This is a genomic window from Promicromonospora sukumoe 327MFSha3.1 (genome assembly GCF_000385135.1).
GTDB lineage: Bacteria > Actinomycetota > Actinomycetes > Actinomycetales > Cellulomonadaceae > Promicromonospora > Promicromonospora sukumoe_B.
Genome location: NZ_ARQM01000002.1, coordinates 1 through 56,637, shown reverse-complemented (window position 1 = coordinate 56,637; position 56,637 = coordinate 1). Strand labels below are relative to the sequence as shown.

51 protein-coding genes (1 of these 51 only partly in view) are annotated in these 56,637 nt (G+C 74.2%); 39 read left to right on the top strand and 12 right to left on the bottom strand.

The window, feature by feature from the left end; translation table 11 throughout:
- Both fabI and H291_RS0100985 read left to right on the top strand, forming a co-directional pair.
- Positions 1–236 carry the 3' end of an enoyl-ACP reductase FabI gene (gene fabI, locus H291_RS0100990; protein ID WP_020013108.1) on the top strand. Its footprint begins 535 nt before the window's first position, so the window shows 236 of its 771 coding nt (coding positions 536–771); its start codon lies beyond the left edge, outside the window; the stop codon is at positions 234–236.
- A 17-nt stretch (positions 237–253) separates the two neighbouring features.
- Entirely contained in the window at positions 254–793 is a 540-nt protein-coding gene (locus H291_RS0100985; RefSeq protein ID WP_020013107.1) for a SixA phosphatase family protein, read from the top strand.
- A 99-nt stretch (positions 794–892) separates the two neighbouring features.
- Here H291_RS0100985 and serB read toward each other — a convergent pair whose 3' ends face one another.
- Positions 893–1,519: a phosphoserine phosphatase SerB gene (gene serB, locus H291_RS0100980; protein WP_020013106.1), complete on the bottom strand. Its 627-nt coding sequence runs from the start codon at positions 1,517–1,519 to the stop codon at positions 893–895.
- A gap of 214 nt (positions 1,520–1,733) precedes the next feature.
- Complete coding sequence (glgC, locus tag H291_RS0100975) at positions 1,734–2,975, bottom strand: glucose-1-phosphate adenylyltransferase (protein ID WP_020013105.1); 1,242 nt, start codon at positions 2,973–2,975, stop codon at positions 1,734–1,736.
- Positions 2,976–3,127: 152 nt separating this feature from the next.
- Here glgC and glgA point away from each other — a divergent pair, with 152 nt between their 5' ends.
- Complete coding sequence (gene glgA, locus H291_RS0100970) at positions 3,128–4,351, top strand: glycogen synthase (protein ID WP_026365256.1); 1,224 nt, start codon at positions 3,128–3,130, stop codon at positions 4,349–4,351.
- Between the two features lie 3 nt (positions 4,352–4,354).
- Here glgA and H291_RS0100965 read toward each other — a convergent pair whose 3' ends face one another.
- Positions 4,355–5,116 carry a hypothetical protein gene (locus H291_RS0100965; RefSeq protein WP_020013103.1) on the bottom strand — a complete coding sequence of 254 codons (762 nt, stop codon included), beginning with the start codon at positions 5,114–5,116 and terminating at the stop codon, positions 4,355–4,357.
- A 43-nt stretch (positions 5,117–5,159) separates the two neighbouring features.
- Between H291_RS0100965 and H291_RS0100960 the strand changes: the two genes are divergently transcribed.
- The 6 genes from H291_RS0100960 to H291_RS0100935 all read left to right on the top strand — a co-directional run bounded on the left by H291_RS0100960 (position 5,160) and on the right by H291_RS0100935 (position 12,645).
- Entirely contained in the window at positions 5,160–5,945 is a 786-nt protein-coding gene (locus H291_RS0100960; protein ID WP_020013102.1) for an ABC transporter ATP-binding protein, read from the top strand.
- A 212-nt stretch (positions 5,946–6,157) separates the two neighbouring features.
- On the top strand, positions 6,158–6,586 hold the full coding sequence (locus tag H291_RS0100955) for an NfeD family protein (protein WP_020013101.1): 429 nt from the start codon (positions 6,158–6,160) through the stop codon (positions 6,584–6,586).
- Between the two features lie 108 nt (positions 6,587–6,694).
- On the top strand, positions 6,695–7,843 hold the full coding sequence (locus tag H291_RS0100950; RefSeq protein ID WP_020013100.1) for an SPFH domain-containing protein: 1,149 nt from the start codon (positions 6,695–6,697) through the stop codon (positions 7,841–7,843).
- Between the two features lie 139 nt (positions 7,844–7,982).
- Entirely contained in the window at positions 7,983–8,825 is an 843-nt protein-coding gene (locus tag H291_RS32105) for a TetR/AcrR family transcriptional regulator (protein WP_084467571.1), read from the top strand.
- Positions 8,825–10,621 (top strand): ABC transporter ATP-binding protein, encoded by a 1,797-nt coding sequence (locus H291_RS0100940; RefSeq protein ID WP_026365254.1) that lies wholly within the window; start codon positions 8,825–8,827, stop codon positions 10,619–10,621. Before H291_RS32105 ends, H291_RS0100940 begins: the two co-directional genes overlap by 1 nt.
- Before the next feature lie 95 nt (positions 10,622–10,716).
- Positions 10,717–12,645 (top strand): ABC transporter ATP-binding protein, encoded by a 1,929-nt coding sequence (locus tag H291_RS0100935; protein WP_157236649.1) that lies wholly within the window; start codon positions 10,717–10,719, stop codon positions 12,643–12,645.
- A 117-nt stretch (positions 12,646–12,762) separates the two neighbouring features.
- Here the strand turns inward: H291_RS0100935 and H291_RS0100930 are convergent, their stop codons facing one another.
- Positions 12,763–13,530, bottom strand: coding sequence for an SDR family oxidoreductase (locus tag H291_RS0100930; RefSeq protein ID WP_020013096.1), 768 nt, complete (start codon positions 13,528–13,530; stop codon positions 12,763–12,765).
- 101 nt (positions 13,531–13,631) lie between these two features.
- Between H291_RS0100930 and H291_RS0100925 the strand changes: the two genes are divergently transcribed.
- A complete protein-coding gene (locus tag H291_RS0100925; protein WP_020013095.1) occupies positions 13,632–14,465 on the top strand; it encodes a helix-turn-helix transcriptional regulator in 834 nt (277 codons plus the stop codon).
- 16 nt (positions 14,466–14,481) lie between these two features.
- Positions 14,482–14,883 (top strand): YchJ family protein, encoded by a 402-nt coding sequence (locus H291_RS0100920; protein ID WP_020013094.1) that lies wholly within the window; start codon positions 14,482–14,484, stop codon positions 14,881–14,883.
- 21 nt (positions 14,884–14,904) lie between these two features.
- Here the strand turns inward: H291_RS0100920 and H291_RS0100915 are convergent, their stop codons facing one another.
- Positions 14,905–15,516: a response regulator transcription factor gene (locus H291_RS0100915; RefSeq protein ID WP_020013093.1), complete on the bottom strand. Its 612-nt coding sequence runs from the start codon at positions 15,514–15,516 to the stop codon at positions 14,905–14,907.
- Positions 15,513–16,715 (bottom strand): sensor histidine kinase, encoded by a 1,203-nt coding sequence (locus H291_RS0100910; RefSeq protein ID WP_020013092.1) that lies wholly within the window; start codon positions 16,713–16,715, stop codon positions 15,513–15,515. The genes H291_RS0100915 and H291_RS0100910 overlap by 4 nt, the downstream gene beginning before the upstream one ends.
- A 185-nt stretch (positions 16,716–16,900) precedes the next feature.
- On the opposite strand from H291_RS0100910, the gene H291_RS34025 reads away from it, so the two are divergent.
- Both H291_RS34025 and H291_RS0100895 read left to right on the top strand, forming a co-directional pair.
- On the top strand, positions 16,901–17,842 hold the full coding sequence (locus H291_RS34025; RefSeq protein ID WP_020013090.1) for a hypothetical protein: 942 nt from the start codon (positions 16,901–16,903) through the stop codon (positions 17,840–17,842).
- 110 nt (positions 17,843–17,952) lie between these two features.
- Positions 17,953–20,874 carry a hypothetical protein gene (locus H291_RS0100895; RefSeq protein ID WP_026365253.1) on the top strand — a complete coding sequence of 974 codons (2,922 nt, stop codon included), beginning with the start codon at positions 17,953–17,955 and terminating at the stop codon, positions 20,872–20,874.
- Here H291_RS0100895 and H291_RS0100890 read toward each other — a convergent pair.
- A complete protein-coding gene (locus H291_RS0100890; RefSeq protein WP_084467570.1) occupies positions 20,849–21,568 on the bottom strand; it encodes a sigma-70 family RNA polymerase sigma factor in 720 nt (239 codons plus the stop codon). The two genes, H291_RS0100895 and H291_RS0100890, sit on opposite strands and share 26 nt — an antisense overlap.
- A 191-nt stretch (positions 21,569–21,759) precedes the next feature.
- Between H291_RS0100890 and H291_RS0100885 the strand changes: the two genes are divergently transcribed.
- Together H291_RS0100885 and H291_RS0100880 are read left to right on the top strand one after the other, a co-directional pair.
- Positions 21,760–22,842, top strand: a complete 1,083-nt coding sequence (locus H291_RS0100885) for a DNA polymerase IV (RefSeq protein ID WP_020013088.1) — start codon at positions 21,760–21,762, stop codon at positions 22,840–22,842.
- A 25-nt stretch (positions 22,843–22,867) separates the two neighbouring features.
- Positions 22,868–23,695, top strand: coding sequence for a TrmH family RNA methyltransferase (locus H291_RS0100880; protein WP_020013087.1), 828 nt, complete (start codon positions 22,868–22,870; stop codon positions 23,693–23,695).
- Positions 23,696–23,749: 54 nt separating this feature from the next.
- Here the strand turns inward: H291_RS0100880 and H291_RS0100875 are convergent, their stop codons facing one another.
- Positions 23,750–24,565: an MHYT domain-containing protein gene (locus H291_RS0100875; RefSeq protein ID WP_020013086.1), complete on the bottom strand. Its 816-nt coding sequence runs from the start codon at positions 24,563–24,565 to the stop codon at positions 23,750–23,752.
- Between the two features lie 294 nt (positions 24,566–24,859).
- Between H291_RS0100875 and H291_RS0100870 the strand changes: the two genes are divergently transcribed.
- The 3 genes from H291_RS0100870 to H291_RS0100860 all read left to right on the top strand — a co-directional run bounded on the left by H291_RS0100870 (position 24,860) and on the right by H291_RS0100860 (position 29,362).
- Positions 24,860–25,837, top strand: a complete 978-nt coding sequence (locus tag H291_RS0100870; RefSeq protein WP_020013085.1) for a siderophore-interacting protein — start codon at positions 24,860–24,862, stop codon at positions 25,835–25,837.
- A gap of 170 nt (positions 25,838–26,007) precedes the next feature.
- Positions 26,008–27,906: a vWA domain-containing protein gene (locus H291_RS0100865; RefSeq protein ID WP_198012375.1), complete on the top strand. Its 1,899-nt coding sequence runs from the start codon at positions 26,008–26,010 to the stop codon at positions 27,904–27,906.
- Between the two features lies 1 nt (position 27,907).
- Positions 27,908–29,362: an extracellular solute-binding protein gene (locus H291_RS0100860; RefSeq protein ID WP_020013084.1), complete on the top strand. Its 1,455-nt coding sequence runs from the start codon at positions 27,908–27,910 to the stop codon at positions 29,360–29,362.
- Here the strand turns inward: H291_RS0100860 and H291_RS0100855 are convergent.
- From H291_RS0100855 to H291_RS0100845, 3 genes are read right to left on the bottom strand one after another with little or no spacing between them, the layout of a single operon-like run.
- Positions 29,349–29,930, bottom strand: coding sequence for a YbaK/EbsC family protein (locus tag H291_RS0100855; RefSeq protein WP_020013083.1), 582 nt, complete (start codon positions 29,928–29,930; stop codon positions 29,349–29,351). The two genes, H291_RS0100860 and H291_RS0100855, sit on opposite strands and share 14 nt — an antisense overlap.
- Entirely contained in the window at positions 29,927–30,463 is a 537-nt protein-coding gene (locus H291_RS0100850; protein ID WP_020013082.1) for a YbhB/YbcL family Raf kinase inhibitor-like protein, read from the bottom strand. Before H291_RS0100850 ends, H291_RS0100855 begins: the two co-directional genes overlap by 4 nt.
- A 13-nt stretch (positions 30,464–30,476) precedes the next feature.
- Entirely contained in the window at positions 30,477–31,106 is a 630-nt protein-coding gene (locus H291_RS0100845; protein ID WP_020013081.1) for a QsdR family transcriptional regulator, read from the bottom strand.
- Between the two features lie 161 nt (positions 31,107–31,267).
- On the opposite strand from H291_RS0100845, the gene H291_RS0100840 reads away from it, so the two are divergent.
- The 12 genes from H291_RS0100840 (at position 31,268) to H291_RS0100785 (ending at position 43,510) form a co-directional block, all read left to right on the top strand.
- On the top strand, positions 31,268–32,056 hold the full coding sequence (locus H291_RS0100840) for an SDR family oxidoreductase (RefSeq protein WP_020013080.1): 789 nt from the start codon (positions 31,268–31,270) through the stop codon (positions 32,054–32,056).
- A 41-nt stretch (positions 32,057–32,097) separates the two neighbouring features.
- Entirely contained in the window at positions 32,098–32,724 is a 627-nt protein-coding gene (locus tag H291_RS0100835; protein WP_033325341.1) for a TetR/AcrR family transcriptional regulator, read from the top strand.
- Positions 32,721–33,779: an NADPH:quinone oxidoreductase family protein gene (locus H291_RS0100830; protein ID WP_020013078.1), complete on the top strand. Its 1,059-nt coding sequence runs from the start codon at positions 32,721–32,723 to the stop codon at positions 33,777–33,779. Before H291_RS0100835 ends, H291_RS0100830 begins: the two co-directional genes overlap by 4 nt.
- Positions 33,776–34,534: an SDR family NAD(P)-dependent oxidoreductase gene (locus H291_RS0100825; RefSeq protein ID WP_020013077.1), complete on the top strand. Its 759-nt coding sequence runs from the start codon at positions 33,776–33,778 to the stop codon at positions 34,532–34,534. Before H291_RS0100830 ends, H291_RS0100825 begins: the two co-directional genes overlap by 4 nt.
- A gap of 97 nt (positions 34,535–34,631) precedes the next feature.
- On the top strand, positions 34,632–35,441 hold the full coding sequence (locus tag H291_RS0100820; RefSeq protein WP_020013076.1) for an ABC transporter ATP-binding protein: 810 nt from the start codon (positions 34,632–34,634) through the stop codon (positions 35,439–35,441).
- Positions 35,438–36,169 carry an ABC transporter ATP-binding protein gene (locus tag H291_RS0100815; protein ID WP_020013075.1) on the top strand — a complete coding sequence of 244 codons (732 nt, stop codon included), beginning with the start codon at positions 35,438–35,440 and terminating at the stop codon, positions 36,167–36,169. Before H291_RS0100820 ends, H291_RS0100815 begins: the two co-directional genes overlap by 4 nt.
- A 23-nt stretch (positions 36,170–36,192) precedes the next feature.
- Positions 36,193–37,071: a branched-chain amino acid ABC transporter permease gene (locus H291_RS0100810; protein ID WP_026365249.1), complete on the top strand. Its 879-nt coding sequence runs from the start codon at positions 36,193–36,195 to the stop codon at positions 37,069–37,071.
- On the top strand, positions 37,068–38,114 hold the full coding sequence (locus tag H291_RS0100805) for a branched-chain amino acid ABC transporter permease (RefSeq protein WP_020013073.1): 1,047 nt from the start codon (positions 37,068–37,070) through the stop codon (positions 38,112–38,114). Before H291_RS0100810 ends, H291_RS0100805 begins: the two co-directional genes overlap by 4 nt.
- 11 nt (positions 38,115–38,125) lie before the next feature.
- Complete coding sequence (locus H291_RS0100800) at positions 38,126–39,403, top strand: ABC transporter substrate-binding protein (RefSeq protein ID WP_026365248.1); 1,278 nt, start codon at positions 38,126–38,128, stop codon at positions 39,401–39,403.
- A 38-nt stretch (positions 39,404–39,441) separates the two neighbouring features.
- Positions 39,442–40,557, top strand: a complete 1,116-nt coding sequence (locus H291_RS0100795; RefSeq protein ID WP_020013071.1) for a phosphotransferase family protein — start codon at positions 39,442–39,444, stop codon at positions 40,555–40,557.
- Positions 40,557–41,834 (top strand): acyl-CoA dehydrogenase family protein, encoded by a 1,278-nt coding sequence (locus H291_RS0100790; protein WP_020013070.1) that lies wholly within the window; start codon positions 40,557–40,559, stop codon positions 41,832–41,834. The genes H291_RS0100795 and H291_RS0100790 overlap by 1 nt, the downstream gene beginning before the upstream one ends.
- Positions 41,831–43,510 (top strand): AMP-binding protein, encoded by a 1,680-nt coding sequence (locus tag H291_RS0100785; protein ID WP_020013069.1) that lies wholly within the window; start codon positions 41,831–41,833, stop codon positions 43,508–43,510. The genes H291_RS0100790 and H291_RS0100785 overlap by 4 nt, the downstream gene beginning before the upstream one ends.
- On the opposite strand, the gene H291_RS0100780 is transcribed toward H291_RS0100785, so the two are convergent.
- Positions 43,479–43,916 (bottom strand): acyl-CoA thioesterase, encoded by a 438-nt coding sequence (locus tag H291_RS0100780; protein ID WP_051109351.1) that lies wholly within the window; start codon positions 43,914–43,916, stop codon positions 43,479–43,481. The two genes, H291_RS0100785 and H291_RS0100780, sit on opposite strands and share 32 nt — an antisense overlap.
- Before the next feature lie 95 nt (positions 43,917–44,011).
- On the opposite strand from H291_RS0100780, the gene H291_RS0100775 reads away from it, so the two are divergent.
- From H291_RS0100775 to H291_RS0100735, 9 genes are all read left to right on the top strand, one after another.
- Positions 44,012–45,211, top strand: coding sequence for an acyl-CoA dehydrogenase family protein (locus tag H291_RS0100775; RefSeq protein WP_020013067.1), 1,200 nt, complete (start codon positions 44,012–44,014; stop codon positions 45,209–45,211).
- A gap of 35 nt (positions 45,212–45,246) precedes the next feature.
- Positions 45,247–46,470, top strand: coding sequence for an acetyl-CoA C-acetyltransferase (locus H291_RS0100770; RefSeq protein ID WP_020013066.1), 1,224 nt, complete (start codon positions 45,247–45,249; stop codon positions 46,468–46,470).
- On the top strand, positions 46,470–47,609 hold the full coding sequence (locus H291_RS0100765; protein ID WP_020013065.1) for a zinc-binding dehydrogenase: 1,140 nt from the start codon (positions 46,470–46,472) through the stop codon (positions 47,607–47,609). The genes H291_RS0100770 and H291_RS0100765 overlap by 1 nt, the downstream gene beginning before the upstream one ends.
- Before the next feature lie 69 nt (positions 47,610–47,678).
- Positions 47,679–48,428, top strand: coding sequence for a 3-oxoacyl-ACP reductase FabG (fabG, locus tag H291_RS0100760; protein ID WP_020013064.1), 750 nt, complete (start codon positions 47,679–47,681; stop codon positions 48,426–48,428).
- On the top strand, positions 48,425–48,901 hold the full coding sequence (locus H291_RS0100755; RefSeq protein ID WP_020013063.1) for a MaoC family dehydratase: 477 nt from the start codon (positions 48,425–48,427) through the stop codon (positions 48,899–48,901). Before fabG ends, H291_RS0100755 begins: the two co-directional genes overlap by 4 nt.
- Before the next feature lie 232 nt (positions 48,902–49,133).
- Complete coding sequence (locus tag H291_RS32095) at positions 49,134–50,192, top strand: hypothetical protein (RefSeq protein WP_020013062.1); 1,059 nt, start codon at positions 49,134–49,136, stop codon at positions 50,190–50,192.
- Positions 50,189–51,916, top strand: coding sequence for a Y-family DNA polymerase (locus H291_RS0100745; protein WP_020013061.1), 1,728 nt, complete (start codon positions 50,189–50,191; stop codon positions 51,914–51,916). The genes H291_RS32095 and H291_RS0100745 overlap by 4 nt, the downstream gene beginning before the upstream one ends.
- A 126-nt stretch (positions 51,917–52,042) precedes the next feature.
- On the top strand, positions 52,043–55,528 hold the full coding sequence (locus H291_RS0100740) for an error-prone DNA polymerase (protein ID WP_020013060.1): 3,486 nt from the start codon (positions 52,043–52,045) through the stop codon (positions 55,526–55,528).
- A gap of 121 nt (positions 55,529–55,649) precedes the next feature.
- Positions 55,650–56,637: IS481 family transposase (locus H291_RS0100735; RefSeq protein WP_084467595.1), on the top strand; the 988-nt coding region annotated here is incomplete at its 3' end.

Below are 56,637 nucleotides of genomic sequence, written 5' to 3'. Positions count from 1 at the left end.
AGGGCATCCGTTGCAACCTCGTCTCGGCAGGGCCGATCCGCACCACCGCCGCCAAGTCCATCCCGGGCTTCGCGACGATGGAGGACGCCTGGCCGACGCGAGCCCCGCTCGGCTGGGACCAGACCACCGCAGAGCCGGCCGCGCGCGCCGTCGCCGCCCTGCTGTCCGACTGGTTCCCGGCGACGACAGGCGAGATCGTGCACGTCGACGGCGGCGTGCACGCCATGGGCCAGTAGATGGGCAGGAGGCACTGATGGGCAGAGCGTCGGGCACGGAGCCCACCACGACGCCGTCACGGCGTCTGGTGTTGCTCCGGCACGCGAAGGCGGAGCCGGCGTCGGAACTTCCCGACGAGTCGCGACCCCTCGCCTTGCGTGGCCGGGACCAGGCAGGGAAGGTCGGGGCGGCGCTGGTCGCGTCCGGCCTCGTGCCCGACGCCGTCCTCGTCTCCGGGGCGTTGCGGACGCGGCAGACCTGGGACCTCGTGCGCAAGCACCTGGGGGAGCCGGCGGTGGCCTACACCGACGACCTGCTGGGTGCGATGCCGCGCGGCGTCCTGGCGCTGGTGCGTGAGCTGGACCCCGCGGCCCGCACCGTCCTGGTGATCGGTCACGAGCCCGCCATGGCGGGCACGGCCGAGCTCCTCGCCGGCCCGGGCTCGGAGGACGGCGCCCTCGCGCAGGTGCGCGTCGGCGTCCCGACGGCGACCTACTCGGTGCTGGAGGCCGACCTGGCCTGGGCGGACTGGGACCGCAAGACGGCCCGCCTGACCGAGGTCACGCGCCCTGCCTGACGCCCCTCGGTGTCAGACACGAACGGACGTGTCAGACGTACGGATCACTCCGGTGACCTGTACGTCTGACACGTCCGTTCGTGTCTGACAGGACTCGGCTCAGAGGAGGGCCAGCAGGTTGTCGAGGCGGTCCTCGATCACGTGGGGGGCCTGCTCGCGCACGAGGGGCTTGGCGTTGAACGCGACGCCGACGCCGGCGGCGCCGATCATGTCGAGGTCGTTCGCGCCGTCGCCCACGGCGACCGTCTGCTCCATCGGCACCCCGGTCTGCGCGGCCCACTCCCGGAGCGTCGCGGCCTTCGCGGCCCGGTCGATGACGGGGCCGACGGTGCGGCCGGTCAGCACGCCGTGGGCGACCTCCAGCCGGTTGGCCCGCACGAGCTCGATCCCCAGCTCGCGCGCGATCGGCACGGCGATCTCCTCGAACCCGCCCGACACCAGCCCGAACGCCCAGCCGCGCGCCTGGCACCCGGCCACGAGCTCGCGGGCGCCCGGCATCAGCTCCACCGCCGCGCGGACCTTGTCCAGCGCCTCGACGGGCACGCCCGCCAGCGTCGCCACGCGCTCGCGCAGCGACCCGGCGAAGTCGAGCTCGCCCCGCATCGCCCGCTCGGTCACTGCCGCGACCTCGTCGCGGGTGCCGGCGTGCTCGGCGATCAGCTCGATGACCTCCTGGCGGAAGAACGTGGAGTCGGCGTCGGACACGATGAGTCGCTTCACGGGCACCAGTGTGCCGGGTCGGCGCGCCGGCGCGCGGCGCTGTCCACGCGCTGCGCGCTGCCGGGCCGGTGGGGCGCGCGGCTGGCCTTGGCGTGGCCTGGGGGCCGAACGTAGGGTTGGTCGCACTCTGAGCGCTCAGAGTGCGACCAACCCTACGTTCGACGCCGCGGCCGTCTGCGCCGCCCGCGCAGCGCGGCCGCGCGGCAGCGCCCCAGCCCAGTCAGTCGACGATCGTGCCCTTCGGGACCACCACGAGGCCCGACTCCGTGACCGTGAAGCCGCGCGCGCGGTCCTCGTCGTGGTCCACGCCGATGCGGGCCCGCTCGTTGATGATCACGTTCTTGTCCACGATCGCGCGGTGCACGTGCGCGTAGCGGTGCACCTGGACGTCGTCCATCAGCACCGAGTTCGACACGTTCGACCACGAGTGCAGGTGCACGCCGGGGGAGAGCACCGAGCCCGCCGCCTGCGCGCCCGAGATGAGCACGCCCGGCGACACGATCGACTCCGCGGCGTGCCCCATCCGGCCCGGGCCCGCGTGCACGAACTTGGCCGGCGGCAGCCCCGTGTAGCCCGTGTACAGCGGCCACTCCATGTTGTAGAGGTTGAAGATCGGGTGCACCGCGATCAGGTCGGTGTGCGCGTCGTAGAACGAGTCGATCGTCCCGACGTCGCGCCAGTAGCCGCGGTCCCGGTCGGTGGAGCCGGGCACGTCGTTGCGGATGAAGTCGTAGACGCCCGCCTCGCCCTCGGCCACGAACGCCGGGATGATGTCGCCGCCCATGTCGTGCCGCGAGTCGGGGTTCGCCGCGTCCTTGGTGACCGCCTCGACCAGCGCGTCGGCGTCGAACACGTAGTTGCCCATCGAGGCGAGGATCTCGCCGGGGGAGTCCGGCAGGCCCGTGGGCTCGGTCGGCTTTTCCAGGAACTCCCGGATCTTCGACGGGTCGGCCGGGTCCACGTCGATGACGCCGAACTGGTCGGCCATCCCGATCGGCTGCCGGATCGCGGCGACCGTGGCGCGCGCGCCGGACTCGATGTGCGCGTCCACCATCTGCGAGAAGTCCATGCGGTAGACGTGGTCGGCACCGACCACGACCACGATGTCCGGCCGCTCGTCGTCGATGATGTTCAGGCACTGGTAGATCGCGTCGGCGCTGCCGAGGTACCAGTGCTTGCCCACGCGCTGCTGCGCCGGCACCGGCGCCACGAAGTTGCCCAGCAGCGGCGACATCCGCCACGTCTTGGAGATGTGGCGGTCCAGGGAGTGGGACTTGTACTGCGTCAGCACGACGACGTGCAGGTACCGCGAGTTGACGATGTTCGACAGCGCGAAGTCGACCAGGCGGTAGATACCGCCGAAGGGCACTGCTGGTTTGGCGCGGGCGGCGGTCAGCGGCATCAGCCGCTTTCCCTCACCGCCGGCGAGGACGATCGCAAGGACGCGGGGAGCGGAGGCCATACGGTGACATTAAGGCCTTTCCGCCGGTTCCGTCAGGTGGCACGCTGAGACGTGCCGCACGCTAGGTTGGCATCGTGCCCGACCTTCCCGCCGCCACCGCTCCCGCCACCGCCGGCCCCGCCCCCGAGCTCCGGCCCGACGGCGCGCTCCGCGTGGACCTGCTCACCCGCGAGTTCCCGCCGAACGTGTACGGCGGCGCCGGCGTCCACGTCGCCGAGCTGGCCGCGGTCCTGCGACAGCACGCCGATGTCCGCGTCCGCTGCTTCGACGGCCCGCGCGACGCCGCGACCGAGGCCTCCGGCGTCACCGGCTACACGACGCCGACGGCGCTCGCGGGCGCCAACGCCGCCCTGGCCACCCTGGGCACCGACCTGGTGATGGCCGACGACGTCGCGGGCGCCGACCTGCTGCACTCCCACACCTGGTACGCCAACATGGCGGGCCACCTGGGCGGCCTGCTGCACGGCGTGCCCCACGTCGTCACCGCGCACTCGCTGGAGCCCCTGCGCCCGTGGAAGGCCGAGCAGCTCGGCGGCGGCTACGCGCTCTCCTCGTGGGCCGAGCGCACCGCCTACCTGGGCGCCGCCGGCGTCATCGCGGTCTCGGCGGGCATGCGGGCCGACATCCTGCGGGTCTACCCGGAGCTCGACCCCGAGCGCGTGCACGTGGTGCACAACGGCATCGACCTGTCGGGCTGGCGCCGTCCCGCCGCCGACGACGCCGAGGCCAACGCCGCCGCGGAGGCGACCGTGCTCCGCCACGGCATCGACCCGGACCGCCCCGCCGTCGTGTTCGTCGGCCGGATCACGCGGCAGAAGGGCCTGCCGTACCTGCTGCGCGCGGCCGCCGAGCTGCCGCCCGAGGTGCAGCTCGTGCTGTGCGCCGGGGCGCCGGACACGCCGGAGATCATGGCCGAGGTCCGGGGCCTGGTCGAGCGCCTGCGCGAGACCCGCACCGGCGTCGTCTGGATCGAGGAGATGCTCCCGCGGCCCGACCTGATCGCCGTGCTGGCCGCGTGCACCGTGTTCGTCTGCCCGAGCGTCTACGAGCCGCTCGGCATCGTGAACCTGGAGGCGATGGCGGTGGGCCTGCCCGTCGTGGGCACCGCCACCGGCGGCATCCCCGAGGTGGTCGACGACGGCGTCACCGGCCTGCTGGTCCCGATCGAGCAGTCCGACGACGGCACGGGCACACCGCTGGACCCCGACCGGTTCGTGGCCGACCTGGCCGCCGCGCTGACCCGCGTGGCCACCGACCCCGAGGCCGCTGCGGCGCTGGGGGCCGCGGGCCGCCGCCGGGCGGAGGACCACTTCGCCTGGTCGGCCATCGCGGACCGCACCATGGACGTCTACCGGCGGGTGCTGGCGAGCGTCTAGCGGTCAGGCCACCCGGCCGTAGGTCGCCGCGCTCATCGCGTGCCGCGCGGTGCGGTCCACCTCGCGCAGCGCCGTGGAGCGCTGGTCGACCTGGAAGACGTTGACCGCGCCTCCGTCGTCCACCGTGCCCAGGGCGACGATGGCGCGCAGCCGGTTGGCGAGGTCCAGCACGCGGGCGCGCCGCCCGTCCAGGTGCGGCACGGGCCACGACGACGTGCTGGTCGAGCGGATCCGCTCGATCGCGTCGGCGGCGTCGTCGCGCCACCGGGCCACGTCGAGCTGGTCCAGGGCCTCCGTGGCCGTCATGAGGCTCGTGCGCAGCTCGCGCTCGGCGTCGGACACCGAGCCGATGGTGCCCTGCACCAGCGTGGTCCACTCCGGGATCGCCACCACCCGCCACGTCACCAGGTGGCCGGGCTCGATGTGGCTGCCGAACGCCTGGACCCTGGGCACGGCGGCCCAGCTCCCGGCGGGCGTCGTGACCACCACGCACTCACCGGCCTCGGTGGCGTCGTGGTTGGCGGCCGCGGGGACGCCCGAGGCGTCACCGGGCGCCGGGAGCAGCGCGCACACCTCGCGCGGCCCCTCGGTCCAGGCCGTGAAGAGGGTGTCGAGGTCCGTTCCGTCGGCGAAGCCGGGCAGCCCCTCGACGGTGTGCGGCTCGTCGTCGCCCACCACGGACTTCACGGCGTCCGAGGTGTCGCCTATGCCCTGCAGCCACAGGGCGAGCAGCACGCTCCGGGGGAGGTCCTGTTCGATGTCCACCGCAGCACTGTAGATGACACCTTCTCAGGTAGGGTCGGTGCCCATGAGCTCGGTTCTCCACCTTGCGGGCGTCACCGTCCGTCGCGGCACCTCGACCATCCTCGATTCCGTGGACTGGCAGGTGAACGAGGGAGAGCGCTGGATCGTTCTCGGGCCCAACGGCGCGGGCAAGACGACCCTGCTCCAGATCGTCGCGGCGCGCCTGCACCCGACGTCGGGCACCGCCGACATCCTCGACGCGACCCTCGGCCGCGTCGACGTGTTCGAGCTGCGCCCGCGCATCGGCATCGCCAGCGCGGCGCTCGCCGAGCGGCTGCCGACGGCGGAGACCGTGCGCGACGTCGTGCTGACCGCCGCCTACGGCGTGACCGGCCGCTGGCGCGAGAGCTACGACGAGCTCGACGAGCAGCGGGCCAAGGACCTGCTCGCCTCGTTCGACGTCGACCACCTCGCCGACCGCACCTACGGCACCCTGTCCGAGGGCGAGCGCAAGCGCGTGCAGATCGCGCGGGCGCTCATGACCGACCCCGAGCTGCTGCTGCTCGACGAGCCCGGCGCGGGCCTCGACCTCGGCGGCCGCGAGGAGCTGGTGGCCACGCTGTCCGCGCTCGCGGACGACCCGGCCTCCCCGGTGCTGATCCACGTGACGCACCACGTCGAGGAGATCCCGCCGGGCTTCACGCACCTGCTGCTGATGAAGAAGGCGGGCATCCAGGCGGCCGGCCCGATCGAGGAGGTCCTCACCGCGGACAACCTCTCGGCGGCCTTCGGGCTGCCCCTCGTCGTCGCGCACGGCGGCGGTCGCTGGCTCGCTCGCGCCGCCCGCTGACCGCGTCTTTCCGTCACCCCTGGCCTGGAATCTCCGGGGGCTCCGGGAAAAGCTTCTGAAACGGCGATTTCACTACCGCTGTGTCAGTGGTCCTTGGTAAAGTCCGGGCAAAGGTCCGAGGTAGCGGTAATTTCACCGCGAGGGCCCGCCGTCGGAGAGGTTCCGACGGCGCCCGGTCGCCAACCGGAGTGGACGCTCGGAGGGAGCAACCCATGGCGTGGTTGTGGTGGGTAGGAGCGGCGCTGATCTTCGCGCTGATCGAGCTCTTGTCGTTGGACTTCGTCTTCATCATGTTCGCGGGCGGCGCGCTGGCCGCGGCCGTCGCGAACGGCGCGGGGGCCCCGCTCTGGATGCAGGCCATCGTGTTCGTCGTGGCGTCGGTGGTGCTGCTCGTGACGCTTCGGCCCACGCTGATCCGGCACCTGCGCAACAACACGCCGAAGGCACCCACCAACGCCGAGGCGAACGTGGGTCGCACGGCATCGGTGGTCCAGGAGGTCAGCACCGCGTCGGGGCTGATCAAGCTCAGCGGAGAGGTCTGGAGCGCGCGCTCCGTGCCCGGGTCGCCTCTGCTGCCCGCCGGCACTAGCGTTCGTGTGGTCCAGATCGACGGCGCCACCGCCGTCGTCGAGCCGGCGTAGCCGCCTGGCGCCTGGGCGCCCCCTTTTGTGTTGTCCCAGACAGTCCAGTCAGAAGCGTTCTGTGCGTCAAACCGCCTGCGGGCCAAGGTGCCCGCGTAAGGAGAACTCGTGGAGTCATTCGGGCAAGTCCTGCTCTATCTGATCATTGCCCTGGTCGTGATCGTCGGTATCGTCGCGGTGATCCGCGCCGTGCGGATCGTTCCTCAGTCGGTGGCGCTCGTGGTCGAGCGCCTGGGTCGGTACTCCAAGACGCTCGACCCGGGCCTGCACGTGCTGGTGCCGTTCGTGGACCGCGTCCGCGCCGGCGTGGACCTGCGCGAGCAGGTCGTCTCGTTCCCGCCCCAGCCCGTGATCACCAGCGACAACCTGGTGGTCGAGATCGACACCGTCATCTACTTCCAGGTGACGGACGCCAAGTCCGCGGTCTACGAGATCGCGAACTACATCACCGCCATCGAGCAGCTCACCGTCACCACGCTGCGTAACGTGATCGGCTCGATGGACCTCGAGCAGACGCTGACCAGCCGTGACCAGATCAACGGCCAGCTGCGTGGCGTGCTCGACGAGGCGACCGGGCGCTGGGGTATCCGCGTCAACCGCGTCGAGCTCAAGTCCATCGACCCGCCGCCGTCGGTGCAGGGCTCCATGGAGCAGCAGATGCGCGCCGAGCGTGACCGGCGTGCCGCGATCCTCACCGCGGAGGGTGTCAAGCAGTCCGCCATCCTCACGGCCGAGGGTCAGAAGCAGTCCGAGATCCTGAAGGCCGAGGGTGACGCCCAGGCGCAGATCCTCCGTGCCGAGGGTGAGTCCCGCGCCATCCTCCAGGTCTTCGAGGCCATCCACCGCGGTGACGCCGACCCGAAGCTGCTGGCCTACCAGTACCTGCAGACGCTGCCGCAGATCGCGAACGGCACCTCGAACACCACCTGGGTCATCCCCACGGAGTTCACCGCCGCGCTGGGCAACATCGCCTCCGGCTTCGGCGGCGGCGCCGGCCCGGCCGTCCCCCCGCCCCCGCCGGGCGAGGGCCCGACCGGCCCGCGCGGGCCGATCGACTCCGTGCTCGACGAGCCCCTGCTGCCGGACCCCGCCGAGGCGCTCGCCGAGGCGCAGCGGCAGGCCGAGGCAGCCACGGCCGACGCGACGAGCGCCGGCACGCGGTCGGGCGACCCGTTCGACACCGAGTCCGAGCGCGGCCAGCGCCCGGGCGGTTCGACGCCGCCCCCGCCGGTGCCCCCGGCACCGCCGGCCGGCTGAGGTAGAGCTGAGGACCCGGGGGAGCTAGCACCCTGGGAGAAGTGGGGCCGAGGCACCGCGAGGTGTCTCGGCCCCACTGCTGTCTGCTGCCGGCATAAGAAGTTGCGGAGTGAGTGCTCACTCATTTACTGTTCCCGGCATGGACAACGTACGGCCGCGCGCCTCGCGGATGACCCCGGAGGACCGCAAGGCGGCGATCGTGGACGCGGTGCTCCCGCTGGTCGCGGAGCGCGGCCACGACGTCACCTCCCGCGAGCTGGCGCAGGCCGCCGGCGTCGCGGAGGGCACGCTGTTCCGGGCGTTCGGCGACAAGACGGCGCTGGTCGGCGCCGTCGCCGTCGAGGGCCTGGCGCGGGCGGGCCGGCCCGAGGAGACCCTCGCCGAGCTCACCGCCATCGACTCCGCGCTGCCGCTCGAGCGGCGTCTGGAGCTCGTGATCGAGCTGGGCCGCCACCGGGTGGCCGAGGTCATGCGCTGGATGTCGATCCTGCGCCGCATGGCGCCAGCGCCCGGCGCGCCGGGAATGCCCATCGTGCCGCCCGGGCCGCCGGGCCCGCCGGGCCCGCCGGGCCCCCGCGCCGTCCCGCCGGGGCCGCCCGGCCAGCCCAGTGCCGGACCCGGGACGCCCGCCGACCACCACGAGCGCATGCTCGCCTACCGCAAGACGCTGCTGGACCAGCGTGCCCAGCAGCATGCGGCTACGGTCGAGGGGATCACCGCCGTCCTCGCGCCGGACGCGCACCGGCTGCGGGTACCCGTCGAGGTGGCGATCTCGCTGGTCGAGTCGGCCATCGCCGGCGCGCACGTGCGGATCGACCACCTGCAGCCCGTGGTGCCGGCCGACGTCCTGGCCGACGCCCTCGTCAACGGCCTCGCCGGCCCCGCAAAAAAGTCTGGCCCCGACGCTGCCGAAGGTGCAGCCTCCACCGCGGGACCAGGCGCACCAGGTTCTCCAACCCCCAGCCCTGAAGGGAACTCCTGATGCTTGTCGCTCTTGCCCGGAAATATCTGGGCCCGTACCGCTGGGCGGTGGTCGCGGTGCTGGTCCTCCAGCTGGTGCAGACGCTCGCGGCCCTGTATCTGCCCAGCCTGAACGCCGACATCATCGACAACGGCGTGGTGCCCGGTGACATCGGGTACATCTGGAGCACCGGCGGCTGGATGCTGGTCGTCTCGCTGGGCCAGGTCGTCGCGTCGGTCATCGCCGTCTACTTCGGCGCGCAGGTCGCCACGGCGTTCGGCCGTGACCTGCGGCGCGACGTCTTCCACTCCGTCCAGACCTACTCCGCGCGCGAGATGGCCCGGTTCGGGGCGCCGACGCTGATCACACGCAGCACGAACGACGTCCAGCAGGTGCAGATGACCGTGCTGATGACGTTCACCATCATGGTGATGGCGCCGATCATGCTGATCGGCGGCGTCATCCTGGCGCTGTCGGAGGACGTGTCGATGTCGGGCCTGCTGCTCGTCATCGTGCCGGTCCTGGCCGCCACCGCGGGCGTCATCGTCTGGCGCATGGTGCCGCACTTCCGGCGTATGCAGAAGCGCATCGACGCCATCAACTCCGTGCTGCGCGAGCAGATCACGGGCCTGCGTGTGGTCCGGGCGTTCGTGCGGGAGCGCCGCGAGACCGAGCGGTTCGGCGTGGTCAACGAGGAGCTGTTCGACACCTCGCTGCGCGCCGGCCGCCTGATGGCGCTCACGTTCCCGGTGGTCATGCTGATCATGAACCTGTCGTCGGTGGCCGTGCTGTGGTTCGGCGCCCACGAGATCCAGGCCGGGGAGATGGAGATCGGCTCCCTGACCGCGTTCCTGAGCTACATCATGTACATCCTCATGGCCGTGATGATGTCCACGATGATCTTCATGATGATCCCGCGCGCCGCCGTCGCGGCGGAGCGCATCGGGGAGGTCCTGGACACCGAGCCGTCCGTGGTCGACCCCGAGTCGCCCGTCGCCCTGCCGGGCTCGCTCGCCGAGCAGAACGGCTCGCCCGAGCACAACGGTTCGCCCGACGGCGTCGTGGCGGGTCCGAGCGGCCGCGTCACCTTCGAGGACGTCGAGTTCCGCTACCCGGGCGCCGAGGAGCCGGTGCTGCACGAGCTGTCGTTCGAGGCCGTGCCGGGCCAGATCACCGCGATCATCGGCTCGACCGGGTCGGGCAAGTCGACGCTGCTCAACCTGGTGCCGCGCCTGTTCGACGCCACCGGCGGTACCGTCCGGGTGGACGGCGTCGACGTCCGGGACCTGCTGCAACGCGACCTCGGTTCGCTCATGGGGCTGGTGCCGCAGAAGGCGTTCCTGTTCTCCGGGACCGTCGCGGACAACCTGCGGTACGGCAAGTCCGACGCCACCGAGGAGGAGATGTGGGCCGCGCTGGAGGTGGCGCAGGCGCGCGACTTCATCGAGGCGCTGCCGGACGGCCTGGAGTCGGAGGTGGCGCAGGGCGGCTCGACGTTCTCCGGCGGCCAGCGCCAGCGGCTCGCCATCGCGCGCGCCGTGATCCGCAAGCCCCGCATCTACCTGTTCGATGACAGCTTCTCCGCCCTGGACTACGCGACCGACGCGCGCCTGCGGGCGGCCCTGCGGCCGCAGACCCGCGACGCGACGGTGATCGTCGTCGCCCAGCGCGTGGCGACCATCCGTGACGCCGAGCAGATCCTGGTGCTCGACCACGGGCGCATCGTCGGCCGCGGCACGCACGCGCAGCTGCTGGCGGACAACCCGACGTACCAGGAGATCGTGACGTCCCAGATGAGTTTGGAGGAGGCGGCGTGAGCGGCGTGAGCAACGAAGAGAAGCCTCAGGGCGAGAGCACGACGACGGCGGCGCCGCAGCGTGGACCCGGCGGCCCCGGGCGCGGCCCCGGACCGATGGGTATGGGCATGGGTATGCCCGTGCAGAAGCCGATGGACTTCAAGGGCTCGCTGCGCCGGTTCGCCGGCATGCTGCGTCCCGAGCGTCTGAACGTCGTGGTCCTGATGGTGCTGGGCATCGCCTCGGTGGCGCTGACCGTGCTCGGGCCCAAGCTGCTGGGCAACGCGACGAACGTGATCTTCGCGGGCGTCGTGGGCGCGCAGCTGCCCTCGGGCGTGACCACGGAGGAGGCGGAGGCCGGGCTGCGCGCGGCGGGCCAGGACCAGATGGCGGACCTGCTGTCCGGCGTCGTGGGCGTCGTGCCTGGTCAGGGCATCGACTTCACGATGCTCATGCAGACCCTCGGCTGGGTGGTCGCGGCGTACGTCGGGGCGTTCCTGTTCGGGTGGCTCCAGTCGCGCATCACCGCCGGCGTCGTGCAGCGCACCATGCGTGACCTGCGCGACCAGGTCGAGGCCAAGCTGCACCGCATCCCGCTGTCGTACGTGGACGCCCGCCAGCGCGGCGAGATCCTCTCGCGCGTCACCAACGACATCGACAACGTGGCCCAGACCACCACGCAGACCCTCGCGCAGCTCGTGACCGCCGTCCTGACGGTGATCGGCGTGCTCGGCATGATGTTCTGGATCTCGCCGGTCCTCGCCCTGGTCGCGCTGGTGACCGTGCCGCTGTCGGTGATCCTGACGGCGCAGATCGCCAAGCGCAGCCAGCCGCAGTTCGTGGAGCAGTGGGCGGCCACCGGGCGCCTGAACGCGCACATCGAGGAGTCGTTCACGGGCCACGCGCTCGTGAAGGTCTACGGGCACCAGGAGTCCACGGCCAAGGCGTTCGCCGAGGAGAACGGCGCGCTGTACGACTCCAGCTTCAAGGCGCAGTTCATCTCGGGCACCATCCAGCCCGCCATGGGCTTCCTCGCGAACCTGAACTACGTGGTCGTGGCCGTCGTCGGCGGCCTGCGCGTGGCCTCGGGCACGCTGTCGCTGGGTGACGTGCAGGCGTTCATCCAGTACTCGCGCCAGTTCACGCAGCCGCTGACGCAGGTGGCCTCGATGATGAACCTGCTGCAGTCCGGCGTCGCCTCCGCGGAGCGCGTGTTCGAGCTGCTGGACGCTCCGGAGCAGTCGCCCGACCCGGCCGAGTCGCAGAAGGTGGTCCCGGTGCGCGGCCGGGTCGCGTTCGAGGACGTCACGTTCTCCTACACGCCCGAGCGCCCGCTGATCACCGGGCTCAACCTGGTCGCGGAGCCCGGGCAGACGATCGCCATCGTGGGCCCCACGGGCGCCGGCAAGACGACGCTGGTCAACCTCCTCATGCGGTTCTACGAGGTGGACGGCGGCCGCATCACCCTGGACGGCGTGGACACGCGGGACATGTCGCGCGACGACCTGCGCTCGTCGGTCGGGATGGTGCTCCAGGACACCTGGCTGTTCAAGGGCACCATCGAGGAGAACCTCCGGTACGGCGTGCCGGATGGCGCCACCGTCGACGAGGAAGAGTTCCTCGCCGCCACGCGGGCCACCCACGTGGACCCGTTCGTGCGGACCCTGCCCGACGGGTACGACACCGTCGTGGACGAGGAGGGCTCGTCGGTCTCGGCGGGGGAGAAGCAGCTCCTCACGCTCGCCCGGGCGTTCCTGGCCGACCCGGCGATCCTCGTGCTCGACGAGGCGACGTCGTCGGTGGACACCCGCACCGAGGTGCTGGTCCAGGAGGCCATGAACCGGCTGCGCAAGGACCGGACGTCGTTCGTCATCGCGCACCGGCTGTCCACGATCCGCGACGCCGACGTGATCCTCGTGATGGAGCACGGCGACATCGTGGAGCAGGGCTCGCACGAGGACCTGCTCGCCGCGGACGGCGCCTACGCCCGCCTCTACGCGAGCCAGTTCGCGGCCCCGGTGGTGGAGGAGCCGGCGGCGACGTGACGTCGCGCCCGCCGCGCGCGGGCAACGAGACGACCATGCGGTTGCTGCCAGGGCGAACCCCGCCCTGGCAGCAACCGCATGGTCGTCTCCGTCGACGGCGGTCCGTCGGCGGACGGGTCAGCTCACGGCAGCCGCGTGCGGGTCGGTGGCGTTGAGCGTGGCCACGACCTGGTCGTAGTCGCCGCGGACCTCCGCGTAGCGGAGGAACTTGACCCGCTCCACCTGGATCTCGTGCGCGTCCGGCCGGCTCTGCAGGAGCGAGACCGCCTCGTCGATGAACTCGGCCAGCGGCATCGCGTGCGGGTTGTCCGCCTGCCCCGGCATCAGGTCGGTCTGCACCGACGGCGGCTCGAGCTCGACCACCGACACGCTGGTGCCGGCGAGCTGCAGGCGGACGCTCTCCGACAGCATGTGGATCGCGGCCTTGGTCGCGTTGTACGTCGGCGTCACACGCAGCGGCGAGAACGCCAGGCCCGACGACACGGTGAGGATCGTCGCGGCCGGCCGGCTCTGCAGGTGCTCGGTGAACGCCGCGACCAGGCGGATCGGGCCCAGCACGTTGGTGACGACCGTGGCCTCGGCGTCCGGCAGGAAGCCGGGGGTACGCCAGTCCTCGGCGCGCATGATCCCGGCCATGGGCACCAGCACGTTGACCTCGGGGAACCGCTGGATGACGTCGGCCGACGCCGCGGCGATCGAGGCGGCGTCGCTGGTGTCGACGCGCACGGTACCGAACCCGTGCTCGGCGGCCAGGGCGTCCAGGACGGCGACGTCGCGACCGCCGACGACCACGGTGTTGCCCAGCTCCTGGAGGCGGACCGCGAGGGCGAGGCCGATGCCGCGCGTGCCGCCGGGGATGAAGACGGTGTTTCCGGATGTGTTCATGGCTCCACCGTGCGGCCCCGGCGCCGTCGGCGGGAGAGACTCGGTGAACCAGGGACCGGCGGTCCCTGGTTCACGTGCCGCGCGCGGCGCACGATGGGGGCATGAACCGCGCAGCCCTCGCCGACTTCCTCCGCCGACGCCGGGAGGCGCTGCGCCCGTCCGACGTCGGCCTGGTGCCCGGGCCCCGTCGCCGCGCGCCGGGGCTGCGCCGGGAGGAGGTCGCCGCCCTGACCGGGATGTCCGTGGACTACTACGCGCGCCTGGAGCAGCAGCGCGGGCCGCAGCCCTCGGAGCAGATGCTCGCCGCCCTGGCGCGGGCGCTGCGCCTGACCGTCGAGGAGCGCGACTACCTGTTCCGCCTCGCCGGGCACGGCGCGCCCCGGCGCGCGCCCGCCGACTCCCACGTGGCACCCGCCCTGCTGCGCGTGCTGGACCGGCTCGAGGACACCCCGGCGCTCATTCTCTCGAGCCTGGGCGAGACGCTCGTGCAGAACCGCCTGGCGGAGGCGATCTTCGGCCCGGCGCCCACCACGGGCCTGGCCCGCAGCTCCGCCTACCGGTGGTTCACCGACCCGGCCTCCCGGGAGGTGTACCCGCCCGAGGACCACGAGCGGCAGGCCCGCAGCCAGGTCGCGTCCCTGCGCGCGGCCCACGCGGCGGCCTGCCCGGGCTCGCCCGCCGACGACGTGCTGCGCGCCCTGCTGCGGCAGAGTCCCGAGTTCGTGCGGCTCTGGGAGCTGCACGAGGTGTCCCGCCGGTTCGAGGACCACAAGACGCTGGTGCACCCCGAGGTCGGCCGCATCGACGTCGACTGCCAGGCGCTGTTCACCGAGGACCAGTCCCAGGCCCTCCTCGTGCTGACCCCCGCCCCGAACAGCGAGGCCGAGGAGAAGATCCGCCTGCTCGCCGTGCTGGGTCACGAGACGTTCGCGTAGGTGCGAAGATCGCCTGGTGCACGACGACGACCGCTGCCCCTGCCTCTCCGGCGACACCTACGGCGCCTGCTGCGGGCGCTACCACTCCGGCGCCGCGACCGCCCCGACGGCCGAGGCGCTGATGCGCTCGCGCTACTCGGCCTTCGCCGTCGGCGACGACGCCTACCTGCTCGCGACCTGGGCGCCGCAGACCCGCCCGGACAGCGCCGGCGTCGGCGACGAGCAGTGGCGCCGCCTCGACATCCACCGCACCGAGCGCGGCGGCCCGTTCGACACCAGCGGCGTCGTGGAGTTCACCGCCTTCTACCGGTACCCGGACACGGGCGTGCGGGGCAGCCTGCACGAGACCAGCCGGTTCGTCCGCACGGACGGACGCTGGTTCTACGTCGACGGCGACCGCGAGGCGAGCGACAGCTAGGCCCACTCCGGCCCGCGCCGGTCAGATCCAGCCTTCCTCCCACGCGCGGTGGGCGGCCGCGTGCCGGGTCGCGACGCCGAGCTTGGCCATCGCGGAGGACAGGTAGTTGCGCACCGTGCCGGGCGCGAGGTGCACCGCGGCCGCGATGTCGGACACCTGCGCGCCGGCCCGGGCCGCCCGCAGCACCTCCAGCTCCCGGTCGGTGAGCGGGCACTCGTTCTCCGTGAGCGCGGACGCCGCGATCTCGGGGTCCACGTACCGGTGCCCGACGGCGACGTCGCGCACGATCTGCGCGAGCCGCGCCGCGGGCGTCGACTTGGGCACGAACCCGCTCACCCCGGCGGCCAGCGCCCGGCGCAGGACGGCGGGGCGCGCGTGCCGCGTGACGATGATGACGCGCGGCGGTGTGCCGTCGGCGGCGGCCAGGATCTGCCCGGCCGCGTGCAGCCCGTCGGTGGGCGGCATCTCCAGGTCGAGCACGGCGACGTCGGGCCGGTGCTGCCCGGCGAGCCGCACGGCGTCGGTGGTGGTGGCGGCCTGCGCCACGACGCTCAGGTCGTCCTCGAGGTCGAGCAGGGCGGACAGCGCCCCGCGCAGCAGCTCCTCGTCGTCGGCCAGCAGCAGGCGGATCATCCGGTCACCGTAGCGGTCACGACGAACCGGTCGTCGTCGCTCGCCCAGGACAGGCGCCCGCCGACGGCGTCGAGGCGCTCCGCGAGCGACACCAGGCCCGTGCCGTCCGACGACGTCCCGGTCCCGTTCGTGAACCCCGGCCCCTTCGCTGACCCGGCCGGGCGCGCGCCGTCGTTGTCGATCACGAGGCGCGCCCCGGCGTCGTCGGGCAGCAGGACGATCGCCGCCCGCGTGGCGTGGCTGTGCCGCAGCACGTTCGTCGTGGCCTCGCGCACCACGAGGCCCAGGAGGCTACGCGGCGCCTGCGGCAGGGACGCCGCGAGGTCGGCGTCGACGTCGGCCCGGACCGCCACGCCCGCCGCGGCCAGGACCCGGGACGCGTTGGCGATCTCCGCGTCGAGCGTGGTGCGCCGGTAGCCCTGCACGAGCGCCCGGGTCTCGCGCAGCGCGTCCCCGGCGAGCTGCTGCACCTCGCGCATCTGCTCGGCGGCCCGGGCCGGGTCGGCCTCCGCGAGCCGCGCGGCGAGCTCGCTCTTCAGGGCGATCACCTGGAGGTGGTGGCCCTGGATGTCGTGCAGGTCGGCGGCGAACCGCAGGCGCTCGTCCGCGACGGCGAGCTGCCCGGCCAGCCGCCGCGCGTCGTCGAGACGGGCCGTCACCTGCCAGGCGCGGACCATGCCCAGCATGGCCGGGCCGAACGCGACGACCATCAGCGCCGGCATCCACACCGCGTGCGCCACGTTGGGCTCGCCCGTGGCCAGGGCCGTCACGAGGCCGACCAGGGGCAGCGCGACCAGGGCGGCGCCGAGGGACTGCCACGCCCGGCGGGTGGGCAGGAACATGACCAGCACCGACACGGTGGCGGCGGGCGCGATCGACCAGATACCGAAGTTGCCGGCCGCCAGCGGCACCGCGCCCGCGAGCACGGCCGCGCCGCCCGCGGTCACGAGCCAGCCCACGGACGGCGCCTGGTCCCGCATGCGCCGCCCGAGCAGCGCGCCGCAGGCCACGATCGTGGTGGCGGTGGCCAGGCCGGTCAGGGCGCGCAGCCCGGCGGGCACGTCGGGGTCGAGCACCCAGTCGCCGACGGCGAAACCGAGCACGCACGCCACCGTGCCCGCCAGTCCCCACCAGACGTTGCGGCGGAAGCTCGCGAGTCCGCTGCCGCCGTCGTCCGCGACGGCCGGGCCGGTGCTCATGACGCCATCCTGCCAGCGTCGCCGCCGGTCCGGGGCGTACCGCGGGCCCCGATGACATCTGTCATACGACCTTGTGACAGGTGCCCGAGCAGGGGTGCGGTCTCGCACTACAGGCCGTTGTCGCCGTCGGACAGCGTGGAGAACAGCGTGGCGAGGAGCGCCGCGAGGAACAGGGAGACGGAGCGATGACGCAGACGACGGCGCACACGGGCACGACGACGGCGGGGCCCGGCGGCGGCCACCGGCACGGGGACGGCACGGGGGACACGGCGGGGCGGACGGCGAGCCGCCACGAGGCGCACGACCACGCCGCCCCCGTCACGAGGGCGCGGACGGTCGGCAGATTCCTGGCGCACCTGGCCGAGATGGTCGTGGTGATGGTGCTCGGGATGCTGCTGCTGGGCCCCGCGTGGGACTGGGCGGGCGCCGCGCTCGGCGTCGAGGCGGCGTTGGCCCGTCCCGACGTCGGCGCCGTGGTGATGCTCCTGGACATGGTCGCCGCGATGACGGTGTGGATGCGCCTGCGGCGGCACTCGTGGCGCGCGATCCGGGAGATGAACGCCGCGATGGCCGTGCCGTTCGCGGTGCTGCTGGCCCTGTTCTGGGCCGGCGCGGCCACCGCGGGCGACGTGATGCTCTGGGGCCACGTGCTGATGGTCCCGGCCATGGCGGCGGCGATGCTGCTGCGGCCGGCCGAGTACACGCAGCACGTCCACGGGTTCGACCTGGCGTGGCTGCGCCGCCGCTGGCCCGTGCTGCTCGGGCTTGCGCTGCTGGCGGGCACGATCGCGGGCGGCGTGGGCGCCCTACCGCCGTGGCTGATCCTGGCGGTCGCGCTCGTCTACCCGGTGGTGGGGCTCGTGCGCCGCAGCATCCGGGGCCGCCAGATGGTGCTGCTGCAGGCCGCCGGGCTCGCGGTCTTCGCGGGGGTCGCCGTGCTGGCCACGGTGCTGGCGGGGCAGGACACCGGGGCGTACGTGGTCGCGGCGGGCCTGGTGGGCCACGCGGTCTGGGACGCGTTCCACCACCGCGCCGGCGCCGTGGTGTGGCGCTGGTACGCCGAGACCTGCGTGGTCTTCGACCTGCTGCTGGCCGCCGCCGTGGTGGCGGTGGCGCTCGCCGCCTGAGGCCCGGCGCCGCCGTGACCGGCCGGGTCCCGCGTGAATTCCACGGGATCCGGCCGGTCTCGCGCGTGGCAACATGCACGCCGCCGCAGGTCCGCCCTAGTTTTAGCGGTATGGACAGCGAGCCCGCAAGCCCGCCCCGTACGCCGCCGCCCGCAGCGGAGCAGGAGCCGGCGCCCAGCGTCCTCGAGCTCCGGATCCACGGCATCGCGAACACGCCCCCGCACGGCACGCTCGGCCTGCGCCGCGAGGAGGTGACCCAGACGGGCGGTGACGGCCTGGGCAGCTTCTGGGTGCCGACGCCGGCCGCCGAGGAGCGCGGCCGGTCGCTCCCGCCGGGCGACGTGCACGCGATCCGTGCCGGCGTGCGCCGCGAGGCCTACTCCTGGGGCGCGATGGCGCGGCTCGGTGGCCTCCCGTTCGGCGGCGTCCTGGGCTTCGTGGGCACCGTCGCGGTGCGCCTGCTGTGGGCTGCGATGGTCCCGTTCGGCCTGGTGAACGCCGCGTACTGGGCGCGCCGCATCCCCGACCCCGACCCCGCCGCGCACCGCCGGACGCCGCCCGCCGGCCGGCCCGGTCCCGGCCCCAGCCTGCGCCCCGAGGCGACCGCCGCCCTGACCCGGGTGTTCTCCCTGGGCCTGACGCTGCTGTTCGTCTCGGCCGTGGCGACGGTCGCGCTGTCGGTGATCGGCACGCGCTGCATCGGGCTGGCTACCCCGGGGCCTGACTCGGTGGTCCCGGTCTGCGCCCGCATCCCGAGCGCGCTGTACGGCCTGGCGCGGCTCGACGTCGGCGACCGCCTGGCGCTGCTGTCCCTGGCGCCGGTGCTCCTGGTCGCGATCCTCGTGGCGGTGGCGCACAGCGGCCAGGTGCGGTTCGAGTCCAAGTTCTCGGTGATGCGGGCCGGGCGCACCGTGGCGCCGTCCGGCCCGGCGCTGCACCGCGCGGGCTTCTGGTCGCAGCGCTCCGGCTCGGGCCTGCTGTGGGCGCACCTCGGCGCGGCGCTCGCCCTGACGGGCCAGTACCTCACCTGGACCCGCTACGCCGACGCCGGCCTGCCGGCCCCCTGGCTCCCGGTCGCCGCCCTGGTCGTCCTGCTGGGCGCGGGCCTGTTCGTCGCCCTGCGCACCGACGACGACGGCGTCCAGGCCGTCACCCCGCGCTGGAAGGCCCGGGCGGGCCTGGCCGTGTTCGCCGCCGGGTTGCTGGTCTGGCTGCTGGCGTGCGCCGCCTGCCTCGCGGGGCCGCAGCCGGAGACGATGCCGGCCCTGATCGGCCTCGACCTGGTGCCCGCGCTGCTCGGCGTCGGGCTGGGCGGCATCGCCGCGACGGGGCTCGCCTGGCGCACCGCGCGCGGTACCCGGGGCGTGGCCGCGTGGTCGGCCGTGCCGGTGGTCGCCACGGCGTGCGTGGGCGTGGTGCTGGTCACCGAGCCGGGCCTCGGCCTGCGCTACCTGCTCGTCGCGGTCGCGCTGCTCGCCGTGCTGAGCCCGGTCGTGGTGGTGCTGGCGGCGGTGGTGCTGCGCCGTCGGGCCACCGAGGGCTGGAACGGGGCCGGACCGGGCGTGTTCCTGCTGGTCTCCGTCGCGGCGGCGACCGTCTACTCCAGCCTGCTCGTGCTGGGCGTGCAGTGGGTGCTGCGCTACGGCGAGCGCGCCACGACGCCGCAGCCGCTCGGGGACGGCCTGGTCGGCATCGACCGCACCGTGCCCGACCCCGACCTGGTGCGGGTGCCGCCGGTCTACACCGAGTTCGGCACCACCTCGGTGGTCATCGCGCTGGTGTTCCTGGTGCTCCTGGTCGTGGCTGCCGCCGGGCCGTACGTCATCGACACCCTCCGGTCCCGCACGCTGTGGATCCCCGGCGCGCCCCGCACGCTGGGACCGCCGTACGGCCCGGCGGCGCCGGCCTGGCGCGCCGTCGCCGAGGCCCCGGACCCCGACGGCGGCGCCAACCCGGTGCTGGAGCGCGTGCTGCGCGGCCGCCAGGTCGCGGCCATGTCGCACCGGGTCGAGCTCGCCGCCGGTGCCCTGGCCGCCGCCTGCTACGTCGCCGCCCTGTTCGCCCACATCCCGCTCCTCGCCCAGCACGACGGCACCGGCATCGTCCGGGTGCCGTCCTGGCTGTCGTCGCTCGCGGTGCCGGCCCTCGGCGTGCTCGCGGCCACGCTGGTGCTCAGCGCCCTGGCGGGCGCCTCGGGCGGCGTGCCCGGACGCCCGTGGGGCCTGCTGTGGGACCTGATGTGCTTCCTGCCGCGCAGCGCCCACCCGTTCGGCCCGCCGAGCTACGCCGAGCGCGTGGTGCCCGAGGTCCGCTCCCGGGTCGACGCCTGGCTGACCGGAGCCGACATCGCCGACGACGCCGAGCGCGCCCGCGTGGCGCCCACGCGCCGGGTGGTGCTGTCCGCGCACTCGATGGGCGGCGTGCTGGCCGCCGCGGTGATCCTGATCCGGGCGGGCAACCCGGTGACCGACACCGCGCCGGACGCCGCGGACGGCCGCCTCGGCCTGCTGACCTACGGCGTGCAGCTGCGCCCGTTCTTCGGCCGGTTCTTCCCGGACCTCCTGGGCCCGACGGCGACGGGCGAGCCGCCCTGCACCGGACCGGCCTGGTCGGCCGACCCGTGGGGCGGACAGGTCCGGGCTGCCGCGGCTGCTGCTGCGGCAGCGGCGGAGGGTTCCGGACCCGGGGCGGCTCCGGCGGCGCCGTTGACGCCGGAGGGCCCCGAGCCCGGTTCGGGGGAACAGGTCACGCTGATGTCACTGCTGACCTGCGGTGCGAAGCCCGCGTGGGTGAACCTGTGGCGGCGCACCGACTTCCTGGGCTTCCCGGTACTTGGCTACGGGGTGAACGAGGTCGATCGCGGGGCGGAGGAGATGGACCGGTCGGCCTACCTCTTCGCCGTGGCGACGCACTCGGGCTATCCGGCCTCCTGGGCGTACCACGAGGCGCTGGACGAAGTGCTCGCGCGGCTGACGCCGGCCGGGCAGTCGGGTGCCCAGCCGGCGGTCACGCAGCGAGGGGAGCCGGGCTGACGACGTCGCGCAGGCGGGCCAGCGCCGACTCGAGGATCTGCGCCACGCGCTCCTTGGTCACACCGAGGCGGCGGCTGATCTCGTCGATGGTGCGCGTGGTGCCGTCCACGAGGCCGAAGTGCATCTCCAGGACGCGCGCCTCGACGGCGTCCAGGCGGGCCACGGCCTGCCGGACCCGGCGGCGCAGCATGCTCTGCTCGGGGGTGGGGCGGCTCGTGCTCGGGCTCTCGGCCTGCTCCGCCGCGGCTACCGCGCGGACGATCGAGCGGCGGACCCAGCGGTGCGCGTACGCGGCGAAGGTGCCGTGCGCGGGGTCGTACGAGTCGGCGGCGCGGACCAGGCCGACGTTCCCCTCCTGCACGAGGTCCATGAACGGCAGGCGGCCCGCGTAGGAGCCGGCGATGGCCGGGACAAGACGGAGGTGGGCGAGGACGAGACGCTCCTTCGCGTATTGCCCGTCCTTGACCCTGGTCTCGAGCTGTGCGCGCAGGCTGGGGGAGACCGCGGTGGCGTCGAGGGTGCGCGCGGCGTCCGCTCCGGCGATGGCTCGCTCGAGGAGGGACTCCAGCTGCGCATCGTCCAGCGACGGCGTGCGCTCGATCATTGCCGCGTAGGACTGCGGCAACGCCGGGTGCGGGGCCGGTTCCTTGCCGCGGCGCGAGCGGGGGGACCGGGAGTTCCTGGTAGTTCTCATCGCAGCTCTCCTCTTGAGTGAGACGAACTTTCCTTGCCCCGGAGCATATGGAGTCTTGGGGCTCTGAGGGAAGCGGGGAGAGTTTCGCTGTGAGAGATAACGGGACGATAACGGTGTGCCAGCCGGGCGGCGCGCGGCAACGAGCGTTCCAAGCGCAGGACATCCCGGGCACCCTCCGGGACACTCGTGCCATGGGCCCGCGCGCCTTCCGCTGGGTGTTGCACGTCGACCTCGACCAGTTCCTGGTCGCGGTCGAGGTCCTGCGGCGCCCCGAGCTCGCCGGGCGGCAGGTCGTCGTGGGCGGGCGCGGCGACCCCACGGAACGGGCGGTGGTCTCGACCGCGTCGTACGAGGCGCGGGAGCTCGGCGTCTCCTCCGGCATGCCGCTGCGCGTCGCCGCCCGCAAGGCGCCCGACGCGATCATCCTGCCCGTCGACCACGAGACCTACCTCGAGGCATCCGAGCGCGTGATGGACACCCTGCGCGGGCTCGGGACGGTGGTCGAGGTGCTCGGCTGGGACGAGGCGTTCCTCGGCTGCGACGCGGACGACCCGGAGGCGCTCGCCCGCCGGGCGCAGGAGGCGGTCCTCGACGCCACCGGCCTGCACTGCTCGGTCGGCATCGGCGACAACAAGATCCGCGCGAAGATCGCCACCGGCTTCGGCAAGCCCGCGGGCGTCTTCCGCCTCACCGCGCAGACCTGGTCCGAGGTGATGGGCTGGTGCCCCACCATCGACCTGTGGGGCGTCGGCCCCAAGGTCTCCAGGCGTCTCGCGGCCCACGGCATCCGGACGGTCGCGGACCTGGCCGCGGCCGACGCCGACCTGCTGGCCGCCGAGTTCGGCCCGCGCATGGGCGCCTGGTACGGCGACCTGGGCCGGGGGCACGGCTCCGCCGTCGTCGACGACACGCCCTGGGTGGCCCGCGGGCACAGCCGCGAGACCACCTACCAGCGCAACCTCACCACGCCCGAGCAGGTGGAGGCGGCGCTGCGGGAACTGGTCGCCCAGGTGCACGCCGACACCGAGGCGGAGGGCCGGCCGGTGTTCCGGGTCGGCCTCAAGGTGCGCTACGCGCCCTTCTTCACCCGGGACCGGTCGAAGAAGCTCCCGGCCCCGACGCGGTCGCTGGGGGAGCTGACCGCCGCCGTCCTCGCCCTCGCGGAGGGCATGGAGCCGGGCCGCGAGGTGCGCCTGCTCGGCGTCCGCGCCGAGATGGTGATGCCCGACGGCGGCGACGGGGTCGAGCGCACCCCCGTCCGGGGGCGGATCTGACCGGACCGTCGGCGACAATGGTCCGGTGACCACCCTCGACGTCGTCCGCATCGACGATCCCGCGGACGAGCGCCTCGCCGACTACAACAGCCTCACGGATGTCGTCCTGCGCTCCAAGCACGAACCCGCCAAGGGGCTCTACATCGCCGAGAGCTCGACGGTGATCCGGCGGGCGCTCGCGGCGGGGCACCGGCCGCGCTCGTTCCTCATGGCGCCCAAGTGGCTCGACTCGATGAGCGACCTGGTGGCGGCCAGCGGCGCGCCCGTCTACGTCGCCGAGGAGCCGCTGCTCAAGGAGATCACCGGCTTCCACCTGCACCGGGGTGCCCTGGCCGCGATGCACCGGCCGCCGCTGCCGAGCGTGCACGAGCTGCTCGCGAACGCCCGCGGCGGGGCGGGGGCGCGCCGCGTGGCGGTGCTGGAGGACGTCGTGGACCACACGAACGTCGGTGCCGCGTTCCGCAGCGCGGCGGCGCTCGGGGTGGACGCCGTGCTCGTCTCGCCGCGCTGCTCCGACCCGCTCTACCGGCGCTCGGTGCGTGTGTCGATGGGCACCGTGTTCCAGGTGCCGTGGACCCGGGTCGAGGAGTGGCCCGCGGGCCTGCACGGGCTGCGCGAGGACGGGTTCACGGTCGCGGCGCTCGCGCTGACCGACGACTCGATCACGCTCGACGAGCTCGTGGCGAACCCGCCGGAGAAGCTCGCGCTGGTGCTCGGCACCGAGGGTGACGGCCTGACCCAGGGTGCGGTCGAGGCCGCCGACCTGGTGGTGCGCATCCCGATGGCGGGCGACGTCGACTCGCTCAACGTCGCCGCGGCGTCGGCCGTGGCGTTCTGGGCCACGCGGGTCTGACGCCGGCGGGGCGCGCTCCGGACGAACGGGGCCGCGCCGGCGTCCGGCGCCGCGTCAGAGCAGCTGGGACCGCCGGGCCGTCGCGTTCTCGCGCTGGAGCTCGTCCTGCCGCCCCTGCCAGCCCTTGAACTTCTCCTGGGCCTCCATCTCCTGGGGGCTGGGCGCCAGCCCGACCACGAGGAGCATCATGATCGTGCTGATCGTGACGCCGATGATGAGCGGGCCGAGCAGCGCGCCCACGCCGATGCCCGAGGTGACCTGGACGATCGCGTCGGTCTCCTCGGCGCGCATGGCCGCCATGCCCGTGTAGTGCATGCCGGAGACGGCGATGCCCATGACGACCGTCGCGACGGCGCCCGCGGCGACGGTCTGCACCTTGGCGGACAGCCAGAGGGCCGCGGTCGAGGCGACGACCGCGATGATCACGGAGAGCACGACGGTGAGCGTGTCGTAGGTGATCTCGACGCCCACGTGCAGGGCGCGCATGCCGAGGTAGTGCATGGCGGCGACGCCCAGCCCGGTGACCAGGCCGCCCGCCAGCAGCGCGACCGGCCCGACGCCGGCGGTGCGCACGATGAACAGGCCGAGGCCCACGACGACGACGGCGAGCAGGCCGCTGGCGAACGTCAGGGGCACGTCGAACCGGGTCTCGGTGCCGCGCACGTAGAACCCGAGCATGGCCACGAAGTGCATGGTCCAGATGCCGGTGCCGCCGATGGAGATCGCGCCGAGCCCGAGCCACGTGGTGCTGGCGAAGCCGTGGGACACGCGCGCACGGGCGGTGCAGGTCAGGCCGACGGCGCAGCCGGCGCACGAGAGCAGGAACGAGAGGACAGGTGTGACCCAGCCGAGCGCGAAATGGTCGATCATGATGTCGTTCTCCAGCTGATGAAGGGGTGTCTGGGGTAGTGATCCATTCGCTGACCGGGGGGACGTCGAAGCGGTTCGGATCGTCGCCAAGTTAGCCCCTCTATGCGATGACATGCACCGTTTGTGCTGGGCTAATTTTCTCGGCGAGGGGGTGATCTTTTCGTGTCAGGGACAGCGGCTTTCCCTGCGCGTTTCCTCGCTGCCGGGGCCGGCGCCGACCGTGTGACGCACGCCCCGTCCCAGGCTCCGGAGGAGGTGGCCCAGGCCCGGCAAAGTTAGGTTAGGCTCACCGTCGTGACCACCAAGACCGAGGGGCTCGACGTCAAGCCCTCGCGAATGTTCGATGTCCAGGTCGCGCGCGTGACGCGTCTGTGCCCGTCCTTCGTTCGCTTCACCTTCACGGGACCGGACCTGGACAAGTTCGCGGACAACGGCCGCGACCAGCGCATCAAGCTGCTGCTCCCGTCGCCCCAGGGCGGCTGGGACGCGCTGCGCCGCGACGACCCCGACTGGTACGCCGCCTGGCGCATGCTCCCCGACGAGCACCGCAACCCGATGCGCACCTACACGGTCCGCACGGTGCGCCAGGACCTGCGCGAGGTCGACGTCGACGTCGTGATGCACGGTGACACCGGCCCGGCCTCGCGCTGGGCGCTGACCGCGGCCGCCGGCGACCCGCTGGTCATCATGGGCCCCAACGCCGAGTACGACGGCATCCACGGGGGCGTCGAGTTCGCGCCGCCGACGTCCAGCCACGCGCTGCTGCTGGCCGGCGACGAGACCGCGGTGCCCGCCATCGCCGCCATCTGCGAGTCCCTGCCCGCCGACGCCGTGGGCGAGGTCTTCCTGGAGGTGCCGCACCCCGAGGACGGCTGGCAGCTCGGCGCGCCCGAGGGCGTGCGCGTGCACTGGCTGGCCCGCGACGGCCGCGAGCACGGCGACGTGCTGGTCCCGGCCGTCCAGGCCGCCGCCGACCGGCTGCTCGCGATGGGTGTGCGCCCGTCGTCGGACACCGCACCGGCGCTGACCGCCGCCGGGGTGGACCTGTCGGGCGAGATGGACGACGTCGACATCGACACCGGCATCCTGTGGGAGGTTCCGGTCGACGAGGCGGGCCGCCCCCTGGCGCAGGACACCGTGCTGTACGCGTGGCTCGCGGGCGAGGCCGGCGTCATCAAGACGCTGCGCCGCTATCTGGTGAACGAGTGCCAGGTGGACCGCAAGTCCGTCGCGTTCATGGGTTACTGGCGCAAGGGCCGCGCGGAGAACTGATTTCCCCGAATACCACGTCGACCCGGGAAATCACCTGGTCAAATGTGGTAAATATCGGACCCTGACGTCTGGGAGGGCGGATGGGTGCGACGGGGCAGCCAGGTAGTTCCGAACGCCAGGGTGGTGGTCCCCGGCCGTGGTGGGGGGACCACCGCACCACGGTGTTCGCGGTGTTCGGCACGGTGGCGGGCATCTGCACCGCCGCGATGGGCGTCGTCGACCGTGGCACGCAGATCGTCCTGCTGGTCGTCTCGGTGGTCCTGTTCCTGTCGGGCCTGGCCGCGCTCGTCCGCGTGCGGACGTACGCGAGCTGGTTCACCGCCGCGTGGGACTGGTCCGGGCAGCACCGGGTCCTCGTCGCCACGGCGCTGGTCCTGGTGCTGGCCGGCACGACGGCCACGGTGATCGGCCTGCAGCGCGCGCGGTCGTGCGAGGACCCCACCGAGCTCGCAGTGATGGTGCCGGAGGACGGCGCCACGGGTCTCGCGGCCGCGGCCGACGCCTTCGAGCGCGACTCGGTCACCGCGTTCTCCTGCCCGCGGTACCACGTGACGACCTTCGGAGTGGGCTGGCCCGCGCTGCGCGCGGCGTTCGCCTCCGGCTGGACCGGCGACCCGGACCAGGACACGCCGGACCTGGGTCCGCGGCCGGACGTGTGGATCGCGGAGTCCCGGTCCCAGGCCGACATCGTCGAGGCGTCCGCGGGCCCGGCCTTCACGGTCGCCGACCGGCAGGTCGTGGCTGGGTCGCCGCTGGTCCTGGCGGTCCCCGAGCCGCACGCGGAGGCGCTGCGCGCGACGACGGACGGGGGCGACTCGGCCCGCGAGCTGATCGACGCCGCGGGGGCGGCGGACCTCGACGTCGTGCGGGCGGGCCCTGACACCTCCTTCGCCGCGGCGCTGCACACCGTCGCGCTGTACGACGGCACGGCGGCGGACGACGCGACGCTCGAGCTCGACCTCGGGCACGCGCTCGAACGGGCCGGCCTGCCGATCGGCACGGACGGCGCCCTCCTGTGCCGCCTCGACGAGCTGTCGGGCGAGCGGCCGCCCCGCGTGGCGGTGCTGACCACCGAGCGCGCCATGCTCGACGGCGCCGTGGGATGCCCCGCCTCGGGCGGCACCGGCGGCGCTCCTCTGGTGCCGTTCTACCCGGGCTCGTCCGTCGGCCTGGACTGCACGGCGGTGCGGCTGGACTGGGCTCCGCCCGGCGCCACCGCCGCACGACCGGCCGAGCGCCGGTCGCGCGGGGCGCAGGCCCTGGTGGAGTGGCTCGGGACGGCCGAGGGGCAGGCCGCGCTGGAGCGTGGCGCGCACGTGCGCGGCCTGAACGGGCAGCCGCCGTCGGGCGAGGACGGGCCGCTGCCCGGCCTGCGGGGCGCGCCCGTGATCGAGCCGGGCGCGAGCCGGGTCGCGTACACGCGCGTGCTGTCCACCGAGGACCGGTACCGCGCGGCCCGGCGGCCGGCGCGGGTCCTGGTGCTGCTGGACGCGTCGGCCTCCATGGACCGGCCGGCGGACGGCACCCGGGAGCGCTCGGAGGTCGCCGAGCGCGGCGTGCTGGACGCGCTCGGCCACCTGAGCGGCTCCGACGAGGCGGGCATCTGGGTCTTCTCCGGGGCGGCCGCGTCCAGCCCGCGGCCGGTCCTGGACCTGACCCGGAGCACCGAGGCACGCAGCGCCGCGCCCCGGAGCCTGGCCCGCGTGCAGCCCGACGGCGCCACGCCGCTGTACGACGCCGTCGACGCGGGGACGTCCTACCTGGCCGGCCTCGACCCCGACGGCGCCACCCGCAGGCACCTGACCGCGCTGGTGGTGCTGACCGACGGGGAGAACCACCCCGGGCCGGGGCCGGGCGCCGAGCTGACGGCGGCCGACCTGGTGCGCTCCGCCCGGGCCGAGTCGGCCGCCGGGGTGCGGGTCTACGCGGTGGCGGTGGGTGAGGCGTCGTGCCAGGCGAGCGACCTGCGGCGGATCACCGCCGAGTGGGACGGCGAGTGCTGGGACAGCTCCTTCGGCGAGCTGGAGGGCACCCTGGACGGCCTGTTCGGGCAGCTGGGAGGACGGTGACGTGACCGGTGGCGCGGCGGGCGGCGGCTCGCACGGGATCACCCGCAGGGGCTTCTTCGTGGGCGGCGCGGCAGGGCTGGTCGTGGGCGCGGGGCTCCCGCTCGGTCTGGAGCGCCTGTTCGGCGGCCCGGCCGACCTCGAGACGTTCCGGGCGGGCGACCAGCTCACGATCCTCAGCGGCCGCGACGAGACCGACGGCGGCCAGCGCCGGGCGCTCGTGGACCTCTGGAACCGCGCGCACGAGGCGCACCCGGTGCGGATCGTCGAGGTGTCGAGCAACGCCGACCTCGCGTACAGCACCATGCTCTCGGCCGCGCAGGCCGGCGCGCCCGGCCCCGACGTCTACAACCTGGACATCCCGTGGGTGCCGCAGTTCGCGCAGAGCGGGTACCTCCGGGTGCTCGACGGCGCCTCGGCCGCCGGGTTCCTGCGCGCGCCCTGGGCGGCGGGCACCTGGGACGGCGCGACGTACGCGCTGCCGTTCAACTCCGACGTCGGGCTCGTCTACTGCAACCTGGACCTGATCAGCGAGTTCTACGCGGGCTCCGTCCCCGCCACCGACCCGGTCCCGGTGGCCGACGGCTGGGCCGGGCTGGACCGGTTCGCGCACGAGGTGGTCGCCGCGCTGGGCGGCGACCGCCCCGGCCTGGACCGGCCGCCCGTGGACATCGCGATCGCCCAGCAGCTCGCCGGCTACGAGGGGTTCACGGTCAACCTCTGGGAGGTCCTGACCGGCGCCGGCGCGGTGTCGGTCGACGCCGCCGGCCGCCCCGTCTTCGACGACGTCGAGCGGATCGGGGCGACCGTCGAGGCCCTGGCGGAGCGGCAGCGCGCGACGGCGTCGCTCGCTTACGACGAGCAGGGCTCGCTCGCCGCGTTCGCGGCCGGCCACGCCGTGTTCCTGCGGCACTGGCCGCGGGCGCTGCGCGTGCTGCGGGGCGAGGACGCCGTGCCGTTCCGCGTCGGGTTCATGCCCGTGCCCGGCGGCGGCGTGCTGGGCGGGCAGAGCCTCGCCGTGGCGGCGGCGACGCGCTACCCGGTGGCCGCCCGGCGGCTCGTGGAGTTCCTGACCGACGAGCGCAGCCACCAGATGATCTTCGAGCGCGGCGGCTTCGCCGCGAGCCGCGAGGCGCCGTACCTGGACCCGGCGGCGCCCTGGGCCCGCCCGGCGGAGACCGACGGGCTGGCGGCCTCGCTCGCCGACCTCGCGACGGGCAGGGGCGCCGGGGGCGCGACGGGTGCCGACGACCCGGAGCGCACGGCCGGCGACGCCCTGCGCCAGGCGCTCGACGACGCCACGCCGCGCCCCCGCCTGCAGCACTACGTGGAGCTCAGCGAGGAGTTCCGCCGCTACGTGCGCCCCGCGCTGTCCGCCCGGGAGGGTGCCCGGTTCGACGCCGCCGAGTTCGCCGAGCGCATGGCTGCCGCGATGGACGGCCGCGTCACGCGCGGCTGACGCCCAGCTCCTCGATCACCTCGACGCCCGGCATGGCGCAGAGCAGCGGGCCCGGCATGAGGAGCTTGGAGCGCCGCACGCCCGACCCCATCAGCGCCATGGTGCCGTCCTGCGTGAACCGGGAGTCCACCAGCACGCGGTAGTCCTCGGGCAGGCCGACCGGCGTGATGCCGCCGTACTCCATGCCGGAGTCGGCCACCGCGCGCTCGGTCGGCAGGAACGACGCCTTGCGCACGTCGAGCAGCTTGCGCACGCGCTTGTTGACGTCGGCGAACGTGCTGGCGGGCACCACGCACGCCGCGATGCGCTCCTCCTCGGCCCGCTTGCCGGCCACCAGCACACAGTTGGCCGAGGCCTCGGGCGGCAGGTCGTGCAGCTCGTTGAGCGTGGCGGTGTCGGCGTGGTCGGGGTCGATCTCGGTGACGGCGACCTGCCCGGCGACCCGCGGGTCCGACTCCGCCCAGGCCGTCAGCGCCGCGAGCACGGGCTCGGCGAGCAGCTCCGGGTGCTCGAGCGCCGGGACCCAGGCCAGGTCGCCCAGGGTCGGCAGGGTGGCGTTGCCGCTCATCGGCTGTACGTCGCCGTCAGCGTGGCGCGGCCGAGCAGGTGGAAGTAGACGTTGAACGCCACCTGCGCGTTGGTGTTGTCCGGGCCCAGGCCGAGCTCGCCCGGGGCCACGTCGAGCGCGTGCACGGCGAAGATGTAGCGGTGCGGGTGGTCGCCGGGTGGCGGGCCGGCGCCCTCGAACCCCGGGGTGTGGCCGTCGCTGCGGGTCTGGAACGCCCCGGCGGGCAGGCCCGAGCCGTCGGGGGCGCCCGCGCCGGTCTCCAGCGACGTGACGTCGGCCGGCAGGTCGGCGACGGTCCAGTGGTGGTAGCCCATCGGCGTCGGCGCGTCGGGGTCGTAGCAGGTCACCACGAACGACCGGGTGTCCGCGGGAAAACCGCTCCACTCCAGCGCGGGCGAGATGTTCCGGTCGTGCGCGGCGTGGGCGTCCGGCATGCGCTCGCCGTCGGTCAGGTCGGTGCTCTTGACCGAGAAGACCGCGGGCGCGGGCAGCAGCGAGTAGGGGTCCGGCGGGTAGGGACGTGTGAAATCCATGGGGCTCACTCTGTCAGGTCACCCTGAGCAGGTGGCGGAACGCCGTGCGGGCGCGCGCCGGGCTGGGCTCGTCGCCGGTGATGAGGTCGGCGTAGGTGAGCGACTCGGAGACCCGGACCAGCAGGTACGCGAGCTCCTCGGGGGTGATGGTGCCGTCGAACGGCTCGGGGCCCAGGTCACGGACCACCAGCCACTCGACGGTGGCGACGAACCGGCGCTGGATCGGGCTGTCCGCCGTGGTCAGCAGGCGCAGGGAGCGCGCCGGCTCGCGGCGCAGGAACGCGCGGAAGTAGTCGGCGACGATCAGGTCGCGCGCGAACGTCGTCAGCAGGCCGGCCAGCCGCTCGGCGCCGGTCAGGTGCTCGTTGGCGTGCTCGGCCTGCACCAGCGTGGGCACGGCCAGCGACCACAGCACCTCGGACAGCAGGGCGTCGCGGTTGCCGACCCAGCGGAACACCGACGTCCGGTCGACGCCGAGCTGCGTGGCCAGGGGACCCATGTCGATGCGGTAGCCCTCGATGAAGGTGTCCCGCGCCAGGTCGAGCACGCGCTGGGCCTCGGGGTGCGTGGCCAGCCGCGCGGACAGGCGGCTCGGCGCAGCGTCGAGCCCCACCGTCGCGATGCTCGACGTCGTGGTCGTCATCAGGTCATCCAACCGTCACTCGGGTCCGCCGTGCAACACAATGCAGAATGATGCAAACGGGACATCTGTTTCCGCTCAGCACTCTATCTCCGGGCCGTGGGGGCGTGCTACGGTCCTCGTGCAAACCGACCAGACGGTATGTCGATGGTGTGGAGGTACGCGTGGCGGACGACGACGTCGCCGAGGGCAACCAGGACGGGCGGGAGCCCGGGCGCAGGTTCGAGGGCAGGGTCGCGCTCGTGACGGGCGCGAGCCGGGGGATCGGCCTCGCGATCGCCCGCCGCGTCGTGGCCGAGGGCGGCCGGGTGGTCATCACCGGCCGCGACGCCGGGACCCTGGACGAGGCCGTGGCCGGGCTCGGCCCGGACCGCGCGCTGGGCGTCGCGGGCAAGGCGGACGACGCCGCGCACCGCGCCGCGGCGATCGCCCGCACCGTGGAGCGGTTCGGGCGGCTGGACCACCTGGTTAACAACGCCGGGATCAACCCCGCCTACGGGCCGCTCGCGCAGGTCGAGACGGGCGTGGCCCGCAAGATCCTCGAGGTGAACGTGATCGCCGCGCTGGAGTGGACCCGCGAGGCGGTCGCGGCCGGCGGGCTGCGCTCGGTCGTGAACATGGCGTCGCTGGCGGGCACGACGTCGGCGACGAACATCGGGTTCTACGGCGTCTCCAAGGCCGCCCTGATCAACCTGACCGTCCAGCTCGCCGACGAGCTCGCCCCGGCCACGCGCGTCAACGCGCTCGCGCCCGCCGTCGTGCGGACGAAGCTGGCGCGCGCCCTGTACGAGGGCCGCGAGGAGGAGGCCGCGCGCGCCTACCCGCTGCGGCGCCTCGGGGAGCCGGACGACGTGGCCGGGCCCGCCGCCTTCCTCCTGTCCGACGACGCCGCCTGGGTCACCGGGCAGACCCTCCTGGTCGACGGCGGGGCCAGCGTGCGGGCCGCCTGGTGAGCCGCGCGGCCCTGGCGGCGCTCGCGGTGAAGGATGTGCCCATGCGCACCACGAACGTCCACGACCAGGTCCTGCGGGCCGCCCTCGACCTGTTCGCCACCCAGGGCTACGCCACCACGAGCGTCCAGGAGATCGTCGCGGCGGCGGGCGTCACCAAGGGGGCGATGTACCACTACTTCGCGTCCAAGGACGACCTGCTGTTCGCCATCTACGAGCGCATGCTGTCGCTCCAGAAGGCCCGCCTCGACCAGCTCGTGGCGGCGGGCGCCGAACGGGGCGACGCCGTCGAGGACGTGCTGCGTGCCGTCTGCGAGGACGTGGTGACCACCTCCATCGAGCTGCTGGCCGAGGGCACCGTGTACACGCGCAGCCAGCACATGCTCGCGCCGGAGCGGCAGGCGGAGGTCAAGCGGCGCCGCCGGGCCTACCACGACGACTTCCAGGCGCTGCTGGAGCGCGGCATCGAGGAGGGCGTGTTCCGCGACGACGTCCCCCCGGCGGTGCTCATCGCGCACTTCTTCTCGGACGTGCACTACCTGCCCCAGTGGTACTCGCCCGCCGGGCCCGAGACCACCGCCGAGCTGGCCGAGCAGCTCACCGAGCTGTTCCTGCGCGGCATCCGCGCCGAGCCGTCGGCGACGAAACCATCAGGAGGGAAAGCGAAGTGAACCTACCCACGGCGACGAAGGCGTGGCGCGTGGTCTCCCACGGGGAGCCCGAGCAGGTGCTGGAGCTGCACGACGTCCCGGTGCCGGAGCCCGGGCCGGGCGAGGTGCTCGTGCGGGTCCGGGCGGTCGCGGTGAACTTTCCCGACGTGCTGCTGGCCCGCGGTGAGTACCAGGAGCGGCCCGAGCTGCCGTTCGTCCCCGGCATCGAGCTGTGCGGCGACGTCGTCGCGCTCGGCCCCGGCGTGACGGAGGGGGAGCGCGTGCGGGTGGGCGACCGAGTCGTCGGCTCGAAGATCGGCGTGCTGGCGCAGTACGCGACGGTGCCCGTGCAGGCGGTGCACCCGGCGCCGTCGGCCCTGGACGACGCACAGGCCGCCGCGCTGACGATCGCGTACCAGACGGCGTGGTTCGGGCTGCACCGGCGCGCCGGGCTGCGCGCGGGCGAGACGCTGCTGGTGCACGCCGCCGCGGGCGGCGTCGGCACGGCCGCGTGCCAGCTCGGCAAGGCTGCCGGAGCCCGCGTGGTCGGGGTGGTGGGCAGCGCCGCGAAGGTGGCGGCGGCCCGCGCCGCGGGCGCGGACGAGGTGTTCCTGCGTGACGACGACTGGGTGGGCGCCCTGCGCCGGCCGGGTGTGGACGTGGTGTTCGACCCGGTGGGCGGCGACTCGTTCGAGCGCTCCACGCGCTGCCTGGCGTTCGAGGGCCGGATCGTGGTGGTCGGGTTCGCCAGCGGGCGGACGCCGACGGTCCGGCCCGACCTCGCGCTGGTGAAGAACTACGCGGTGCTCGGCCTGCACTGGGCCCTCTACCAGCAGCGCCGTCCCGACCTCGTGGACGCCGCGCACGCCGAGCTGACCCGGCTCGCCGCCGACGGCGTGCTGCGGCCGGTGCTGGGCGACGTGGTCGGGTTCGACCAGGCGCCCGCGGCGGTGGCCCGGCTGGCGGCCGGCACGACGACGGGCCGGCTCGTGGTCCGGGTGGCCGACGACGCGGTGGTCGGCACCGGTGCCGGCGGGCGCACGGGCACCGGCGCGGACGAGGGGGCGGGCGCATGACCGGCGAGGAGGCGGCCCGCCTGCACGACCTGACCGGCCGCGTGGCCGTGGTGACCGGCGCGGCCCGCGGCATCGGCGCGGCGTACGTGCGGATCCTGCACGACGCCGGGGCGCACGTGGTGGTCACCGACGTGCTGGAGGCCGAGGGCCGGGCGCTGGCCGACGAGCTGGGGGAGCGGGCCCGGTTCGTGCACCTGGACGTCACCGACGAGGACGCCTGGGAGCGCGTCGTGGGTGGGGTGACGGACGAGCTCGGCGGCGTGGACGTGCTGGTCAACAACGCGGGCATCGCGAACGCCGCCCCGATCGAGCACTTCACGCTCGCCAAGTGGAACGCCGTCATGGCCGTCAACGCCACGGGCGTGTTCCTGGGCTGCCGGGCCGTGGTGCCCACGATGAAGGCCGCCGGGCGCGGCTCGATCATCAACGTCTCCTCGGTCGAGGGCCTGCGCGGCAGCCGCAGCCTGCACGGCTACACCGCCTCCAAGTTCGCGGTGCGGGGCCTGACCAAGTCGCTCGCCGTCGAGCTCGGCTCCGCGGGGATCCGGGTCAACTCCGTGCACCCCGGCCTGGTGCTGACCGAGATGAGCACGCGCATCGACCCCGAGGCGCTGATCATCCCGCTCGGCCGCCCGGGCGTGCCCGCCGACCTGGCCGGGACGGTCCTCTTCCTCGCGAGCGAGGCGTCGGCCTGGATCACCGGCCAGGAGATCGTCGTCGACGGCGGCATGACCAGCGGGATCCCGCACCGGTAGACCCGCGGCCGGCCGGTCGCGGGCGTGGTCCGCCCCCAACAAACCGGCCGGTCGGTTTCTTCTTCACCCACCCACCATCCGACACGACGAGGTGCCGATGACGACGACGAGCAGCACAGCAGACCCGCCCCGCCTGGAGGTGTCGGGGCTCACCGTGACCTTCGGGGGCCTGACCGCCCTCACCGACGTGTCCTTCTCCGTGGCCGACGGCGAGACCGTCGCGCTGATCGGCCCCAACGGCGCCGGCAAGACCACGGTCTTCAACGCCGTGTGCGGCCTCGTGCGCGCCCGGCACGGCCGGGTCCGGGTGGACGGGCGGCCCGCGCCGTCGTCGGCCACCGGGCTGGTGGGGGCCGGGATCTCCCGGACCCTGCAGGGGCTGGGGCTGTTCGACCGCCTCACGGTGCTGGAGAACGTGCTGGTGCCGCTGACGGGTGTGTGCCCGTCTCCCGGGCCCGACGTCGCCCGCGAGACGCTCGACGCGCTCGGGCTCGACGCCGTGGCGGGCGTCCCCGCCGGGACCCTGCCCTACCCCGAGCGCAAGCGCGTGGCGCTCGCCCGGGCGCTGGTCACCCGGCCCCGGCTGCTGCTCCTGGACGAGCCCGCCGGCGGGCTCGGGCCCGCCGACATCGACCGTCTCGCGGGGACGGTGCGCGACGTCGCCGGTGCCGGGTGCTCCGTGCTGCTCGTCGAGCACCACGTCGACTTCGTGGCGGAGGTCGCCGACCGCGTGGTGGTGCTCGACTTCGGGCACGTCATCGCGTGCGGCACCCCGGAGGAGGTGCGCCGGGACCCGGCCGTCGAGGAGGCGTACCTGGGCGTCCCGGCGGGGGTCTCGACAAGCTCGACCAGCGGGGGTGCGCTGGTCGAGCCTGTCGAGACCTCTGATGCGGGGGAGTCCGCATGAGCGCCCTGACCGTCGAGGGGCTCACCGTCGGCTACGGCGACGGCGCCCCCGTGCTCGACGGCCTCGACCTGACCGTGCCCGACGGCGGCGTCGTCGCGCTGCTCGGCGCCAACGGCGCCGGGAAGACCACCCTGCTGCGCGCCCTGCTGGGCCTGACCCCCGCCCGCCGCGGGCGGGTGCTGCTCGACGGCGCCGACCTGACCGGCCTGCCCACCGAGGACCGCGTGCGCCGCGGGCTCGCGCTCGTGCCCGAGGGGCGCGGCGTCGTGGCAGAGCTGACCGTCGCCGAGAACCTGCGCCTCGGGGCGCTGTGGAGGTACGCGGGACGGAAGCACGCCCGCCCCGAGCGCGACGCCGCCGTCGGGCAGATGTACGAGCTGTTCGAGCCCCTGGCGCGCCGCCGCGCCGCCCCCGGCCACACCCTGTCCGGCGGCGAGCGGCAGATGCTCGCGCTCGCCCGGGCCCTGGTGGCCCGGCCCGGCGTCCTGCTGCTCGACGAGCCCTCCCTCGGCCTCGCGCCGCTCGTGGTCGCCCAGCTGCTCGGCGTGCTCCGTGACCAGGCCCGCGCCACCGGGCTCACCGTGCTCCTGGCCGAGCAGAACGTCACCGGCGCGCTGTCGGTGGCCGACCGCGGCGTCGTCCTGTCCCTCGGGGAGGTCGTCGCCGACCGCCCGGCCGCCGACCTGGCCGCCGACCCCGCCCTCCGCCACGCCTACCTGGGCTTCTGAGACCCGGGAGAGGAGACCCGCCGATGGAAAGACTCGTGTTCCTGCTGTCGACCGGGCTGGCGCGCGGCGCCGTGCTCGCGCTGTTCGCGCTGTCGCTCGTGATCGTCTACCGCGCCGCCCGCGTGGTGAACTTCGCGCAGGCCGCCCTGGCGGTCGTGCCCGTGTACGTCGCCGTCGCGGTCACCGCCGCCACCGGCTCGTACTGGCTCGGGCTCGCCTGTGCCCTGACCGCCGGCGCGCTGCTCGGCGCCGTCGTCGAGCGCGGGCTCATGCGGCGCGTGCCCCAGGACAACCCGCTGGCCGGCATCATCGTGGCGATCGGCCTGGTCATGGTGCTCCAGGCCGGGCTCGCGATCGCCTTCGGCCCCGACCACCGCCCCGTGCACGCGCCGTTCTCGCAGCGGCCGCTGACCGTCGGCGGCGTCGCGCTGATGAGCCCCTACGACCTGTTCGTGCTCCTGGTCGCCGCCGTCGTCATGGGCGCCCTGGCGTGGCTGTTCGGCCGCACGTCGCTCGGCCTGCGGATGCGCGCCGCCGCCTTCGCGCCCGAGACCTCCCGGCTGCTCGGCGTGCGCGTGCCCCGCATGGTCACCCTCGGCTGGACCCTCTCGATCGCGACGGCGGCGCTCGCGGCCCTGCTGCTCGTGCCCACCGGGCTCGGCCTGGACCCGCACGCCGCCGACGTGCTGTTCGTCAACGCCTTCGCCGCCGCCGTCATCGGCGGCCTCGACTCGCCCGTCGGGGCGCTCGCGGCCGGGCTGTCGGTGGGCGTCCTGGCGAGCCTGGTGACCGGGTACGCCTCGGCGGCCGCGGCTCCGCCCGCGGTGCTCGCCCTGCTCACGGTCGTGCTGCTCGTGCGCCCGCACGGGCTGTTCGCCGCCCGGGAGGCCCGGACCGCATGAGACTCCTGACCCGCGCCGCCCTGCTCACGCTGCTCGCCCTGGGCGCGACCTTCCTGCTCGACCCGTACCGCAACTACCAGCTCGCCACCGCGACCGGCACGTTCGTGGCCGTCGCCGGGCTCACCCTGCTGGTCGGGCTCACCGGCCAGCTCTCCCTGGGGCACGCCGTGCTCATGGCCGCCGGCGGCTACGGGTACGCATGGGCGGCCACCTGGGTCGCCACCGCGGTCGAGGGCACCACCCTGGCCGACGGCGCGGGCGGCTGGCTGCTGCCGCTGCTCGCCGGGGTGGCCGGCGCCGTCGTCGTGGCCGGGCTGCTCGGGCTGCTGCTCGGGCTGGCCGCGGCGCGGCTGCGCGGCCCCTACCTGGCGGGCCTGACGCTCGCCCTGGTGATCGCGTTGCCCGCCGCGGCGAGCACGATCCCCGGGCTGAACGGCGAGCAGGGCGTGCGCGCCCCGTTCGTGCCCGTGCCCGACCCGCTGGCGCTGCTCATCGCGACCGAGCAGTGGCACGCCTGGCTCGCCATCCTCGTCGCGGCCTGCGCCGTCACGCCCCTGGTCGCCGTGCGCGCCGGGCGCGCGGGCCTGCGCATGCGGGCGGTGCACGACGACGAGACGGCCGCCCGGCTGGCCGGCGTGGACCCCGGGCGGGTCAAGGCCGGGGCGTTCGTGCTCAGCGCCCTGGCCGCCGGCCTGGGCGGCGCGGTGCTCGCGATCGTGACGCAGCAGGTCAGCCCCGGCGCCTACGGGCTCGGGTTCTCGCTGCTGCTCGTGGTCGCCGCCGTCGTGGGCGGGCTCGGCTCGCTGGGCGGCGCCGCGATCGGCGCGGTGCTCGTGACCCTGCTGCCGTGGGTGGTCGACCAGGCGACGGCGGCGCTGCCCGCCGACCTCGGGCACCGGCTGCAGGGCAACCTCGAGATCGCCCTGTTCGGCGTCGTCGTCATCGTCGTGACCCTGCTCCGGCCGGGCGGGCTCGCCCGGCTTCTTCCAGCCAAGGCCCGTTCTGCCACGTCCCTTCCAGCCAAGTTCTTTCCAACACAGTGAGGTGAACGGAAATGCGCACTGCTCCTTTGTCCAGCCCCCGCTCCGTGGGCACGGCCGCCGTCCTCGGGCTGACCACCGCTACGGCGCTGTCCGGCTGCTCGACGCCCGCGGCCGCCGAGGTACCCGGCGTCACCGAGGACACGGTGGTCATCGGCACCCACCAGCCCCTGACGGGGCCGGCCGCGGCCGGCTTCGCGTCGATCTCGGCGGCCACCGCGGCCTACTTCGACTACGTCAACGCCGAGGGTGGCATCAACGGCCGGCAGATCGAGTACGTCGTCAAGGACGACGGCTACAACCCCGCGAACACGCAGACCGTGGTGCGCGAGCTGGTCCAGGAGGACCAGGTCTTCGCCGTCGTGGGCGGCCTGGGCACCCCCACGCACTCCAGCGTGCTCGACTACCTGGACCAGAACGGGGTGCCCGACCTGTTCGTCGCCTCCGGATCCTTGACGTGGGACCAGCCGGAGGAGTACCCGTACACCTTCGGGTTCAACGCGGACTACGTGACCGAGGGCGCGGCGCTGGCGCAGTACGCGCTGGACACCGAGCCGGACGCCGTCGTCTGCGTGCTGGGGCAGGACGACGACTTCGGCGAGGGCATCCTCGCGGGCGTCGAGCTGGGGCTGGGGGAGGGCGAGGTGGCCACCCACCAGGTCTACTCGACGGCCGACCAGGACGTGACCGCGCAGATCGGGGCCATGAAGGAGGCGGGCTGCACGCACAACGTGCTGGGCACCATCAACGGCTTCACCGCCCTGGCGGTGGGCACCGCCGCGCAGATGGACTGGTTCCCGAGGTGGCACGTGTCCTCCTCGGGCGCCGACCACCCCACGCTCGTGGAGTACCTCGGCGACGACGTCGCCCCGGTGCTGGAGGGCCTCGTCTCGGTGAACTACCTGCCGAACAGCCCCTCGTCCGAGTGGTACGAGCTGTTCTCGGCGATCAACGACGAGTACAACGACGGCGCGCCCTACACCGGAAACACCACCTACGGCATGAGCGTGGGCTACCAGTTCGCCGAGGCGCTGGCCGCCGCCGGGCCCGACCCGACGCGGGAGTCGCTCGTGGCCGCGGTCGAGTCGGGTGACCTCAAGGGCAACGGCATCGCGCCGCTGACCTACTCCGCCGACGACCACTTCGCGCACCGCACCGTCCGCATCGCGGTGGTGACCGACGGCGTGCAGGACTTCACCGACGACGCCTACGAGGTGACCGAGGCCGGCGCGGTGCCGGTCGAGCCCGCGCAGGTGCCGCTGGAGAACGAGGGCATCCCGCTCACCGAGTGACCGGGGAGCCACCAGAACCACCGCACGAGAGGGGAACCATGACGCACGAACTTCCCGGCCTGGACGTCGCGGGACTTGCCGCCTGGCTGACCAGGACGCACCCGGAGCTCGCCGGGCCGGACTCCAGGCCGGACTCCGGGCCGGGCCCCGGCCTGACCGCGAGCCTGATCACCGGCGGGCGCAGCAACCTCACCTACCGGGTGGACGGCGCCGCCCGCCCGCTCGTGGTGCGGCGTCCGCCGCTGGGGCACGTGCTGTCCAGCGCGCACGACATGCGGCGCGAGCACCGGGTCATCACCGCCCTGGCGGGGACCATCCCGGTGCCGCCCACCGTGGCGGTCGTGGACGACACCGGGCCGGGAGAGGTCACGGGCACGGTGTTCTTCGTCATGGAGCACGTCGACGGCGCCGTCCTGGCCCGGCCCGAGCACAACGCGGCCTGGACGCAGGCGGGCCTGGGCGCGCTGTCGGTCGAGCTGGCCGAGGTGCTGGCCGACCTGCACGCCACCGACCCCGCGGCCGTCGGGCTGGCCGACTTCGGCCGGCCCGCCGGGTACCTGGCCCGCCAGCTGACGACCTGGCGGCGGCAGTACGACGCGTCCCGCTCGCGGCCCCAGCCGCTCCTGGACACCCTCCAGGAGCGGCTGGGCGCCACGGTGCCCGACGACGGCGCGCGCACCGGCATCGTGCACGGCGACTACCGGCTCGACAACGTGCTGGTGGCCGGCCCGCCCGCGGCGCCGCACGTCGCCGCGGTGCTCGACTGGGAGATGGCGACGCTCGGCGACCCGCTCGTGGACCTGGGCATGCTCGGCATGTACTGGGACATCCACGACCTGACGCAGGAGGCCGGCGTCGTCGGCGTCGCCGGGGCGATCGTGCCCGGCGCCGGCTACCCGGACTTCGCCGAGGTCATCGACGCCTACGCGGCCCGCGCCGGCACCGCCGTGCCGGACCTTGCCTGGTACCGGGCGTTCGCCTGCTACAAGCTCGCGGTCATCCTCGAGGGCATCCACTACCGGTACACCGGCGGCCAGACCGTCGGCGCCGGGTTCGACACGATCGGCGCGCTCGTGGAGCCGCTGGCCCGCGAGGGGCTGGCGCGGCTCGGCGGCGCCTCGCCGGAGTACGGCACCACGACAGGAGGAGCCTGATGGACTTCGCACCCGACGCGACCACGCGGGACATCACCGCCCGGGTCCGGGACCTCTTGGTGGACGAGGTGCTGCCCGCCGAGCCCGTGCTCGCCGCCCAGGTCGCGGCGACGCCCGGGGACTGGTCGTTCCGGCCCGTCGTCCGGCACCTGCAGGCCACCGCGAAGGAGCGGGGGCTGTGGAACCTGTTCCTGCCACCCGGGGGTCCAGCCGCGGAACGCGGCGGCGGCCTGACCAACCTGCAGTACGCCCCCGTGGCCGAGCTGACGGGGTACAGCCCGAAGCTGGCACCCGTCGCCATGAACTGCGCCGCCCCCGACACCGGCAACATGGAGCTGCTGGCCCACTTCGCCACACCCGAGCAGCGCGAGCGCTGGCTCGACCCGCTGCTGGAGGGAACGCAGCGGTCGGCGTTCTGCATGACCGAGCCCGCCGTCGCGTCGTCGGACGCCACGAACATCGCCACCCGCATCGTGCGCGACGGCGACGAGTACGTGGTCACGGGCCGCAAGTGGTTCGCCACCGGCGCGATGAACCCGGACTGCGGGCTGCTGGTGGTCATGGGCAAGACCGACCCGGACGCGCCCCGGCACCGGCAGCAGTCCATGGTGCTCGTGCCCCGCGACACCCCCGGCGTCACCGTACTGCGCGGCCTGACCGTGCTGGGCTACGACGACCGCGACCACGGCGGCCACGCCGAGATCGTGTTCGACGACGTCCGCGTGCCCGTCTCCGCCCTGCTGGGCGGGGAGGGCGAGGGGTTCGCCATGGCCCAGGCCCGGCTCGGGCCCGGCCGCATCCACCACTGCATGCGCGCCCTCGGCACGGCCGAGCGTGCCCTGGACCTGGTGCGCGAGCGCGCCGCCGAGCGGGTCGCGTTCGGCGCGCCGCTCGCCGACCAGGGGGTGGTGCGCGAGTGGGTCGCCACCTCGCGCATCGAGATCGAGGCGCTGCGCCTGCTCGTGCTCAAGACCGCCTGGCTCATGGACACCGTCGGCAACAAGGCCGCCATGACCGAGATCCAGGCCATCAAGATCGCGGTGCCCCGCGCCGTCGGGCAGATCCTGGACCGCGCCGTCCAGGTGTTCGGCGCCGCCGGGGTCTCCGGCGACCACCCCCTGGCCGAGCTGCTCGCCGGCGTGCGCACCCTGCGCCTGGCCGACGGGCCCGACGAGGTGCACCTGGCCTCCCTCGGCCGCGCCGAGCTCCGCCGGCGTGCGCCCTACCTGGCGCGCGTCGCCCCCGCACCGTCGACCGTCGAAGGAGACCCGACATGAACCACGCGCCCGCGCCCGCCGCGCCCGACCCGGCTCGGCCCACACCGGCGGCCCCCGACCCCGCCGTCGACGGGCCCGGCTACGGCACCCTGTCCGTCGCGAGCATGCTCGCCGAGACCGCCCGCCGGTTCCCCGAGCGGCCCGCCCTGTACTTCATGGGGCAGGCCACCACCTACGGCGACCTCTGGGACCAGACCCGCGCCTACGCGGGGGCGCTCGCGGCCCGGGGCATCGGGCCGGGCTCGCGCGTCGCGATGATCGTGCCGAACGTGCCCGACTTCGCGCGCGTCTACTACGCGACGCTCGCGCTCGGCGCTGTCGTCGTGCCGGTGCACCTGCTGTTCCGCGCCGACGAGATCGAGTTCGTGCTGCGGGACGCCGGGGCCGACGTCGTCGTGGTCGCCGCCCCCATGCTGGCGGAGGCGGCGCCCGCGGCCGCCCGCGCCGGGGTGCCGCTCCTGACCGTGCTGCTGCCGCCGGACGCCGCCCGCGGTCTCGCCGAGCAGGGCACCCCGGTGGCGCGGCTGGAGGACGAGGCCACCGGGGCCACCCCGATCGAGCGGCACGCGGGCGTGAACCCCCTGGCCGCGGCCACGATCCTGTACACGAGCGGCACCACGGGCACCCCCAAGGGCGCCGTCGGGTCGCACCTGGCGATGGTCGAGCAGGTGCACTGCTCCCTGATCGACTCGTTCGACCTGCGGCCCGACGACGTCGTCTACGGCGGCCTGCCGTTCTTCCACTCGTTCGGCCAGATGGCGGTGCTGAACATGGCGTTCCGGCGCGGGGCGTCCATCGTGCTGCTGCCGAGGTTCGACCCGGACGAGGCCCTGGAGCTGCTGGTGGCGCACGGCGCGACCGTGTTCACGGCGGTGCCGACGAACTTCGCCGGCATGGTCGAGGCGGCCCGCCGCACGGCGGCGCGGCCCCCGCTGCGGTTCGCCGTCTCGGGCGGCGCGGCCCTGCCGGTGGCGCTGCTGGAGGCGTTCGAGGAGGCGTTCGGCGCGCAGGTGCACGAGGGGTACGGGCTGACCGAGACGTCGCCGTCGTGCACGTTCAACGTGACGTCGGAGCCCATCCGGCCCGGCACCGTGGGGCGGCCCATGTGGGGCGTCGACGTGGCGGTGGCCGTGGCCGAGGTGGAGGACCGGGTCGAGCTGCTGCCCGCCCCGGCGCCGGGCTCGGCGGCCGGGGAGCAGAGCGAGCTGGGCGAGATCGTGGTGCGCGGGCACAACCTGATGAAGGGGTACCTGGGGCGGCCCGACGCCTCGGCGGCCGCCGTCGTGGACGGCTGGTTCCGCACCGGCGACCTGGGCACCGTGGACGCCGACGGCGTCGTGACGATCGTGGACCGCAAGAAGGACATGATCATCCGCAGCGGCTACAACGTGTATCCCACGGAGGTCGAGGCGGTGCTCGCCCGCTACCCGGGCGTCGCGCTGGCCGCGGTGTTCGGGGTGCCCGACGCCGCGCGCGGGCAGGAGGTGCACGCCGCGGTCGTGCCGTCCGACGGCGCGGAGGTGGACCCGGACGCCGTCGTCGCCTGGATGCGCGAGCACGTGGCGGCGTACAAGTACCCGCGGGTGGTGCACGTCTCGGCCGACCTGCCGCTGGGCCCCAGCGGCAAGGTGCTCAAGCGCGAGCTCACGGCGCGCCACTCGCCGTCGGCGGGGTGAAGCCCAGGTGTCGCTCGACCGCCGCGCGGATCACCTCCGGGACCGGGACCGGGCGTCGCTCGACCTGGTCCACGAACACGTGCGTGAACGCGCCCGTCGCGTACGCCTCGCTCCGGTCGGGCGCGCCCGCGCGCAGGATCGCCAGGTCCCAGGTCAGCGAGGTGCGCCCCAGCCTGCCGACGGCGACGTCGACCTCCAGCTCCTCCGGGAACGACGCCGGGGCGAGGAACTCGCACGAGGAGGCCCGGGCGAGCCCGATCACGGCGCCCGCGGGGTCCAGGTCGGTGTGCTTGATGAGCCACGTGTTCACCGCCGTGTCCATGGCCTCGTAGTAGACGGTGTTGTTCATGTGGCCGTACTGGTCGTTGTCGTTCCAGCGCAGCGGGAACGGATGGCGATAGCCCATCGAGGCAGCGTAGTCCCGCACCGAGGGGTCGGTGCAACATATTCAGGAATGATGCATACTGGACATGCATCAGATCGACGACGATCGGAGGACCGATGACGCTCTCACCCGAGCCACCCGCCACGGACCTGCTGGAGGCGGACTTCTACGCGTTCCAGGACCTGCTCACCCCGGCCGAGCAGAAGAAGGCCCTGGCCGTCCGGGAGTTCATGGAGCGCGAGGTGCGTCCCATCGCGGACGACTACTGGGAGCGCGCCGAGTGCCCCGTGCACCTGTTCAAGCCGTACGCGCAGCTCGGCGCCATCGGCTCGGGCTGGGCCGAGACGCAGGGCGAGGAGACCTCGGCCGTGTTCCGTGGCTGGGTCGGCATGGAGACGGCGCGCGTCGACTCGTCGTTCTGCACCTTCATCGGGGTCTCCGGCGGCCTGGCGATGACGTCGATCGGCGTCGGCGGCAGTGCCGAGCAGCGCGCGCGGTGGCTGCCGCCCATGGCGGCCGGCGACCTGATCGGCGCGTTCGGGCTCACCGAGCCGCTGGCCGGCTCCGACACCGCCAAGGGCCTGCGCACCACGGCCACCCGCACGGGCGACACCTGGGTGATCAACGGCGCCAAGCGCTGGATCGGCAACGCCACGTTCGCCGACGTCGTCGTCATCTGGGCCAAGGACACCGCCGACGACCAGGTCAAGGGCTTCCTGGTGCGCAAGGGCACGCCCGGCTTCACCGCCACCAAGATCGAGCGCAAGCAGTCCCTGCGCATCGTGCAGAACGCCGACATCGTGCTCGAGGACGTCCGCGTGGACGAGGCCGACCGGCTGCAGGGCATCGACACCTTCCGCGACGTCGCCAAGGTGCTCCGCATCACGCGCGACGGCGTGTCCTGGCAGGCGCTCGGCACCATGATCGGCGCCTACGAGGCCGCCGTGGCCTACACGAAGCAGCGCGAGCAGTTCGGCAACCCGATCGCCAGCTACCAGCTCATCCAGGACAAGCTCGCCACGGCGTACGCGAACGTGACGGCGAGCTTCGCGATGTGCGTGCGCGTGGCCCAGCTCCAGGACCTCGGCACCCAGAAGGACTCCCACGCCGCGATGGCCAAGGCGTTCGTCACCACCCGCATGCGCGAGACCGTCGCGCTGTGTCGGGAGGCGTGCGGCGGCAACGGGATCACACTGGACCACGGCGTCGCGCGGTTCTTCGCCGACGCCGAGGCCGTCTACACGTTCGAGGGCACCAAGGACATGAACCAGCTCATCGTGGGCCGGGCGATCACCGGACACGCGGCGTTCGTCTGAACCTGGCTCACCCCCCACTGGCTCAAGGAGGAGCTATGACCGAGGCGTACATCGTCGCCACCGCGCGCTCGCCCATCGGGCGCGCCCACAAGGGGTCGCTCAAGGACGTCCGCCCCGACGACCTCGCCGCCCGGATGGTGCGGGCGGCCGTCGACCAGGTGCCGGGCCTGGACCCGGCGCGCATCGACGACCTGCTGCTTGGCTGCGGCCTGCCCGGCGGCAAGCAGGGCATGAACCTGGCCCGCATCGTCGCCGTGCTGTGCGGCTGGGACATGGTGCCCGGCGCGACCGTCACGCGGTACTGCAGCTCCAGCCTGCAGACCACCCGCATGGCCTTCCACGCCATCAAGGCGGGGGAGGGCGACGTGTTCGTCTCCGCGGGCGTGGAGTCGGTCAGCTCGTTCGCCACCGGGTCGAGCGACTACATCCCGGGCGTGGACCTGCACAACCCGGTCTTCGCCGACGCCCTGGCCCGCACCGAGAAGCGCGCCGGGGCGGGCACCGGGCTGTGGACCGACCCGCGGCTGGAGGGCGCGCTGCCCGACGCGTACATCGCCATGGGCCAGACGGCGGAGAACGTCGCCGCCCTGCGCGACGTGACCCGCGCCGAGCAGGACGAGTTCGCCGCCCGCAGCCAGCAGCGCGCGCAGGCCGCGATCGCGTCCGGCTTCTGGGCCCGGGACATCACGCCCGTCACCCTGCCCGACGGCACGGTCCTGGCCGCCGACGACGGCCCGCGCCCCGGCACCACGGTGGAGACGCTGGCGACGCTGGAGCCGGTGTTCCGCCCCGACGGCACCGTCACCGCGGGCAACGCCTGCCCCCTGAACGACGGCGCCGCCGCGGTCGTGATCGTCTCCGGCCGCGTGGTCGAGGAGCTCGGGCTGACCCCGCTGGCCCGCATCGTGTCGACCGGCGTGAGCGGGCTGTCCCCGGAGATCATGGGCCTCGGCCCCGTGGAGGCCAGCCGGCAGGCCCTGCGGCGCGCCGGGCTCACGGTCGACGACATGGACCGCGTGGAGATCAACGAGGCGTTCGCCGCGCAGGTCATCCCGTCGGCGCGCGAGCTCGGCGTCGAGCCCGAGCGGCTGAACGTCAACGGCGGCGCCATCGCCGTCGGGCACCCGTTCGGCATGGCCGGCGCGCGCATCACCTCCACCCTGATCAACGCGCTCGCGGACGCCGGGGGCCGGTACGGCCTGGAGACGATGTGCGTGGGCGGCGGCCAGGGCATGGCGATGGTGCTGGAGAAGCTCTGATGCGGATCACCGGTGCGGTGCTGGAGCGCTGCGGCGCGCCCGCGCCCTACGCGGAGTCCCGGCCGGTGACGGTCGGCCCGCTGGAGCTCGACCCGCCCGGCGAGCGCGAGGTGCTGGTGCGGATCGAGGCCGCGGGGCTGTGCCACTCCGACCTGTCGGTCGTGGACGGCAACCGCGCCCGGCAGGTGCCGATGCTGCTCGGCCACGAGGCCGCCGGGATCGTGGAGGCGGCCGGCCCCGGTGCGGGCCTCGCCGTCGGGCAGCGGGTGGTCATGACGTTCCTGCCGCGGTGCGGCCGGTGCGCGCAGTGCGCCACCGACGGGCGGCTGCCGTGCGCCGAGGGTTCGGCGGCCAACGCCGCCGGCACGCTCGTGGGCGGCGGACGGCGGCTGTCGCGGACCGTTCCCGGGGCCGACGGAGGGGCGGGCAGCGGGGCCGGCGGCGTCCAGGAGGTGCACCACCACCTCGGGGTGAGTGCGTTCGCGACCCACGCCGTGGTCTCCGAGACCTCCGTCGTGCCCGTCGACGACGACGTCCCGCCCGACGTCGCCGCCCTGCTCGGCTGCGCGGTGCTGACCGGCGGCGGCGCCGTCGTGAACGCCGGGCGGCCCGCGCCGGGCGACCGGGTCGCCGTCGTCGGGCTGGGCGGCGTCGGCATGGCGGCGCTCCTGGTGGCGGTCGCGCTCGGGCACGAGGTCGTGGGCGTCGACGCCGTGCCCGCCAAGCTCGACCTGGCGCGCGAGCTCGGCGCGGCCCTCGCCGTCGGGCCGCAGGAGGCCGCCGACCAGGGGCTGCGCGCGCCCGTCGTGATCGAGGCCGCCGGCTCGGCGCGCGCGTTCGAGACCGCCTACGCGCTGACGGCCCCGGGCGGCACCACCGTCACGGTCGGCCTGCCGCACCCCGACGCGCGGGCGAGCGTGTCGCCGCTCAGCCTGACCGCCGAGGCCCGCACCGTGGTGGGCTCGTACCTCGGCTCGGCCGTGCCGGGCCGCGACATCCCTCGGTACGTGGAGCTGTGGCGCGATGGGCGGCTCCCGCTGGACCGCCTGGTCTCCGACCGCATCACCCTGGACGACCTGCCCGTCGCGCTCGACCGCCTCGCCTCCGGCGCGGCGCTGCGGCAGCTCGTGATGTTCTGAGATGTTCTGACCCTGGGCGTCCCACGACGACGTCCGCACCGAAGTTCACGCAACGAGAGGAAACCCCTGATGACTCGTACCGCCATCGTCACTGGAGCGGCCCGCGGCATCGGTGCCGCCACGGCCCGCCGGCTCGCGCAGGACGGCTTCGCCGTCGCCGTCCTGGACCTCCTGGAGGACCAGGCCAAGGACACCGCGGAGGCCATCGTGGCCGACGGCGGGCGCGCGCTCGCCGTGGGCGTCGACGTCGCCGACGAGGAGTCCGTCGCCGCCGCCGTGGCCCGCGTCGCCGCCGAGCTGGGCGCGCCCACCGTGCTGGTGAACAACGCCGGCATCCTGCGCGACAACCTGCTGTTCAAGATGTCCGTGGGCGACTGGGACGCCGTGCTCGGTGTGCACCTGCGGGGCGCGTTCCTGATGACCCGGGCCGTGCAGGCGCACATGGTGGAGGCGAAGTACGGCCGCATCGTGAACCTGTCCTCGACGTCCGCCCTCGGCAACCGCGGGCAGGCCAACTACTCGGCCGCCAAGGCGGGCATGCAGGGGTTCACCAAGACCCTGGCGATCGAGCTCGGCAAGTTCGGCGTCACCGCGAACGCCGTGGCGCCCGGCGTGATCGAGACCGACATGATCCGCGAGACCGCCGAGCGCATCGGGGTGTCCCTTGGTGACTACCTGAGCGTGGCCGCGAAGGACGTCCCCGTGGGGCGCGTGGGCCAGCCCGAGGACATCGCGAACGCCGTGTCGTTCTTCTGCGCGGAGCAGTCCGGGTTCGTCTCGGGGCAGGTGCTGTACGTGGCGGGTGGTCCCAAGGCATGAGCGCGGACGTGGACGGCGTCATCGCCGTCGCCTCGCCGGCGGACCTCGCCGGCGCCGTGGGGCGGACCGCCACGGGCGAGTGGTTCGAGGTCACGCAGGAGCGCATCGCCGCGTTCGCCGACGCGACCGAGGACCACCAGTGGATCCACCTCGACGCCGAGCGTGCCACCGCCGGGCCGTTCGGCTCCACGATCGCGCACGGGTACCTCACGCTGTCGCTGCTGCCGCACCTGGCCTCGTCGCTCGTGCAGGTGGGCGGCGTCGCCATGGTGATGAACTACGGCATGGACCGGCTGCGCTTCCTCAGCCCGGTGCCCTCCGGGGCCCGGGTGCGGGCCGTCACCGAGATCCTCTCGGCGGAGCCGACGGCGGCCGGCGTGCGGCTCGCCTCCAAGGTCACCGTCGAGATCGAGGGGGCCGACAAGCCCGCCCTCGTGGCGCACACGCTGTCGCTCTACGTGCTGGAGACCTGACCGGTCTTTCGCGGGGCCTGCTACGGCCTCGTTCGGTCCCTCCGAGGCCCGGGCGCTTCCCGCACCGACGACCGGTGCGGGAAGGGTCCGGGCCTTCGGCGCGCGGGCAGTGTTGCGAACCGGATGGTTTGACAGCGCGCGCCAGGGGCGGTGTACTGGTGTTCTATCGAACATGTGTTCGTAAAGTGCTCCACCACCGGTCTCCGCCGGCAGGCACCATCGCTGGAGGGACATGACCGTCGTAACCATCTCCTCGAAGGCCGACACCACCGCTGCCGACACCATTGCCGCCGACGCCGGTACCGCCGACGCCGGCAGCCGGCACGCGCAGGCGCTCGCGGCCCTGCGGTCGGCCGAGGCACGCACCGGCGTGCGCAAGCAGGCCACGCCCACCCGGGTCGTCCAGGCGGTCAGGGCCGAGCGCGCGCACGAGCAGCCGGGTCAGGAGCAGCCCCGGGTGCAGGTCCGGGCGCTGCGGGGCGGGCTGCTGACCGAGCCGCTGCACGTTGCCCCCGAGGGTGGGTCCGTTGCTCGCGAGGCTCGGCCCGCGGCCGCCGAGGTGCGTCCCGCGGCGGGGCCCGCGTCGTCGTCGGGCAGCCGGGTGGGGCACCCGGGCGAGGACACGCGCGTGCTGCCCGTGCACCCGCACCTCGCGGCCCTCCTGCCCGACGGCGGCCTGCGGGCCGGCACCACCGTGCTGGTCCGGGGCTCGACGTCGCTGCTGCTCACCCTGCTCGCCGAGGCGTCCCGCGACGGGGCCTGGACCGTGCTGGTCGGGTACCCGGCCGCCGGGCTGGCCGCCGCGGCCGACGCCGGGTGCGACCTGGCGCGCACCCTCGTGGTGCCGCTGCCGGCCGGGTCGGGCGTGGACGCGCCCGCGGTGCTCGCCGCGCTGATCGACGGCATGGACGTGGTCGTGGTCGGGCCGGAGGTGGCGCTCCTGGACCAGGACCGCCGTCGGCTGACGGCACGCGCCCGCGACCGGGGCACCGTGCTGCTCCCGACCGCCCCGTCCGGCGCCGCGGGCGGCTGGGCCGGGGCGCACGTGGTGCTGGAGGCCACCGCGGGGGACTGGGCCGGCGTCGACCACGGGGTGGGCTGGCTGCGCCGCCGGACCCTGCGGGTGCGGCGCACCGGGCGGGGGAGCGCGGCGCGCCCGGTGCACCTGGACGTCGAGCTCCCGGTGTGCCGGGCGGCCGGGCCGGGCCTGGTCCAGGCGCGTGCTGCCGGCGCCGTGGCGCGGGACGAGGCCGCCGAGAGCGGCCGGACGCCGCTGGAGCTGGTGGGATGACGTCCGCGACCCGCACCGCCTGCCTCTGGGTGCCGGACTGGCCGGTCGTCGCGGCGCTGGTCGTCGCGGGCCTGGGACCCGAGGTGCCCGCCGCCGTCACGGGCGGCCCCGGCGGCCGCGTCGTGGCCGTGTCCGCGCCCGCGCGCAGCGCCGGGGTGCGCCGCGGCATGCGCCGCCGCGAGGCCCAGGGCCGCTGCCCCGACCTGCAGCTCTGGACCGCCGACGACGCCCGCGACGCCCGCGAGTTCGAGCCCGTCGCCGTGGCCGCCGAGACAGTGGTCTCCGGGCTGGAGATCGCGCGCCCGGGGCTGCTCCTGCTGCCGTCCGGCGGTGCGGCCCGCTACCACGGCTCGGAGCACGACCTGGCGCGCGAGCTGACCGAACAGGTCGCCGTCCGCACCGGCCACGAGTGCCAGGTCGGGGTCGCCGACGGTTTCCTGGCCGCCGTCCTGGCCGCCCGGGACGACGCCGTCGTGCCGCCGGGGGAGTCGCGGGACTACCTCGCGCCCCGGCCCGCCGCGACGCTCGTGCACGCCCGGCCCGCCGACCGCGCCCTGACCGAGCTCGTCGACCTGTGGCGCCGGCTCGGCGTGCGCACGCTCGCCGACCTGGCCGCCCTGCCCGACGCCGCCGTCGCCGCCCGGTTCGGCGACCTCGGCGTCTGGGCGCAGCGCCTCGCCCGCGGGCAGGACGTACGGCCCCCCGCCCGGCGCCGGCTCGTCGAGGACCTCACCGTCGCCGAGGAGCTGGACCCGCCGGCGCACCGGGTCGACGTCGCCACGTTCGCCGCCCGCCGCCTGGCCGAACGCCTGCACGACGACCTGCACCGCCGCGGCCTGGCGTGCGGCCGGCTGCGGATCACGGCGCGCGCCGTCGACCCGGTCACCGGCGAGGCCCGCACCCTGGAACGGCTGTGGCGCACCGACGACACGCTCGGCGGGCTGTCGGCCGCCCGGATCACCGACCGGGTGCGCTGGCAGCTCGAGGGCTGGCTCACGGCGTCGTCCCTGGGGCGGGGCGAGCAGCCCGCCCCGATCGCGGGCCTGACCCTGGCCGCCGAGGAGGTGGCGCCCGCCGGCGCCCTGCAGCCGCGCCTGTGGGGACCCGGCGCGGGCGAGGACCTGCGCGCCCGCCGCGCCGTCGAGCGCGTGCAGGCCCTGCTCGGCGGCGACGCCGTGCTCACCGTGCGGCTCCAGGGTGGGCGCGACCCCCGCGACCGCGTCCAGCTCGTGCCCTACGGCGAGCAGGTCCCGCCCGAGCGCGAGCCCGACCGGCCCTGGCCCGGCGCGCTGCCGCCGCCGGCGCCGTCGGTCGTGCTGCCCGAGCCCGTCCCCGCGCGGGTGCTCGACGCGCAGGGGCGCCCCGTCGTCGTCGACGTGCGGCTGGCGGTCAGCGGCGACCCTGCCCGCGTGGTGGTGCCCGAGCAGGAGGGGGCGGACGGCGGCGCGCGCGGGGACGGCGGTCCCGGCAGGGGAGGCGCGGTGTCCGGCGGCGGTGCGTCCGGTGGTGCGTCCGACGGCAGGCCCTGGGGCGGGCTCGACGCCGCCGTCGTCGACTGGGCGGGGCCGTGGCCCGTCGCGGAACGCTGGTGGACGCCCCGGGGCCGGCGCCGCGTGTTCCTCCAGGTCGTGGTCGACGGCTCCGGCCAGGACGGGGAGCTCGCGCTCGGCCTGCTGCTGTCGTCAGCGGCGGGCGTCTGGTCCCTGGAGGCCCTCTATGACTAGGCAGTCGGCAGTTTGTGTCACAAACTCGGCACCTTGCATTGAGATCGGTCGATCACTGGACCGATCTCGATGCAGACTGCCGAACCCCGAGGAGAGTGCCTACCTCACACGCCGCCGGGGCACGTCGTGACCAGGAGCGCGCCCCGCGGTCGGCGCGACCCGGCCGTTCCCTACGCCGAGCTGCACGCGCACTCCGCGTTCAGCTTTCTCGACGGCGCGTCCCATCCCGAGGAGCTCGCCGCCGAGGGCGCGCGGCTGGGGCTCAAGGCGCTCGCGGTCACCGACCACGACGGGCTGTACGGGGTGGTGCGGTTCTCCGAGGCGGCCAAGGCCGTGGGGCTGCCCGCCGCGTTCGGGGCGGAGCTGCACCTGCCGGTGGTCGCGACGGGCTCGACCGGCGCCCGGGGCGTGCCCGTGCTCGACCCGCCCACCGGGATCCCCGACCCGCGCGCGACGCACCTGCTCGTGCTCGCGCGCGGGCCGCAGGGGTACCGCAACCTGTCGAGCGCGATCGGCACCGCGCACCTCAAGGCCGGGGTCAAGGGCGCCGCGCACTACACGCTGGAAGGCCTCGGCGAGGCGGCGTCCGGCGAGTGGCTGGTCCTGACGGGCTGCCGCAAGGGCGCCGTCCGGCAGGCCCTCCTTCCGTCGTCGGGTGGCGGGAACCGGAGCGACCGGCTGGCGGCCGGACGACGCGAGCTCGACCGGCTGGCCGACGTGTTCGGGCGGGACAACGTCGCCGTCGAGATCACCGCGACCGGAGACCCGCGCGACGCCGACCTGCACGCCGCGCTCGCCCTCCTGGCCGACGACGCGCGCCTGCCGCTCGTCGCGACCACCGCCGCGCACTACGCCCGCCCCCGGGACGCCGACCTGGCCGGGGCGCTGGCCGCCGTCCGCGCGCGGTCCAGCCTGGACGACCTGGACGGCTGGCTGCCCGGCGCGCCCACCGCGCACCTGCGCAGCGGCGCGGAGATGGCGCGCCTGCACCGGCTGCACCCGCAGGCCGTGGCGACGGCGGCCGCGCTCGGCGTGGAGTGCGCCTTCGACCTGGAGCTCATCGCGCCGAACCTGCCGCCCTACCCGGTCGAGGAGGGTCACGACGAGGCGTCCTGGCTGCGCGTGCTCACCTACCGGGGCGCGACCGAGCGGTACGGGCCCCGGGCGGGCAACGAGAAGGCGTGGGCGCAGATCGACCACGAGCTGAAGGTCATCACCGACCTGGGCTTCCCCGGGTACTTCCTCGTGGTCTACGACCTGGTGGAGTTCTGCCGCACCCACGGGATCCTCGCGCAGGGCCGGGGCAGCGCCGCCAACTCCGCGGTCTGCTACGCCCTGGGCATCACCGCCGTGGACGCCGTCAAGCACGAGCTGCTGTTCGAGCGGTTCCTCGCGCCCGAGCGGGACGGCCCGCCGGACATCGACGTCGACATCGAGTCGGTGCGCCGCGAGGAGGTGATCCAGCACGTCTACGAGCGGTTCGGGCGCACGCACGCGGCGCAGGTCGCCAACGTCATCTCCTACCGGCCCCGCTCCGCCGTGCGCGACGCCGCGCGTGCGCTCGGGTACGACGTCGGGCAGCAGGACGCGTGGTCCAAGTCCATCGAGCGCTGGGGGACGCTCAAGCCGCGGACGACCCCGCCGCCGTCGGCCCCGGCGGAACCCCCGCAGAACCGGACCGCGGCCAAGGACGCCCGGATGACGGCGTTGTGGGGGCCGGGCGACGCCGCGACCTTCGTGGACGTGCTGGCGCAGGAGGCGCGCGCCGCGGGCGAGCCCCGGGAGCGCGCCGACGACACCCACGACGTGGTGCCGTTCCGCACGCCGCCGTCGGCCGCCCAGGAGGGGGAGATCCCCGACGACGTGCTCGACCTCGCCGACCGGATGCTCCGCCTGCCGCGTCACCTGGGCATCCACTCGGGCGGCATGGTGATGTGCGACCGCCCCGTGATCGAGGTGGTGCCCGTCGAGTGGGCCCGCATGGAGGGCCGCACCGTGCTGCAGTGGGACAAGGAGGACTGCGCCGACGCCAAGCTGGTGAAGTTCGACCTGCTGGGCCTCGGCATGCTCACCGCCATCCGGTACGCGTTCGAGTTCATCGAGGAGCACACCGGGGAGCGGCCCACGCTGCACGGCCTGCCGCAGGAGGACCCGGCCGTCTACGACCTGCTGTGCGCCGCCGACACGGTGGGCGTGTTCCAGGTGGAGTCGCGCGCCCAGATGGCGACCCTGCCGCGCCTGCGGCCGCGGACGTTCTACGACATCGTCGTGGAGGTCGCGCTCATCCGGCCCGGGCCCATCCAGGGCGGGTCCGTGCACCCGTACATCGAGCGGGCGCGGGGCCGCGAGCCCGTGTCGTACCCGCACCCGCTGCTGGAGAAGTCCCTGCGCCGCACCCTGGGCGTGCCGCTGTTCCAGGAGCAGCTCATGCAGATGGCGATCGACGTCGCCGGGTTCTCCGGCAAGGAGGCCGACCAGCTCCGGCGCGCCATGGGGTCCAAGCGGTCGGTCGAGCGCATGGAGGCGCTGCGCGAGCGGCTCTTCGCCGGGATGACGGCGAACGACGTCCCCGTCAAGGTGCAGGGGGAGATCTTCGAGAAGCTCAAGGCGTTCGCCGACTTCGGCTTCCCCGAGTCGCACGCCTATTCCTTCGCGTACCTGGTGTACGCCAGCTCGTGGCTCAAGGTGTACCACCCGGCCGCGTTCTACGCGGGGCTGCTCGCGGCCCAGCCCATGGGGTTCTACTCGCCGCAGTCCCTGGTCGCCGACGCCCGTCGGCACGGGGTGCGCGTGCTGCGACCCTCGGTCGTGGCGTCACGCGTGCTCTCGTCGGTCGAGCCTGCCCAACCGCTGGTCGAGCCTGTCGAGACCCCCGTCGCCGCCCTCGTCCACGCCGACCCCACTCTCGCGGTCCGCATGGGCCTGGAGTCCGTGCGCGGCATCGGCAAGGACAAGGCCGAGGAGATCGTCGCGGCGCGGGACGACGCCGGCCCGGCCGGCTTCGCGTCGCTGCGGGACCTGGTGCGGCGGGTCGAGCTGTCGACGGCGCAGCTCGAGGCGCTCGCGACGGGCGGGGCGCTGGAGCCGTTCGGCGTCGAGCGCCGGGAGGGCCTGTGGGCCGCGGGCGCGCTGGGCCAGGAGGGGCCGACGACGCTGCCCGGCGTCAGCGTCGGCGTCGACGCCCCGATGCTCCCCGGGATGGACGAGGTCGAGCTGTCGCAGGCCGACGCGTGGGCGACCGGCGTCACGCCCGACTCGTACCCGACGCAGCACGTGCGGCCCGGGCTGGACGCGGCGGGCGTGCTCACCGTGGCGCAGGCGCTGCTGACCGAGCCGGGCCGCCGGGTCGCCGTCGGCGGCGTCGTGACGCACCGGCAGCGGCCGGGCACCGCCGGGGGAGTGACGTTCCTGTCCCTGGAGGACGAGACGGGGCTGCTGAACGTGATCTGCAGCGTCGGCCTGTGGCAGCGGTTCCGTCGGGTGGCGCGCTCGGCGCAGGCCATGGTGATCCGGGGCCGCATCGAGGCCGCCGACGGCGCCGTCAACCTCCTGGCCGAGCACCTCGCGCCGCTGACGCTCGCGGTGCCGGGGCGGTCGCGGGACTTCCGCTAGGTGTGATGTCCAGGGAGGTTGTTTCTGGATTCGGGCGACACGCGGTCGGAGTTAGGGGCCGAGGAAGGCCTCCGGTTGTGGAGTGGAGTTGTCGAGAAACCACTTCCTACCGGAGGCCTTCGTGACCCACGCTAACGCCCTGCTGACCCCGCGAGCACGTCTGCGCCTGGCGCGTCTGGTGGTCGAGTCCGGGTGGACCATCACCAGCGCCGCGAAGATGTTCATGGTCTCGCCCCGCACAGCCGGCAAGTGGGCCCACCGCTACCGCACCGAGGGGCCCGCGGGCATGACCGACCGGTCCTCACGCCCGCGCCGCAGCCCGCACCGGACCCCACGACCCGTGGTCAAGCAGATCGTGGGCCTGCGGTGGCGCCACCGCCTGGGCCCGGCGCAGATCGCCGGGCGCCTGGGTATGCCGGCCTCGACCGTGCACGCCGTCCTGGTCCGGACCAGGATCAACCGCCTGTCCCGGATCGACCGGGTCACCGGCGAACCGATCCGCCGCTACGAACACGAGTACCCGGGTTCGTTGATCCACGTCGACGTGACCAAGTTCGGCAACATCCCCGACGGCGGCGGGCACCGCTACGTCGGCCGCCAGCAGGGCGCAGCCAACAAACTCGCTACCACCGGCCTGCCCCGCGGCGCGGACTACAAGCCCCGCACCGGGACCGCGTTCCTGCACACCGTGATCGACGACCACTCCCGGGTCGCCTACGCCGAGATCCACACCGACGAGAAGGCCGACACCGCAGTCGGCGTCCTGCACCGCGCGACCGCCTGGCTGGCCGAACACGGCGTGAGCGTCCAGCGGGTCCTCTCGGACAACGGGGCGGCCTACCGGTCCCACGCCTGGCGTGATGCCTGCGCTCAGCTCGGTATCAAGCACAAGCGCACGCGCCCCTACCGGCCCCAGACCAACGGCAAGATCGAACGCTTCCACCGCACCCTGGCCGACGGCTGGGCCTACGCCCGCCGCTACACCTCGGAGACCGAACGCCGCGACGAGCTACCCGGCTGGCTGCACTACTACAACCACCACCGCGCCCACTCAGCGATCGGCAACCAACCACCCATCACCCGACTGAACAACCTCCCTGGACATCACA

Coding starts and splice junctions, on each gene's coding strand:
- H291_RS0100985 (WP_020013107.1), top strand. CDS start 254: ATGGGCAGAGCGTCGGGCACGGAGCCCACCACGACGCCGTCACGGCGT.
- glgC (WP_020013105.1), bottom strand. CDS start 2,975: ATGGCCTCCGCTCCCCGCGTCCTTGCGATCGTCCTCGCCGGCGGTGAG.
- H291_RS0100960 (WP_020013102.1), top strand. CDS start 5,160: ATGAGCTCGGTTCTCCACCTTGCGGGCGTCACCGTCCGTCGCGGCACC.
- H291_RS0100955 (WP_020013101.1), top strand. CDS start 6,158: ATGGCGTGGTTGTGGTGGGTAGGAGCGGCGCTGATCTTCGCGCTGATC.
- H291_RS32105 (WP_084467571.1), top strand. CDS start 7,983: ATGGACAACGTACGGCCGCGCGCCTCGCGGATGACCCCGGAGGACCGC.
- H291_RS0100940 (WP_026365254.1), top strand. CDS start 8,825: ATGCTTGTCGCTCTTGCCCGGAAATATCTGGGCCCGTACCGCTGGGCG.
- H291_RS0100935 (WP_157236649.1), top strand. CDS start 10,717: ATGGGTATGGGCATGGGTATGCCCGTGCAGAAGCCGATGGACTTCAAG.
- H291_RS0100930 (WP_020013096.1), bottom strand. CDS start 13,530: ATGAACACATCCGGAAACACCGTCTTCATCCCCGGCGGCACGCGCGGC.
- H291_RS0100925 (WP_020013095.1), top strand. CDS start 13,632: ATGAACCGCGCAGCCCTCGCCGACTTCCTCCGCCGACGCCGGGAGGCG.
- H291_RS0100915 (WP_020013093.1), bottom strand. CDS start 15,516: ATGATCCGCCTGCTGCTGGCCGACGACGAGGAGCTGCTGCGCGGGGCG.
- H291_RS0100910 (WP_020013092.1), bottom strand. CDS start 16,715: ATGAGCACCGGCCCGGCCGTCGCGGACGACGGCGGCAGCGGACTCGCG.
- H291_RS34025 (WP_020013090.1), top strand. CDS start 16,901: ATGACGCAGACGACGGCGCACACGGGCACGACGACGGCGGGGCCCGGC.
- H291_RS0100895 (WP_026365253.1), top strand. CDS start 17,953: ATGGACAGCGAGCCCGCAAGCCCGCCCCGTACGCCGCCGCCCGCAGCG.
- H291_RS0100890 (WP_084467570.1), bottom strand. CDS start 21,568: ATGAGAACTACCAGGAACTCCCGGTCCCCCCGCTCGCGCCGCGGCAAG.
- H291_RS0100885 (WP_020013088.1), top strand. CDS start 21,760: ATGGGCCCGCGCGCCTTCCGCTGGGTGTTGCACGTCGACCTCGACCAG.
- H291_RS0100875 (WP_020013086.1), bottom strand. CDS start 24,565: ATGATCGACCATTTCGCGCTCGGCTGGGTCACACCTGTCCTCTCGTTC.
- H291_RS0100855 (WP_020013083.1), bottom strand. CDS start 29,930: ATGAGCGGCAACGCCACCCTGCCGACCCTGGGCGACCTGGCCTGGGTC.
- H291_RS0100850 (WP_020013082.1), bottom strand. CDS start 30,463: ATGGATTTCACACGTCCCTACCCGCCGGACCCCTACTCGCTGCTGCCC.
- H291_RS0100845 (WP_020013081.1), bottom strand. CDS start 31,106: ATGACGACCACGACGTCGAGCATCGCGACGGTGGGGCTCGACGCTGCG.
- H291_RS0100835 (WP_033325341.1), top strand. CDS start 32,098: ATGCGCACCACGAACGTCCACGACCAGGTCCTGCGGGCCGCCCTCGAC.
- H291_RS0100825 (WP_020013077.1), top strand. CDS start 33,776: ATGACCGGCGAGGAGGCGGCCCGCCTGCACGACCTGACCGGCCGCGTG.
- H291_RS0100820 (WP_020013076.1), top strand. CDS start 34,632: ATGACGACGACGAGCAGCACAGCAGACCCGCCCCGCCTGGAGGTGTCG.
- H291_RS0100815 (WP_020013075.1), top strand. CDS start 35,438: ATGAGCGCCCTGACCGTCGAGGGGCTCACCGTCGGCTACGGCGACGGC.
- H291_RS0100810 (WP_026365249.1), top strand. CDS start 36,193: ATGGAAAGACTCGTGTTCCTGCTGTCGACCGGGCTGGCGCGCGGCGCC.
- H291_RS0100805 (WP_020013073.1), top strand. CDS start 37,068: ATGAGACTCCTGACCCGCGCCGCCCTGCTCACGCTGCTCGCCCTGGGC.
- H291_RS0100800 (WP_026365248.1), top strand. CDS start 38,126: ATGCGCACTGCTCCTTTGTCCAGCCCCCGCTCCGTGGGCACGGCCGCC.
- H291_RS0100795 (WP_020013071.1), top strand. CDS start 39,442: ATGACGCACGAACTTCCCGGCCTGGACGTCGCGGGACTTGCCGCCTGG.
- H291_RS0100790 (WP_020013070.1), top strand. CDS start 40,557: ATGGACTTCGCACCCGACGCGACCACGCGGGACATCACCGCCCGGGTC.
- H291_RS0100785 (WP_020013069.1), top strand. CDS start 41,831: ATGAACCACGCGCCCGCGCCCGCCGCGCCCGACCCGGCTCGGCCCACA.
- H291_RS0100780 (WP_051109351.1), bottom strand. CDS start 43,916: ATGGGCTATCGCCATCCGTTCCCGCTGCGCTGGAACGACAACGACCAG.
- H291_RS0100775 (WP_020013067.1), top strand. CDS start 44,012: ATGACGCTCTCACCCGAGCCACCCGCCACGGACCTGCTGGAGGCGGAC.
- H291_RS0100770 (WP_020013066.1), top strand. CDS start 45,247: ATGACCGAGGCGTACATCGTCGCCACCGCGCGCTCGCCCATCGGGCGC.
- H291_RS0100765 (WP_020013065.1), top strand. CDS start 46,470: ATGCGGATCACCGGTGCGGTGCTGGAGCGCTGCGGCGCGCCCGCGCCC.
- fabG (WP_020013064.1), top strand. CDS start 47,679: ATGACTCGTACCGCCATCGTCACTGGAGCGGCCCGCGGCATCGGTGCC.
- H291_RS0100755 (WP_020013063.1), top strand. CDS start 48,425: ATGAGCGCGGACGTGGACGGCGTCATCGCCGTCGCCTCGCCGGCGGAC.
- H291_RS32095 (WP_020013062.1), top strand. CDS start 49,134: ATGACCGTCGTAACCATCTCCTCGAAGGCCGACACCACCGCTGCCGAC.
- H291_RS0100745 (WP_020013061.1), top strand. CDS start 50,189: ATGACGTCCGCGACCCGCACCGCCTGCCTCTGGGTGCCGGACTGGCCG.